At 49.3% G+C, this 57,671-nt stretch carries 47 protein-coding genes, 12 tRNA genes, 1 rRNA gene, 2 pseudogenes and 1 other annotated feature; of the genes and pseudogenes, 53 read left to right on the plus strand and 9 right to left on the minus strand.

The genetic code is table 11. The features are described from left to right. The first annotated feature begins 10 nt into the window (after nt 1–10). The 13 genes from rrf (at nt 11) to HYD27_RS21230 (ending at nt 1,496) form a co-directional block, all read left to right on the plus strand. Nucleotides 11–127: ribosomal RNA gene (gene rrf, locus HYD27_RS21170) — 5S ribosomal RNA — on the plus strand. A 5-nt stretch (nt 128–132) separates the two neighbouring features. After that, nucleotides 133–208 (plus strand) — tRNA-Asn (locus tag HYD27_RS21175). A 1-nt stretch (nt 209) separates the two neighbouring features. Beyond that, nucleotides 210–285, plus strand: a tRNA-Thr gene (locus HYD27_RS21180). An 11-nt stretch (nt 286–296) separates the two neighbouring features. Further along, a tRNA-Glu gene (locus HYD27_RS21185) sits at nt 297–371 on the plus strand. Between the two features lie 148 nt (nt 372–519). Then, nucleotides 520–595: transfer RNA gene (locus tag HYD27_RS21190), tRNA-Val, on the plus strand. Between the two features lie 53 nt (nt 596–648). Further along, nucleotides 649–722 (plus strand) — tRNA-Gln (locus tag HYD27_RS21195). A gap of 5 nt (nt 723–727) precedes the next feature. Then, a tRNA-Lys gene (locus HYD27_RS21200) sits at nt 728–800 on the plus strand. Nucleotides 801–816: 16 nt separating this feature from the next. Then, a tRNA-Leu gene (locus HYD27_RS21205) sits at nt 817–897 on the plus strand. Between the two features lie 11 nt (nt 898–908). Beyond that, a tRNA-Gly gene (locus HYD27_RS21210) sits at nt 909–983 on the plus strand. A 7-nt stretch (nt 984–990) separates the two neighbouring features. Then, a tRNA-Arg gene (locus HYD27_RS21215) sits at nt 991–1,067 on the plus strand. Nucleotides 1,068–1,247: 180 nt separating this feature from the next. Beyond that, nucleotides 1,248–1,321 (plus strand) — tRNA-Pro (locus tag HYD27_RS21220). Between the two features lie 12 nt (nt 1,322–1,333). Further along, a tRNA-Gly gene (locus HYD27_RS21225) sits at nt 1,334–1,407 on the plus strand. Between the two features lie 15 nt (nt 1,408–1,422). Further along, nucleotides 1,423–1,496: transfer RNA gene (locus HYD27_RS21230), tRNA-Pro, on the plus strand. Between the two features lie 166 nt (nt 1,497–1,662). On the opposite strand, the gene HYD27_RS21235 is transcribed toward HYD27_RS21230, so the two are convergent. Together HYD27_RS21235 and HYD27_RS21240 are read right to left on the minus strand one after the other, a co-directional pair. After that, nucleotides 1,663–2,076, minus strand: coding sequence for an ImmA/IrrE family metallo-endopeptidase (locus HYD27_RS21235; protein WP_219218469.1), 414 nt, complete (start codon nt 2,074–2,076; stop codon nt 1,663–1,665). Nucleotides 2,077–2,117: 41 nt separating this feature from the next. Then, nucleotides 2,118–2,552, minus strand: coding sequence for a helix-turn-helix domain-containing protein (locus tag HYD27_RS21240; RefSeq protein WP_219218577.1), 435 nt, complete (start codon nt 2,550–2,552; stop codon nt 2,118–2,120). A 308-nt stretch (nt 2,553–2,860) separates the two neighbouring features. On the opposite strand from HYD27_RS21240, the gene HYD27_RS21245 reads away from it, so the two are divergent. The 27 genes from HYD27_RS21245 (at nt 2,861) to glmS (ending at nt 30,503) form a co-directional block, all read left to right on the plus strand. Next, on the plus strand, nt 2,861–3,358 hold the full coding sequence (locus HYD27_RS21245) for an ArpU family phage packaging/lysis transcriptional regulator (protein ID WP_375373936.1): 498 nt from the start codon (nt 2,861–2,863) through the stop codon (nt 3,356–3,358). A 604-nt stretch (nt 3,359–3,962) separates the two neighbouring features. Beyond that, nucleotides 3,963–4,388: a phage tail terminator family protein gene (locus tag HYD27_RS21250; RefSeq protein ID WP_219218471.1), complete on the plus strand. Its 426-nt coding sequence runs from the start codon at nt 3,963–3,965 to the stop codon at nt 4,386–4,388. Then, nucleotides 4,385–4,561 (plus strand): hypothetical protein, encoded by a 177-nt coding sequence (locus tag HYD27_RS21255; protein ID WP_219218473.1) that lies wholly within the window; start codon nt 4,385–4,387, stop codon nt 4,559–4,561. Before HYD27_RS21250 ends, HYD27_RS21255 begins: the two co-directional genes overlap by 4 nt. After that, entirely contained in the window at nt 4,561–5,883 is a 1,323-nt protein-coding gene (locus tag HYD27_RS21260; RefSeq protein WP_219218475.1) for a phage tail sheath family protein, read from the plus strand. Before HYD27_RS21255 ends, HYD27_RS21260 begins: the two co-directional genes overlap by 1 nt. 1 nt (nt 5,884) lies before the next feature. After that, nucleotides 5,885–6,355 carry a phage tail tube protein gene (locus HYD27_RS21265; protein ID WP_219218477.1) on the plus strand — a complete coding sequence of 157 codons (471 nt, stop codon included), beginning with the start codon at nt 5,885–5,887 and terminating at the stop codon, nt 6,353–6,355. A gap of 113 nt (nt 6,356–6,468) precedes the next feature. After that, entirely contained in the window at nt 6,469–6,891 is a 423-nt protein-coding gene (locus tag HYD27_RS21270; RefSeq protein ID WP_219218478.1) for a phage tail assembly chaperone, read from the plus strand. 192 nt (nt 6,892–7,083) lie between these two features. Continuing rightward, nucleotides 7,084–8,880 carry a hypothetical protein gene (locus tag HYD27_RS21275; protein WP_219218479.1) on the plus strand — a complete coding sequence of 599 codons (1,797 nt, stop codon included), beginning with the start codon at nt 7,084–7,086 and terminating at the stop codon, nt 8,878–8,880. Between the two features lies 1 nt (nt 8,881). Further along, complete coding sequence (locus HYD27_RS21280) at nt 8,882–9,643, plus strand: LysM peptidoglycan-binding domain-containing protein (RefSeq protein ID WP_219218480.1); 762 nt, start codon at nt 8,882–8,884, stop codon at nt 9,641–9,643. Nucleotides 9,644–9,648: 5 nt separating this feature from the next. After that, nucleotides 9,649–10,617, plus strand: a complete 969-nt coding sequence (locus tag HYD27_RS21285) for an XkdQ/YqbQ family protein (protein ID WP_219218481.1) — start codon at nt 9,649–9,651, stop codon at nt 10,615–10,617. 6 nt (nt 10,618–10,623) lie between these two features. Further along, entirely contained in the window at nt 10,624–10,917 is a 294-nt protein-coding gene (locus tag HYD27_RS21290; protein ID WP_219218482.1) for a DUF2577 domain-containing protein, read from the plus strand. Beyond that, entirely contained in the window at nt 10,914–11,345 is a 432-nt protein-coding gene (locus HYD27_RS21295) for a DUF2634 domain-containing protein (protein WP_219218483.1), read from the plus strand. The genes HYD27_RS21290 and HYD27_RS21295 overlap by 4 nt, the downstream gene beginning before the upstream one ends. After that, nucleotides 11,338–12,396 carry a baseplate J/gp47 family protein gene (locus HYD27_RS21300; protein ID WP_219218484.1) on the plus strand — a complete coding sequence of 353 codons (1,059 nt, stop codon included), beginning with the start codon at nt 11,338–11,340 and terminating at the stop codon, nt 12,394–12,396. The genes HYD27_RS21295 and HYD27_RS21300 overlap by 8 nt, the downstream gene beginning before the upstream one ends. A gap of 2 nt (nt 12,397–12,398) precedes the next feature. Beyond that, nucleotides 12,399–12,983 (plus strand): YmfQ family protein, encoded by a 585-nt coding sequence (locus HYD27_RS21305; protein ID WP_219218485.1) that lies wholly within the window; start codon nt 12,399–12,401, stop codon nt 12,981–12,983. Nucleotides 12,984–12,994: 11 nt separating this feature from the next. Then, entirely contained in the window at nt 12,995–14,770 is a 1,776-nt protein-coding gene (locus HYD27_RS21310; protein WP_219218487.1) for a hypothetical protein, read from the plus strand. A gap of 12 nt (nt 14,771–14,782) precedes the next feature. Further along, complete coding sequence (locus HYD27_RS21315; RefSeq protein ID WP_219218489.1) at nt 14,783–15,256, plus strand: XkdW family protein; 474 nt, start codon at nt 14,783–14,785, stop codon at nt 15,254–15,256. Nucleotides 15,257–15,289: 33 nt separating this feature from the next. Continuing rightward, a complete protein-coding gene (locus tag HYD27_RS21320; RefSeq protein WP_219218491.1) occupies nt 15,290–15,442 on the plus strand; it encodes a hypothetical protein in 153 nt (50 codons plus the stop codon). Nucleotides 15,443–15,534: 92 nt separating this feature from the next. Beyond that, nucleotides 15,535–15,843 (plus strand): hypothetical protein, encoded by a 309-nt coding sequence (locus tag HYD27_RS21325; RefSeq protein WP_219218493.1) that lies wholly within the window; start codon nt 15,535–15,537, stop codon nt 15,841–15,843. A gap of 185 nt (nt 15,844–16,028) precedes the next feature. Continuing rightward, a complete protein-coding gene (locus tag HYD27_RS21330; RefSeq protein ID WP_219218495.1) occupies nt 16,029–16,418 on the plus strand; it encodes a hypothetical protein in 390 nt (129 codons plus the stop codon). Then, the gene (locus HYD27_RS21335; RefSeq protein WP_219218497.1) at nt 16,390–17,082 is read left to right on the plus strand and encodes a M15 family metallopeptidase; all 693 of its coding nucleotides are present in this window, start codon (nt 16,390–16,392) and stop codon (nt 17,080–17,082) included. Before HYD27_RS21330 ends, HYD27_RS21335 begins: the two co-directional genes overlap by 29 nt. 54 nt (nt 17,083–17,136) lie before the next feature. Further along, nucleotides 17,137–17,418 (plus strand): holin, encoded by a 282-nt coding sequence (locus tag HYD27_RS21340; protein WP_219218498.1) that lies wholly within the window; start codon nt 17,137–17,139, stop codon nt 17,416–17,418. A 297-nt stretch (nt 17,419–17,715) separates the two neighbouring features. Beyond that, entirely contained in the window at nt 17,716–20,508 is a 2,793-nt protein-coding gene (gene ppc, locus HYD27_RS21345; RefSeq protein ID WP_219218500.1) for a phosphoenolpyruvate carboxylase, read from the plus strand. A gap of 2,243 nt (nt 20,509–22,751) precedes the next feature. After that, nucleotides 22,752–23,318: an RNA polymerase sigma factor SigW gene (gene sigW / locus HYD27_RS21350; RefSeq protein ID WP_219218502.1), complete on the plus strand. Its 567-nt coding sequence runs from the start codon at nt 22,752–22,754 to the stop codon at nt 23,316–23,318. A gap of 121 nt (nt 23,319–23,439) precedes the next feature. Continuing rightward, complete coding sequence (locus tag HYD27_RS21355; protein WP_219218503.1) at nt 23,440–24,054, plus strand: zf-HC2 domain-containing protein; 615 nt, start codon at nt 23,440–23,442, stop codon at nt 24,052–24,054. Nucleotides 24,055–24,261: 207 nt separating this feature from the next. Beyond that, nucleotides 24,262–25,092 (plus strand): diadenylate cyclase CdaA, encoded by an 831-nt coding sequence (gene cdaA / locus HYD27_RS21360; protein ID WP_219218505.1) that lies wholly within the window; start codon nt 24,262–24,264, stop codon nt 25,090–25,092. Beyond that, nucleotides 25,085–26,548 carry a CdaR family protein gene (locus HYD27_RS21365; protein WP_219218507.1) on the plus strand — a complete coding sequence of 488 codons (1,464 nt, stop codon included), beginning with the start codon at nt 25,085–25,087 and terminating at the stop codon, nt 26,546–26,548. The genes cdaA and HYD27_RS21365 overlap by 8 nt, the downstream gene beginning before the upstream one ends. A gap of 109 nt (nt 26,549–26,657) precedes the next feature. Then, entirely contained in the window at nt 26,658–27,998 is a 1,341-nt protein-coding gene (glmM, locus tag HYD27_RS21370; RefSeq protein ID WP_219218509.1) for a phosphoglucosamine mutase, read from the plus strand. Nucleotides 27,999–28,670: 672 nt separating this feature from the next. Then, entirely contained in the window at nt 28,671–30,503 is a 1,833-nt protein-coding gene (gene glmS, locus HYD27_RS21375) for a glutamine--fructose-6-phosphate transaminase (isomerizing) (RefSeq protein WP_219218511.1), read from the plus strand. Between the two features lie 754 nt (nt 30,504–31,257). Here glmS and map read toward each other — a convergent pair. Further along, entirely contained in the window at nt 31,258–32,004 is a 747-nt protein-coding gene (gene map / locus HYD27_RS21380; RefSeq protein ID WP_219218513.1) for a type I methionyl aminopeptidase, read from the minus strand. Nucleotides 32,005–32,011: 7 nt separating this feature from the next. Next, nucleotides 32,012–32,557 carry a TetR/AcrR family transcriptional regulator gene (locus HYD27_RS21385; protein WP_228745242.1) on the minus strand — a complete coding sequence of 182 codons (546 nt, stop codon included), beginning with the start codon at nt 32,555–32,557 and terminating at the stop codon, nt 32,012–32,014. 189 nt (nt 32,558–32,746) lie between these two features. On the opposite strand from HYD27_RS21385, the gene HYD27_RS21390 reads away from it, so the two are divergent. From HYD27_RS21390 to HYD27_RS21410, 5 genes are all read left to right on the plus strand, one after another. Beyond that, nucleotides 32,747–32,938, plus strand: coding sequence for a helix-turn-helix domain-containing protein (locus HYD27_RS21390; protein WP_219218516.1), 192 nt, complete (start codon nt 32,747–32,749; stop codon nt 32,936–32,938). Between the two features lie 288 nt (nt 32,939–33,226). Continuing rightward, the gene (locus HYD27_RS21395) at nt 33,227–34,474 is read left to right on the plus strand and encodes an MDR family MFS transporter (protein WP_219218517.1); all 1,248 of its coding nucleotides are present in this window, start codon (nt 33,227–33,229) and stop codon (nt 34,472–34,474) included. After that, a complete protein-coding gene (locus tag HYD27_RS21400) occupies nt 34,467–35,678 on the plus strand; it encodes an ATP-grasp domain-containing protein (protein WP_219218518.1) in 1,212 nt (403 codons plus the stop codon). The genes HYD27_RS21395 and HYD27_RS21400 overlap by 8 nt, the downstream gene beginning before the upstream one ends. A gap of 22 nt (nt 35,679–35,700) precedes the next feature. Continuing rightward, nucleotides 35,701–36,960 (plus strand): ATP-grasp domain-containing protein, encoded by a 1,260-nt coding sequence (locus HYD27_RS21405; protein WP_219218519.1) that lies wholly within the window; start codon nt 35,701–35,703, stop codon nt 36,958–36,960. A 310-nt stretch (nt 36,961–37,270) separates the two neighbouring features. After that, the gene (locus HYD27_RS21410; RefSeq protein ID WP_228745243.1) at nt 37,271–39,352 is read left to right on the plus strand and encodes an AbfB domain-containing protein; all 2,082 of its coding nucleotides are present in this window, start codon (nt 37,271–37,273) and stop codon (nt 39,350–39,352) included. Nucleotides 39,353–39,487: 135 nt separating this feature from the next. On the opposite strand, the gene HYD27_RS21415 is transcribed toward HYD27_RS21410, so the two are convergent. After that, nucleotides 39,488–40,528, minus strand: coding sequence for a sensor histidine kinase (locus HYD27_RS21415; protein WP_219218521.1), 1,041 nt, complete (start codon nt 40,526–40,528; stop codon nt 39,488–39,490). Further along, the gene (locus HYD27_RS21420) at nt 40,525–41,199 is read right to left on the minus strand and encodes a response regulator transcription factor (protein WP_219218523.1); all 675 of its coding nucleotides are present in this window, start codon (nt 41,197–41,199) and stop codon (nt 40,525–40,527) included. Before HYD27_RS21420 ends, HYD27_RS21415 begins: the two co-directional genes overlap by 4 nt. Before the next feature lie 181 nt (nt 41,200–41,380). Here HYD27_RS21420 and HYD27_RS21425 point away from each other — a divergent pair, with 181 nt between their 5' ends. After that, on the plus strand, nt 41,381–43,765 hold the full coding sequence (locus HYD27_RS21425) for an ABC transporter ATP-binding protein/permease (RefSeq protein ID WP_219218525.1): 2,385 nt from the start codon (nt 41,381–41,383) through the stop codon (nt 43,763–43,765). 132 nt (nt 43,766–43,897) lie between these two features. Here HYD27_RS21425 and HYD27_RS21430 read toward each other — a convergent pair whose 3' ends face one another. Together HYD27_RS21430 and HYD27_RS21435 are read right to left on the minus strand one after the other, a co-directional pair. After that, nucleotides 43,898–44,965, minus strand: coding sequence for an LLM class flavin-dependent oxidoreductase (locus tag HYD27_RS21430; protein ID WP_219218526.1), 1,068 nt, complete (start codon nt 44,963–44,965; stop codon nt 43,898–43,900). 407 nt (nt 44,966–45,372) lie between these two features. Then, nucleotides 45,373–46,572, minus strand: coding sequence for an oxalate decarboxylase family bicupin (locus HYD27_RS21435; protein ID WP_219218529.1), 1,200 nt, complete (start codon nt 46,570–46,572; stop codon nt 45,373–45,375). A gap of 196 nt (nt 46,573–46,768) precedes the next feature. Between HYD27_RS21435 and HYD27_RS21440 the strand changes: the two genes are divergently transcribed. From HYD27_RS21440 to HYD27_RS21450, 3 genes and pseudogenes are all read left to right on the plus strand, one after another. Further along, on the plus strand, nt 46,769–48,334 hold the full coding sequence (locus tag HYD27_RS21440; RefSeq protein ID WP_219218530.1) for a tetratricopeptide repeat protein: 1,566 nt from the start codon (nt 46,769–46,771) through the stop codon (nt 48,332–48,334). A 55-nt stretch (nt 48,335–48,389) separates the two neighbouring features. Continuing rightward, nucleotides 48,390–48,654, plus strand: a binding site (T-box leader). 91 nt (nt 48,655–48,745) lie between these two features. After that, nucleotides 48,746–50,432: pseudogene (locus HYD27_RS21445) on the plus strand (glutamine--tRNA ligase/YqeY domain fusion protein). A 75-nt stretch (nt 50,433–50,507) separates the two neighbouring features. Beyond that, nucleotides 50,508–50,702, plus strand: a complete 195-nt coding sequence (locus HYD27_RS21450; RefSeq protein ID WP_219218531.1) for a DUF2933 domain-containing protein — start codon at nt 50,508–50,510, stop codon at nt 50,700–50,702. Between the two features lie 1,261 nt (nt 50,703–51,963). Here HYD27_RS21450 and tnpA read toward each other — a convergent pair. Then, a pseudogene (gene tnpA / locus HYD27_RS21455) lies at nt 51,964–52,415 on the minus strand (IS200/IS605 family transposase). 345 nt (nt 52,416–52,760) lie between these two features. Here tnpA and HYD27_RS21460 point away from each other — a divergent pair. The 4 genes from HYD27_RS21460 to HYD27_RS21475 all read left to right on the plus strand — a co-directional run bounded on the left by HYD27_RS21460 (nt 52,761) and on the right by HYD27_RS21475 (nt 57,610). Continuing rightward, entirely contained in the window at nt 52,761–52,925 is a 165-nt protein-coding gene (locus HYD27_RS21460; RefSeq protein ID WP_219218533.1) for a hypothetical protein, read from the plus strand. A 597-nt stretch (nt 52,926–53,522) separates the two neighbouring features. Further along, complete coding sequence (locus HYD27_RS21465; RefSeq protein WP_375373937.1) at nt 53,523–54,815, plus strand: Nramp family divalent metal transporter; 1,293 nt, start codon at nt 53,523–53,525, stop codon at nt 54,813–54,815. Between the two features lie 267 nt (nt 54,816–55,082). Further along, nucleotides 55,083–56,141, plus strand: a complete 1,059-nt coding sequence (locus tag HYD27_RS21470) for a LacI family DNA-binding transcriptional regulator (RefSeq protein WP_219218537.1) — start codon at nt 55,083–55,085, stop codon at nt 56,139–56,141. Nucleotides 56,142–56,320: 179 nt separating this feature from the next. After that, nucleotides 56,321–57,610 (plus strand): ABC transporter substrate-binding protein, encoded by a 1,290-nt coding sequence (locus HYD27_RS21475; protein ID WP_228745244.1) that lies wholly within the window; start codon nt 56,321–56,323, stop codon nt 57,608–57,610. Nucleotides 57,611–57,671 lie beyond the last annotated feature (61 nt).

The raw sequence follows: 57,671 nt of genomic DNA on the forward strand, positions 1-57,671 counted from the left end.
AAAAATCATGTTTGGTGGCGATAGCGGAGGGGTTCCACGCGTACCCATCCCGAACACGACCGTTAAGCCCTCCAGCGCCGATGGTACTTGGACCGAAGGGTCCCGGGAGAGTAGGACGCCGCCAAGCGTTATTCCCTGATAGCTCAGTTGGTAGAGCACTCGACTGTTAATCGAGTTGTCACAGGTTCGAGTCCTGTTCGGGGAGCCATGCTCTCATAGCTCAGTAGGTAGAGTGCTTCCATGGTAAGGAAGAGGTCACCGGTTCGAATCCGGTTGAGAGCTCCACAAATTTTTTAGGCCCGTTGGTCAAGGGGTTAAGACACCTCCCTTTCACGGAGGTAACATGGGTTCGAATCCCATACGGGTCACCAATAACTTCTTCGATTTCTGGGCTGAGAATCCATAAGGTTCGCTTACGCATCGGCTTCGTAAGGAATACATCACAATCTCGTAACGGAGTGGAGAGTATCCCATACAGGTCACCATTTATCAATTCCCTTGAGGACAACCCATACATATGGAGGCTTAGCTCAGCTGGGAGAGCATCTGCCTTACAAGCAGAGGGTCGGGGGTTCGAACCCCTCAGCCTCCACCATAATCGTTCTCATATTAGGAAGAGATTGTGGGAATTTCAAAGTTATCCATCTTAGGGGATTAGCCAAGCGGTAAGGCAACGGACTCTGACTCCGTCATCATAGGTTCGAATCCTATATCCCCTGCCAAATAAGAGCCATTAGCTCAGTTGGTAGAGCACCTGACTTTTAATCAGGGTGTCGAAGGTTCGAGTCCTTCATGGCTCACTTTTATCTGTAATATGCGCGTGTGGCGGAATTGGCAGACGCACTAGACTTAGGATCTAGCGTCTATGACGTGGGGGTTCAAGTCCCTCCACGCGCATTCTTTAAATTGCGGACGTGGCTCAGCGGTAGAGCATCGCCTTGCCAAGGCGAGGGTCGCGGGTTCGATTCCCGTCGTCCGCTCCATAATTTTGCGCCCTTAGCTCAGCTGGATAGAGCGTTTGACTACGAATCAAAAGGCCGGGAGTTCGAATCTCTCAGGGCGCGCCATTTCATACTTCACGCATTATCCGAGTGACCTGAGACAGATTTGAACGAAAGAGTTCGTTGGAGCTTAAGCTTCGTGAGCATCTACTTCGCAACCGGGCATGTAAGTGACCGTATCTCTCAGGGCGCGCTATTAATACTTCTAGATTCGAATGTGTGAGTTTGTTGGAGCTTAATAATTAACGGGATGTAGCTCAGCTTGGTAGAGCACCTGGTTTGGGACCAGGGGGTCGCATGTTCAAATCGTGTCATCCCGATTTTACACCTGTGCGGGTGTAGTTCAATGGTAGAACTTCAGCCTTCCAAGCTGATAGCGTGGGTTCGATTCCCATCACCCGCTCCATAATTTTATACGTTTCGGGATGTAGCTCAGCTTGGTAGAGCACCTGGTTTGGGACCAGGGGGTCGCATGTTCAAATCGTGTCATCCCGATAATACGGCTATTGAGCTGGCAGTGAACTCTTACTTTGGTAAGAGTTTTTTGCTTTAAATTAAGCCGAAAAGTGAAATCAATTTCTTTTGAATGGATGCTTCTTCTAATTCATAACTCATTCAAGTTCAATCTAATTAGTTGAAATTCGATAGAACATATATTCCTTTAATCTGCTAAAAAAAAGATGACTTCCGGTGGGATGCCAATCCGAAGGTAATAGCTTATTAAGGGCTCGTCCTGTTCGGGAGAACTCCCTGACGATAATAGCTTTATGGCGAATAGATTAGCTTGCCGCTCCAGCTTTCCAGGTGAAAAATAGGAATTCTCCTCTAAAAAGAAACGGTTGATGCCTTTATGCAGGCGATCATGGCCAAGCTCATGTGCACAAACAAAACGCTGCCACTCTATAGGAAGCTCATTATGAATAACAATAAATCTTCTCCGAAGCTTGCGGTAATACAAGCCCTTGGTACTCTCACCCAGGTTTATGAAGCGAATATGAATGCCCAGCGCTTTGGAAAGCTCAAAAGGGTTGTTGGTTTTATATTTTTTGGTCAATTTATTGATTATCTCATCCATATTCTTCACCCGCAGCATGTTAATGTATGTGACGTAATTAATTATTGATCGGTACCGGAGTCTTGTTTAGGTTGGGTTCTTTTATTCATCTGTTTGGCTTCCCAAAAAAGGCCTGTCAGGACATCCGTGATCCGCTGCCTGTCTTCTTTGTTTAAGGGTATCCCGTCAAACATAAGCTCCCCATCATCCTCCAGCATTTTGCGGAAATCCCGCTTATCCTTACTTGTAGCCCATTCAGGAACCTTGCCTTCAATATCCTCGGTCAAGTATCCCGCATGTTCCATAAGCTCTTCATAGGAGACCTCAGCGGCCTCAGCGATTTTGCGCAAAGTGGCTGGCTTAGGCACGCCCCTTAATCCATTCTCGATCCGTGAAATCTGTGCCCCACTGATACCTGCAAGTGCTGCCAGTTGATTGATTGTCAGGCCTTTATGTTCCCGAAGCTGCTTCAGATAATTGCCGAACTTTTCTGCCATCGTTAACCACTCCTTATCACCTATTAACCTGTTAGTAATAATATAAGCTATTATTGTCAATAGGTAAATAAAAAAGTGATATTCGTCCCAAAAGGTAATACAGGAAGCGATCACAAGATAAATCATGATAAAGGGTCTTTTCTCCTTATAAACGGCCTTAAATGGGATTTTACGGAATTGGCAGGGAAGTGGTATATTATTGAAAAAGGCGAACAATATACGAACAAGTAGAATTTTACCACATATCTCAGAAAACTTCCGCAATAATCATTCCGTATTAGCCTAAATGCAAAGGAGTGCATATCATGATGAATTTATCCTCGTTGCCCGAACTGGACCGCCGGCGTACTCAAACTGCTATAGAGAGCATGCTGGAGAAATATCGTATTTTTAAGACAGTTACTTTTGAAGCCAAGGAGGCGGGCATTACTTATTCCTATACGGAGAGATTTCATGGCCCGACCCATACCATTACGGACAAGACTGCAGCTATAGCTGCACATAATGTAGATGTTCCTGCTGCAAGAAAAGCTTACTGCGCCGCACTCGACTCTGTCGTGGACAGGCTGGATAAACGGGAGCAGCAGCTTGTGAGAGAAAGATATATGCGTAGAGACGAGGTATATGACTACACAGTCTATAATCATGTATTTGATCCGCCGGTCAGTAAGGACACTTATGTTAAAATACGCTCAAAGGCATTTTACAAAATGGCTCTGGCACTGACGGATCTTGGGCTCCTGTCTCTGGGCTCACTGATGAAAAATGGATCTTCAATACAAAAAGAAGATTTGGAGAGCGGATGAGTTAACAGCCCTTCTTATGACAGTAGGCTTTGAATGGAGAATGAGCATGAACATAGAATGTAATACAAAGGCTGTATCGTCCGGATGAATGGATGATGCAGCCATTTTTAAAATATAATTTATATGCTCGGCACACTAATTTATCCTTCTATTTCTCGTTGAAACACGCCGTCCTTTTAAAGGACGGCGTCGCCGTTTCTGCTTGCTGAAGCCAAATGAGGCCATGAATGCCCATTGAAGGAGCTGCTTTTTACCAGCTTAAAACCGCTCAACTTCATTCCGAAGCTCTCCCATTTGCCGTCCTAATACCGGCTCCATGCGGAAATAAAGGGGGTATGATTATAACATGGCAAATGAAGCAGAAGAACACCGCAGGAGCATGAATGCTCTGCTGATCTCGCGCCCAAGAGAGCAGATAGGTTAATTTCGCGGTGAAAGATTCTTCTGGCAGTTGCCAAATGACAAGGCGGATACCTCACCTGTGAAGGGGGTATCCGTTTTTGATTAACTTCAAACTGGAGGTGTGCACTATTATGCTAACGGATTTAATGATTTATAGCATTAAATATCGGCTGCTGCTGTGGCTGTGGGAAGGAATGTAACCATGACTGTACAACAATTACGGGAGAATATTGTTGCTGCGCTCGAAGAATTTTATCCTGATGTTCCTATCCATGTTGATGGTGACAAGCCCCAAACCGCATACTTCAGAGTGGAACTGCTCTCGTCAACTTATGACCGGCAACGGGAAGGCAAATATATGGCCGTATACCGTTATGGTATCCGCTATGAACAGGCCGGGTTGCTGAAGTCCGAAGAAATGGCTGACGGATTGTGTGAAGCGCTCGCGCTATGGGAGCGCGGGCATCCTTCTTTTCGGGTCATGAGACAGGCGTGGGAGGCGGGCGCAGAAGGAACAGGGCCGCTTTTTACAGTGGATTATATGCTCTATCTTCACAGGGAACAACAGCCGCCTGGAGCTGAGGCTCCGATGATGGGGCAATTGAAAGAAGGAGAACGATTGAAATGAGCACAAGTGAAGAACATATAAGCGTTTTTGGCAAAAAGCAGATTAGGGAATCGGCATTATTTCCGCCTAAAGAAAAAGATGTGCTGGACGCAGTTCTACAAGAGAATCAGGGGTACACGCTAAATGAAGCTAAGCAATTAATTAAGCTTTTTCTAACTAAGGAGGTTATCTAATGGCTGGAGGAACATGGACAACACAAAATAAAGTGCGTCCGGGGGTATACGTGAATGTGGCGTCGGACGGAAGTACAGCAGGTAAAATGGGGGAACGGGGAATTACAGCACTCGCTCTTTCCCTCCCTTGGGGGCAAACAGGAGCTGTTCTGAAGCTCACGCCGCAGGATGATTATATGAAGCTGCTCGGTTATGATCTGACGGATACGGAACTGCTTCCCGTGCGGGAAGCGCTGAAACGTGCAGGAACCCTGTTGCTCTACCGCTTGAATGAAGGTGTACAGGCAACTGTGACCAATAACGGCCTGCAGGTAACGGCAAAATACGGCGGTGAACGCGGTAATGATCTTTCCGTAGCGGTTGAGAAGAATATTGATAACGCTGCTCTGTTCGATGTTAGAACGCTGCTCGGCAGTACTGAACTGGACAAGCAAACGGTAGGCTCGGCAACAGAACTGGCATCCAACGACTATGTAGAGTTTCAGGAGGATGGTTCAACGGGTCTTGCATTGACCGCCGGCATGCCGCTTACGGGTGGTACAAACGGTACGGCAACGAATGCTGGCCATAGTGATTTCTTGGCCCAGCTGGAGGTTCATGATTTTCAAACGGTTGGTCTGATGTCGCAGGACAACTTGCTTAAAGCGCTGTATACCTCCTTTGTGAAGCGTCTGCGTGATACGGAGGGCAAGAAGGTACAAGCGGTGCTGTCCGATTACAGTGCAGCTGGCCACGAAGGGATAATCAGTGTGGCGAATGGTGTAGTTCTGAGCGATGGCGCAATTATTGACAAAGCAACTGCCGTAGCCTGGGTAGCCGGTGCGACCGCTGCCGCCGCAGTGAACGAATCGTTGACCTATCAGGCCTATGATGACGCTGTAGATGCGGATGTACGCTTCAATCATTCTGAAACGGTAACAGCATTGACGGAAGGTCAGCTGCTCTTTACGTACAATGGGGGCCGGGCGGTAGTGGAACAAGATATCAACACGTTCACTGCATTCTCGCCCAATAAAGGGAGGGCATTTGCGAAAAACCGTGTATTGCGTGTACTGGACGGAATTGCCGGGGATCTGAAACAAATTTTCGAGAACTACTTCATTGGCAAGGTGGCCAACAATGAGGATGGACGTGCGCTGTTCTGGTCCCAGTGCGTTTCTTATATGAATGATCTGCAGAACCTTGGTGCGATCGATAACTTCAATTCACAGACTGACATCGTGGTAACAGCAGGAACGGACAGCGACAGTGTTGTGCTGGATGTTGCCGTGCAGCCAGTAGATTCTGTGGAAAAAATATACATGAAAGTGAAGGTGGTCTAAGATGACATTCTTGAAAGCCAGCGATACTCTCTCCGGCCAGGAAGGCCGTGCATATGCAACGATCGGCGGCAACACTGAAGAAATGTTCTATGTGAAAACGCTGGAAGCTACCGTGGAGAAGCAAAAGGCGGAAGTGAAGACACTTGGACGCCGTGGCGTTCAGCATAAAGCGACAGGCTGGTCCGGCAGCGGCACAATGACGATTTTCTACATGACCAGCCGTTTCCGCCAATTGATGCTGGAATATATGAAGACTGGCATCGACCAGTATTTTGATATTGTTGTGACGAATGAAGATCCTTCCTCTACTGTAGGCGCACAGCGGATCATGCTGAAGGACGTGAATTTGGACAGTGTCATTATGGCTTCGCTCGATACGGAGTCGGATGCACTTGAGGAAGAAGTAAGCTTTACTTTTGAAGATGTAGAGCTTGAGCAGTCATTCAACGCCCCAGCGGGCGCCGGTCTCTAAGGGATATATGGTGAAATAAATATGGACGTGAGCAAGAATGGCCCGGACGTGAATTAAGCGGCGGGTCTCTTCTCTGTCTGCGCCAACCCATCTAATTAACAGGAGGAAGATTTATGAGCGAATTGAGCTTGTTTTTTGCACAAAATGCAGCATGTGACACGACAGAGGATTTTGTGGTCTCTCAGCGTTTTAAGGATAAGGAAGGGAAAGCTGTGGCTTGGAAGCTGCGCAGTATGACTGAGGATGAGAACCAGGAATGCCGCAAAGCGGCCACTCGCAAAGTGAAGGGGAAGAATGGAAATTATTCTACCGACATTGACCCCAATGAATATATGGCCAAACTGATGACCTCAAGTGTAGTGCATCCGGATCTGAAAAACTCTGAGCTGCAGCGTTCCTATGGCGTACTGGGAGCGGAGTCCCTGTTGCGTAAAATGCTGCTTCCCGGAGAATTCGCGGCGCTTGGTGAACGGGTACAGGCACTCAATGGCTTCGACACCGGTATGAACGAACTGGTGGATGAAGTAAAAAACTAATCAACGAGGGCGATGGTGAGGCGAATCTGGCCTACTACGCCCTCCACGAGCTGTACATTCTGCCGCATGAGCTGATGAAGCTGTCCGCACGTGAACGCGCGGCAATCTATGCAATGATCTCTGTCCGGGTAGACAAGGAGAAGCGGGATCAGGCCCGCAGTAGAGGGAAGAAAAGATGAAGGGGGTGAATGAATGGAGACTGAGGTGACGAGTACGGCGCTCGTACCGGTTACAGCCCTTACCGTTTGGCAAAATGTCAATGCCCAATGGGACCGCTTGAATCAGAACTTCAACCGGGCCAGTCAATCGCTAAGTGATCTTCAGCTGATACTGGATCGCATCTACGAGGAGAAAAACAAGTCCTTTATGGAAGGATTTATGCGATCCCAGGAAGCTGCCAGCCGGTTAAGCGACGTAGCGGAGCATTCCAGATCCAATCGTTCTGCAGAGGATGTGAATCCCAGCGATGTCCGGGGTGAGAAAAAAGGTTTTATGGGCAAAGTCCAAAAAATAATGAAGGCGCTGGATGTCAGCGGCTTTGAGTTAATTACTTATGTAGGTGAAAAAGCTGTAGGCTCTATGATCAATAAGAAGAAGGAAGCGGCCGAGAAGAAAAAGCAAAAAAAACAGGAGCCCGGCATTCTGTCCAAGACGATGGACTCTTTGGGTGCTGTCGATCTGGGAGGGATCTTTGATAATGTGAAGTCCCTGGGCGTGAAAGCAATTACAGCCAATGCCTCCGATGAGGATAAGGGGAATTGGCAAATGCTTCAGAACAATATGAATGGTGCGGTTGAAGCAATGGGCCAAAAAGCTATCGTTGCCCTCAGACCTGTTCTGGATGCGCTGAATAATTTTTTCAAATCGGAGCAGATGCTCACGATGCTTACTTTGGTGGCAAATGCTTTTCTGGTAATCGCTACGGTAGTTGGAGTACTGGTGGACGGACTTTTCTATATGATTAACGCCATCCAACAGAATTGGGACGTTGCGGGTCCGATTCTGGCTGCAATCGCCTTTGTTCTTTTAGCCGCGATGATAGCTCAGGTCTATGCCCTGGCTGCAGCCTGGCTGGTGGCTAACTGGCCGATCTTATTAATTGTCGCGGCTGTCGGACTACTTATATATTGTCTCCAGCAATCGGGTGTTTCGGTAGCGACGATGGTGGAATATGTAGCGGGTGCTTTTGGCTGGCTGAAGGCCTTTATTCAAAATATTGTAATCTCCTGGTATAACACGTTTATCGCTTTTGCTGACTTTTTCCGCAATCTGTTCAATGATCCGAAGTACGCCATCAGCAAGTTGTTTTATGATCTGACGATGAATTTTTTGAATTTTATCTACCAAATGGCATTTGGTGTGGAGAATTTTGCGGGTGGTTTTGTTCAGTCGATGGTTGATGCGGTCAATATGGTTTTAAGGAAGGTTAAAGGACTAGCGGATAAGTTGAGTACTTTACCAGGACTCAGTTTTCTTGCGGAATTCAACCCAACTTATCTGGATGCCGAGAACCCCCACGTATTCAGCGATATGATTACCAAGGCCAAGGACAGGATCGTGGAGCCAACCACTGCCAAGAAGAATTATAATACCGAAAAGAAAGAGTATACAGATTACGCTGAAGCGGTTGCATCCGGCAGAGATATGGGAAAGGAAATCATGACCAAGTTCAGTGGAAAGGTTGATTTCACGCCTACACCAAATCAGCCTGCGGCAGCAGCGGCTACGGCGGCACTCCCTGCAAACATCAACCGTGTGAATGAAGTAGGGACCATCAATGGAACTGTGGATATTTCCAGCGATGATCTGAAGATGCTTCGCGAGCTGGCGGAAATCCAGGCGATTCAGAATTTTGTGGAGCTGACGCCAACTGTTCAGGTAACAACAGGAAATATAAATAACGCCGGAGATATCGACTCGATTATTACGAAGATCGGCCAGAAGCTGAATGAGGAGTTTGTCTCAACAGCCCAGGGGGTGTACACGTAGCATGGAAGAGTATGGATTATTCTTAGGATTCAACAACTTCGAAGAAGTGATCAGACTGCCGGTTAATCCCGAGACGCTGGAAATAAAGGAATCAGGTGACGGAAAAAGCTATACCATCATTGATCTGGGAGAAATCAACGCGATTGCTTACCCTAAGCTCACGGAGTTAACAATCGAGAGTGTTTTTCCGGCACAGTATTATCCGTTTGTAGTGTATCCGAAGGATCAGGCGAGCAAGCTGCTGAAGCCCTATGAATATGTGGAACTGATCAAAAAGTGGATGGTGAGCCGAAGACCCATCCGTTTTGTTTTTGCCGGATTGAAAACGGCAGCAGCTGGTAACTCAACTGAACAGCAGGATACTAATACTACAGAGTGGCTCCAGAAGGCGAAAGAAAATGCAGAGCAGACCTTTACAGGTGACATGGGCATCAATATGGCGGCCAGCATCGAAAGCTTTTCATGGAAGCTCAGTGCGGGTACTTCCGGGGACATTGAATATACGCTTGCGCTTAAGAAGTATGTATTCTATCAGGCTCTTGCCGTAAAAGTGGTTGCTGGAACAATCAAGACACAGCAAAAGCGGGCCAGCGATAAAACCGCAGCTGCGACTTATACGATAAAGGCAGGCGATACCCTCGGAAGCATTGCCCAGAAGCTTCTTGGCGACAGCAGCAAGTATAAGATTCTCCAGAAGCTTAATGGCATTTCCGATAGTGAGCTGAAGAAGCTTAAGGTCGGCAGAGTCATTAAGCTGTCATAGGAGGAATGACTGTGGAGCTGCTAGTGAAGAACAAAGAAGGCCGGATTTGGGATATATCGGGTACCGCAACGGACATCACTTGGAAAACGTCCCGTTCAGGCAAGCCTTCCACCTTGGAACTGACTTTGGCTGACAGCGGCATTTACCAGCATCCGAAATTCGGCATCAGCAACGGCGACATTGTTCAATTCAGCAAAGATGGAATCAACGTGTTTTACGGTTTTGTGTTCAGTATTGATACGGGCGTTGATCAGGAAATTAAGCTGACGGCGTATGATCAGATCCGTTATCTGCTGGGCAATGGAAGTTATGTGCTGCAGGATATTACAGTAAGCGAACTCATTGAGAAGATTGCTAAGGATTACGGACTGCAGACAGGCGTACTGGATACGGCACAATATAAAATTCCCTCCTTGATTGAAGATGACAAAAAGCTGCTCGACATTATTATGGGGGCCATCGGCAGTGAGCTCCAGAACAAGGGAAGGCTGCTGGCCTTTTATGATGATTTCGGAAAGCTGACGCTGCGAAGCAGCGAGAAAATGCTCCTGAAGGTGATTTTGGGAGCAGGCCACTATCTGTATGACTACTCGCTGAAAAGAAGTATTGACGAGGAGACCTATAATACAATTTTTCTGTATAAAGATAACGAAGAAACGGGGAAACGGGATATCTTTCCGGTTACCGACAAGGAAAACGTGGAGCGCTGGGGCATACTTCATTTGTACCAAAAGGCCGATGACAAAGCCAATGCTGCGCAGATTCAGGAGAAAGCAAGCAATCTCCTTAAGCTGTACAACCGGGAAAAGCTCAGTCTTTCCGTACAGGCAATTGGAGATATGCGCGTCAGGGCGGGAAATTACATCTATGTATTGCTGGATGAATTTGAAACCCAGCTAGTTCTGGTGGATCAGTGCAGCCATAAGATTTCCGGAGGGGAGCATACAATGTCCCTAGATATAAAGGTGGTGTAGATACCCATGTTGGATATTATCAAAAAAGCGAGCCTCGGAGCCGTCTCAAATACGAATCCGGTGGCTTTTTCCTATGGAATGGTGACGTCGGCAGAACCCCTGCAGATTCAGGTGGATCAACGGTTCATTCTTTCCGGACCTGCGCTGGTCCTTCCGGAAACGGTAATGGAAAGCAGGATTGAGCTGGATGGCAGAGATGTTGTGCTGCGGAGGGGACTAGCACCCGGTGATCGTGTACTGTTGATGCGTATGCAAGGAGGACAAAGCTATATCGTCCTGGATCGGCTGGTGAACCGATGATACCGTCCATTGGAAAAGCTGGACCTGTAACGTCGCTGCCTGATAGCGAAACGGTTAGCCAGAGCATGGAAAGCCCCAGTCTTACTTACAGAATGGATTGGGAGCGGAAGCGGATTACAGGCGCTGTTGATGCGCTGGAAGCCGTTAAGCAGGCAGCAGTCAAAGTTCTTCAAACCGAACGTTATGAATACTTGATCTACAGTTCGGACTATGGAACCGAATGGAACCTGGTGCTTGGCAAAGACCGATTGCTCGCCAGAGCAGAGCTCCGGCGGATTGTGAGTGAGGCTTTGCTGCAAGACGAGCGGGTCCGCAGCCTGGAGAATGTGGAGATTTCTTTTGCCGGAGACAATGTAAGCTTCAATTGCATTGTCGTCACATATTACGGTAATTTCGAGCTGAGAAAGGAGATGAGCGAGGGTGTATGAAGATCAGACGTTTGAGGCTTTGCTTGAACGCATGCTGGACCGGGTACCGTCCGGTTTGGACAAGCGTGAAGGCAGCATCATCTACGATGCGCTGGCTCCGGCAGCAGCAGAGATGGCGCAGATGTATATCGAGCTGGATGTAAATAATAATTTGTATTTTGCAGATACGGCCACGGGTGAATACTTGGAGCGCAGCATTGCCTGGTCGGGCATTGCAAGACGTGCAGCGAGCAAGGCTGAGCTTAAAGGGATATTCTACAACAGCGCCAATGAACTGCTGGATATTCCGCTGGGCAGCCGTTTTTCGCTGGATTTGCTGCATTATAAGGCGGTGGAGAAGCTGGCTCCGGGAACCTACAGGATGGAGAGCGAAACAGCGGGAGAGGAAGGAAACCGTTATTTCGGTTCCTTGCTGCCTATTGATTATATCGCTGATCTGGCTCGCGGAGAGATCGCGGCCCTGCTGATTCCGGGTGAGAACACGGAAGGTGACGAAGCGCTTCGCCAGCGTTACTTCGAGTCGGCCAGACGCCCGTCAACGAGCGGCAACAAATATCATTATATGGAATGGGCGCTGCAGCTTGACGGCGTAGGGGGAGCAAGGGTATTCCCGTTATGGGATGGACCTAAGACGGTTAAGGTGGTTATTGTGGATGCCGCGAAGCAGCCTGCATCAGAACTGCTGGTGTCGCAGGTACAGCAATATATTGATCCGGCCGCAGGACTTGGTGAGGGTCAAGCACCGGTAGGAGCTGTAGTGACTGTAGTGGCGGCGGCCGGCAAAAGCATCAGCGTGAGTGCCAAGGTGATACTGGCAGACGGATATACGCTGCAGGCGGTCATCACTGCTTTTCAAGGGATATTGGAAAAATACCGCAAGGAAAAGGCTTTTACCGCTTCCTATATCAGCCAGTCCGTAATTGGCTCGCTGCTGCTGGAAACAGAGGGTGTTGTGGATTATAGCGAACTCAAGCTGAACGGCGGTTCGGGCAATGTAACATTAAGCGAAACTGAAGTGCCGCTGTTCAGCAATGTAACGCTGGAGGTGTAGTGATGGGATACCCTGAGCAAATTGATGTATTTAAGGACAAGCTGAACAAAAAAGCAAACGATCTGATGAGATACCTGCCGGAGTATTATCAAGGTGTGCTTGAAATGGAACAGCTTCAGGAAAGTAATGCTATAGAATGTGGACAGTTGGCCTATTCCATAGAGGATTCCGCATTGCAGACAAATGTAGAGTCGGCAACCTGGGGACTTGCGCGTTGGGAGAATATACTGGCGTTAAGCAGTGACAGCACGAAATCCTATGCCACCCGCAGAGAGATGATCAAGGCCAAGCTGCGCGGAAGCGGGACAACGACACCGGAGATGATCCGGCGGACGGCATCGGCTTTTTCTGGCGGGGATGTCCAGGTTACGGAGGTTCCGGGAGAGTATAGCTTTGAGGTGCGTTTTATCGGCACACTGGGTATCCCGACGAACATGGCTGGGCTGATTCAAATTATTGAGGAGATTAAGCCTGCTCATTTGGAGTACAAGTTCGTGTATAGCTATACTTGGTGGGCTTCGCTGAAGCCGCTCACGTGGAATGGTGCGCACGATAAAACATGGAATGAATTAAGAGTATACGAATAGGAGTGTGAACTATGCAGACTACAGGCAATTTGGGACTGAAAAAGCCGGATGGCACAGATATTGTAGATATCGCGGATTTGAATGGCAATATGGATATTCTGGATGCTGCCGTACAAAATGTGCGGGATCATGCAGCAGATGCCGTAAAGCATGTTACAGCGGCGGAGCGCACCGCCTGGAATGCTAAAGCTTCAACGGCTGCGGCAACCGCCAGCGCAGCGGGGCTGATGGCCGCAGCCGATAAGGCGAAGCTGGACGGAGTAGCAGCAGGGGCAAATAAATATGTACATCCCAATCATACAGGTGACGTGACCAGTACAGGGGATGGCGTTACCGCCATTGCTCCGGGTGTCATTGTAGATGCCGATGTGAACAGCGCTGCGGCAATAGGGTGGAGTAAGATCAGTAAGACGGGCTCTTCGCTGGCGGATTTGGCGACCCGATCTGCCGCAGACCTATCCAGTGGTACCCTTGCGGCTGCCCGGCTTCCGGCCGCTACAGGTGATGTAACCTCTCCGGCAGGGAGTAATGTGTTTACCTTTGCGCCGGGTGTCATCGTTGATGCAGACGTTAGCACCTCAGCACAGATCAATGCGGCAAAGATCGGAACAGCAGGAATTACCAATACGGAGTTTGGCTACTTGGACGGCGCGACAAGTAATATCCAGTCTCAGCTTAATAGCAAAGCGCCTCTGACAACCACGCCGCAGCAGACAACCACTGACATAAGCTATTATGTCCGTACTGATGGTAATGATGGTAATACAGGGCTGGCGAATACAGCTGGCGGAGCGTTTAAGACGATTAATAAGGCAATCAGCATGATACCACAAGTCGTGAATCATATAATCACTATCTATATAGGGAATGGCTCGTATTCTGAAAGCATACTTGTTGGGGGATTTTCCGGTAGCGGCAGCATAACGATAACAGGTAATCAATCAGATGCTTCTCTGACTTCAGTTACAAGTGTTACATTGCTTAAAAATTTCTTGACTTTGGTTGTTGATTCACTGACTGCGAATACTTCAACTTCTGACGGGTTCACCATAAACCGATGTGTTGGATTCAGGCTTAATAGTTGTCGAGTTATCTCATCGTCAAGCACATTCAGTGGGGTTATCACTTATTTTTCATCTGGGGCTATCTCCTGGGGCACGTATAGTAATCGGGGAAATGGAATAAGCGTTAATACCGTTTCTCAGATTGTTATTGCAGGGGTATCCGGGACAGGGAATGTAATTGGTCTAGGTGTCACAGACGGATCTCTTGTCACAAGGAATGAATTAGCGTTAACCGGAACACAAAAAGAGAGCAATTCGGGCGGAAGTATTACAGGCGGCATTCTTAACCCATGGGGAGATAATACGGATACGACAAGATCCGTTGGCGACCTAACAAGGCAATCAAGTGGAGGGCAGAGTATCGCTGCTAGTGCGTTATCAAAAATTATCTTCACTTCGGCACCAAACAATCAAAAAAACACATGCGACATACCAAACTCCAGGTTTGTGGCACCGGAAACAGGTTATTATTTAGTCAATTGTCGCGTTGGTATAACAGGGGCATCTACGTATAATCAATTACTGCTTTTTGTTAATAGCGCTGTAAATGCGGTTTTGGGTGAGACGTGGGAAAACGCAACTAGCGGTTTGAGCATATCGGGCTCTAGTATTTTACGACTCACAGCAGGCTCCACAGTAGATTTTTTCGTTTTCGTAAATGCTGCTGCCATTTTGAGTTATAAGGACGAAAGCACACATGCCTCTATCATAAGGATAGCATAAGGAGGGTAACCGATGAACGTAGCATTAGCAATCATGTATTTATATCCGGATGCAATCCCGATGCAAGACTTCATCGTCCAAGACAACGGACCTGAACCTGTTCTGCGCGCGGGAGCGGGAGAGAAAGGCCGCGTCCGCTATGAGATCAAGCCGCCTGATGACGGCGAGGAACCCGTAGAGGGCGTTCATTACCGTTTTGACAGTGATTACAATTTGCTGACCGAGGGCGAAGATTACGATCTTGTGGAACGTGGCCCCTATATTGCTGCTTGGAATCTGGACGCACCACAACCAACAGAAGCCGAACTGCAAACAGCCTGGGAAGCTTACCTGGAGGCTGAGGCCAATAAACCACCAGCGTTGACGGAGATTCAGCAGCTACAGAATGAAAATTTGCTGCTCAAGGCACAAAACCATGCCTTGTCCCAGCGAGCCGACTTTATCGAGGATATCATTGCAGAAATGGCGATGCTGGTTTACGAATAAGGCGATTCGCCAGTTTCATGGAGGATGCCAAAATTGGAAGAAGGTGAGTTTATAATGACTATGTTTTTTGCACAACGTGTAATCTTGGGCAAAACCGGGTTTGCTGAGGTCCCGCCTACACTGAAAGCGGGTGTAAAAAAATTTTTGCTTGATCATGGGCTTGAATTCCTGATCGAAGAAGAATAGATCCAGCGGAGCGCCAGCGAGGCGTTTTTTATTTTGCCTTCGGAGCTTTCCGGAGGCTTTTTTACATCATAACGACAGAAAGGAGCGAAGCAATGAACAGCAGCGACGTTGCGAATTTGGAGAAAATTCTGCCTCTGGCAGATAAATATGGGTTGGCCTATATCGTGGCCTTGATTCTGCTCTTGATTTTTCTTGTGCTGTTGCGTTCGATTGTCAAAGGCAATCTGGTGCCGCGGGAGCTGCTTGAGCGGGCTGAAGAAGACAGGGACCGTCTGCAGCATATTCTGGATAAGGAGCGTTCCGATTTCATGGCGCCCACGCTTGAGGTACTGCAAAGACTAAAAATTGATCATACGGCAGGCGGTGTGAAAGAAATAAATGAAGAAGATAGGGGTGGATAACGTGTTATCTGGATGGATCAAACGGCTATCGCCCCTGCACCGGAAGAGAGAGAGGGAACTGGCCCAAGCTTCAGCCAGGGTAATGTTCTCCATTCTTCGATATAAGGACGTATCCAAAGAAATTCAGGAGGAGATCCAAAATAACGGATTCGCCGAATTTTTAATCTATGATCGGGGTGTCAATCATGGGCGTCGTTGATATTTTGCTTTTATTTGCATATTCCATATCATTTGTCTGTACGTTGCTGCTGATAGCTGCGCTTTTTTTATATTTTCGCAGACGGTTTCGTGCAAAAGTGGTCAGTTTGTTTATGCTGTCAGCCTTTTTCTTTCTGGATGCCTATACTGTCCAATTGGCTGTCGCCATTTGGATAAGATTCAGCAGTGTGTGTGGAACAGATACGCTTCTAGCTTCACTTGAATTACCAGCCTGGGCAATTGCTCAAACAGGGACTGCATTTGGACTAATCATTTTGACCTTGCTGATGTATACCAAGCGCCAAGATCTGTTTATTGTACTGTCCGGGAGCAAGAAAGGAGAAACAAATGCTGACCCTAACCCAAATCAAAAATAAATCTGCTACCCGGCTAACCGGCCTGCATCCCGTAGTACTCGCAGCAGCAAATGAGCTAATCGAGCGCAGCTATGCATGTGGAGTCCCGATTCTGATCACCCAGGGCCTGCGTACAATCGCCCAGCAGGATGAGCTGTATGCGCAAGGGCGCACCAAGCCGGGGGCAATCGTTACCAATGCCAAGGGCGGCTGCAGCTATCATAATTATGGGCTGGCAATTGACTTTGCACTGCTGCTGGCGAATGGCTCAGGCGTGTCTTGGGACATGAACCGTGATGGAGATAATGACCTGACCGCGGATTGGCTGGAAGTAGTGCAGCAGGCTAAGCAGTTGGGCTTCGAATGGGGCGGAGACTGGACCAGTCTGAAGGATTATCCGCATTTTCAGATGAGCTTTGGATTGGCGCTTTCAGCGCTGCGATCAGGAGTGCAGCCTTCCGCACAAGCGGTGGCAGCGGCATATAAACGGATGAATACGAAGGAGGGGCAGGCTGTGAAGAGCGAAGTGATCGCGGTTGTAAAAGTAAATGGCGTCAAAATTGCCGACGGCGTATTGGAGAACGGTGTGACCTATGTACCTGTGCGTGCTATAGCGGAAGCGCTCGGGGCTGGAGTTGCGTATGATTCAACAACCAGAACCGTTGAAATTACGCCTGGCCGTTAGTACGTTTTGAAACCGCCTTGAGCATTTTTTGCGAACAGAAAGGAATGGTAATTCATGATAAATAATGATCTTCTAGACAATGTGCTGGCGTTTGCCTCAGTATTGGCTGTGTTTATCCTCGCTCTCGTACAGTTGATCAAAAATAGTATCAATCTTCCGCGCAACACTGTCCCTTTTATCGGACTTGGAATTGGGCTGCTGATAGGGGGAGCTGCGTATCCTTTTACCGATCTAGGACTTACACTCAGGTTATGGTCAGGCGGGCTGGCCGGATTATCTGCAACAGGTTTTTTCGAATTGGCCTTCAACAATCATCCTGGGACCACCCGCAAATGATACGTGAATTTAATTGACAGCCGGCTCTCTGGAGTCGGCTTTTTTTGTGTATTTACGTAATGTATTATCACATAACTGCTACATAAAGCGGACGTGGATCAGACACTATAATAGGAAGAAATACATATTTTTTTTGAGACTGTATAAATAGCCGGATTGGTGTATAATCTTAATTGCTGTATCGCTTTACAGCACAATAAAGTTGGAGATTTCCGGGCGGTTTTATTGTATGATATGAGGAAAGCTTCAAATAGACAATGTTAAAGCATTGATCCGGAAGAGGATGGGGGGAGCAGCATGACCGAACTTACGACTGCCGTCAGCAAAAGCAATTCTAACAATCTGCTGCGGCGAGACGTACGGTTCCTGGGGAATATTTTGGGTGAAGTCTTGGTTCACCAAGGCGGCAACGAACTGCTGGAGATCGTGGAGAAGATCCGTGAAACCAGCAAATCGCTGCGCTCATTGTTTTTGCCTGAACTGCACAATGAATTCAAGGAGCTAATCAATTCACTGGATCCGGAGAATCGGCACCAGGTGATTCGGGCATTTGCCATCTATTTTCAATTGGTGAACATCGCCGAGCAGAATCACCGGATTCGCCGCAAACGCGACTATGAACGTTCAGCCGGGGAAACTGTACAGCCCGGTTCTATCGAAAGCGCGATTCAGGAGCTCCGTGAGCGGGATTTCTCACATGAGGATGTTCATGAGATCATGAACGGTCTGTCTCTGGAGCTGGTCATGACGGCTCACCCTACGGAAGCCATGCGGCGGGCGATTCTCGATATTCACAAACGGATTTCCGATGATGTCATGGGTCTGGATAACCCTACCTTAACTTTCCGGGAGCGCGAACAGCTGCGCGAGAAGCTGTTGAATGAGGTCATTACCTTGTGGCAGACGGATGAACTGCGCGACCGCAAGCCTACTGTGCTCGATGAAGTGCGGAACGGCATGTACTATTTCCATGAAACGATTTTTCAGGTGCTGCCGGATGTATATCAAGAACTTGAGCGATGTCTAAGCAAATATTATCCTGGCCAGAACTGGCATGTGCCGACTTATCTGCGTTTCGGTTCATGGATCGGCGGCGACCGCGACGGCAACCCTTCGGTGACTGCGGCTGTGACCCTGCAGACCCTGCGTTTGCAGCGTAAGCTGGCGATTCGGGAATACCAGCGCATTATGCGCGGGCTGATGCAGTATTTAAGTTTCAGTACAAGCATCGTCAATGTGACGCCGGAACTGCTGGAATCAATTGAGCAAGACCGCAATATTATCAATCTTAACCGGGTGGACGCCTGGCGCAATGACAACGAGCCTTACCGGATTAAGCTCAGCTATATGATCTCCAAGACACAGAACGTTCTTGATGATGAGAAAAAAGGTACGCCGGAGCGCTACTCCTCACCACAGCAATTTATAGATGATTTGAATGTGATTGACCGCAGTCTGCGCCATCACTATGCCGATTATGTAGCGGATACCTACATTAAAAAGCTTATTCGCCAGGTAGAGCTGTTTGGATTTCATACGGCGACTCTTGACGTCCGCCAGCATAGTCAGGAGCATGAGAATGCGATGACTGAAATTTTGGCCAAAATGAATGTTACACAGGATTACAGCAAGCTGGAGGAAAATGAGAAGATCGAGCTTCTGGAAAAGCTCTTGAATGATCCTCGGCCGCTGACTTCGCCGTACCAGTCATATAGTGAGAGCACAGAGGAATGTCTTGCAGTATACCGCACCATTTATACAGCGCAAGCGGAATACGGCAAACAGTGTATTACCAGCTACCTGATCAGCATGGCTGAAGCCGCAAGTGATATTCTGGAGGTTATGGTCTTTGCCAAAGAAGTTGGACTGTTCCGCAAAGACAATGATGGCACTGTGGTGTGTACTCTGCAGGCAGTACCGCTGTTCGAGACTATCGACGATCTTCATAATGCGCCGCAAATTATGCGTACACTGCTCAGCCTGCCGATCTACCGGGATGCGGTTAGAGCGATGAATGATCTCCAGGAAATCATGCTGGGATATTCGGACAGCAACAAGGATGGCGGTGTGGTTACCGCCAACTGGGAGCTGCGTGTGGCACTCAAGGATATTACAGCTACAGCGGATGAATTCGGCATTAAGCTGAAATTTTTCCATGGCCGCGGAGGGGCGCTTGGCCGTGGAGGCATGCCGCTGAACCGCAGTATTCTGGCTCAACCGGCCTCGACAATTGGCGGCGGCATCAAAATTACGGAACAGGGTGAAGTCATCTCCTCCCGTTATTCAATGCAGGGAATTGCCTACCGCAGCCTGGAGCAGGCAACCTCTGCACTCGTTACTGCTGCGATTAATGCCAGATCACCGCAGACGGATCTGTACGAACCGAAATGGGAGGAAATTATAGAACGGATTTCGGAGGTATCCCTGAACAAATATCAGGATCTGATCTTCCGTGATCCGGACTTCCTGAATTTCTTCAAAGAGTCGACTCCGCTTCCCGAGGTGGGAGAGCTTAACATTGGTTCCCGCCCGTCCAAGCGGAAGAATAGTGACCGCTTTGAAGACCTGCGTGCGATTCCTTGGGTTTTTGCCTGGACGCAAAGCCGCTATCTGCTGCCGGCTTGGTATGCTGCGGGAACGGGCTTGCAGAGCTTCTATGACGGCAAAGAAGAGAACCTGAAGATTATGCAGCATATGTATGCCAGCTTCTCTTTCTTCACTACGTTAATTGATACGCTGCAAATGGCCATTGCCAAGGCCGACCTGATTATCGCCAAGGAATACGCCAGTATGGGCAAAAACGATGAAGCCCGCCTGCGCATCTTCGGACAGATTGAAGCGGAATTCAAGCTGACCTCCGAGCTGATTCTCAAAATCACCGGCCAGCAGGACATTCTGGATAACGTGCCTGTTATCCAGGAATCGATCCGTTTGCGTAATCCGTACGTTGATCCGCTCAGCTATTTGCAGGTGCAGCTGCTGTCCGAGCTCAGAGCTTTGCGCGAAGTGGAGGGCGATGATACCGAGCTGCTGCGCGAGGTGCTGCTCACCATCAACGGCATTGCCGCCGGACTGCGGAATACGGGCTGATAACTTCATTGATAAGGACTTCCTTCATGGTCCTGCCCTTCATTCTCCTGCCCTAACGATCTTGAACCTAGGAAGTCGGCAGTGCCGCTTCCCCACTCCCTGTCTGCCTCTGTATGGAGGCCGGACGGGGATTTTTTAAAAATATGATTTATATGCTCGGCACACTAAATGATCCTTCTATTTCTCGCTGAAACACGCCGTCCTTATAAGGACGGCGTAGCCGTTTCTACTTGTTGTTTAGGATATTTTGATTTTTTTTGCTGTGTTAAGGTGTGTATACATTTAGGGATAAGCAAAAACTTGTGGTAGCCGTGTTGAACCTGCGGGTTCTGCTTTGCTGGAGGAAACGCGGAATTAAGGGGCCGGCCTGGGTCTCGGAGGGCAGGAATATGGAATGGAGTGAAGTGGAATGAGTAAGAATTAGTACACTTACACGGACAAAAAAGTCTTAAAGGAATCGTGGGAAAAAGCTGGCTCCATCTAAAAGTAGGATCCGGCACTAAGTGCGCGGAGGGCCAGAGGAATTCCGGAGAAACGATAGTGTTCGCCTTTAAAGACCGGTTTCAACCTGCAATCTTATTCCAATCAGGAAACCGGCTTTAACAGCGGCCGGAAGAACTCTCTGAACCTGCAGCGGACTTCATTCACATCGTCAACCGCTGATTTTGGTTTTAAGCCAAAAAGGTAATTTAATGTATAGGAATGGAACCGGAGAACCTGAAAACGCTGATGGAACGCAAGGAGGTTCATAGGGAACGGAAGCGAAGTGGAAAAAGTAACACTAATAGGCTGGAATTTTGGCTTTAACGGGCTTTAGTGGGATTTTGTACACTTCATGGAGGTCCGTTTACCCCAAACGGCTGATTTCGGCTGAATTAGTTGTACTTTTTCCCACTAGGGATGATTCAGGAGCCGAATGCGCTACCTTAGTGTTACTTTTTACCACTAAAATAGCTGCCCTTTGGATGAATGGTTCAAGTTCATCTTAGTGCAGGCGTATTCCTCTGCAGGGGGGAGAAACGGATCGATTAAAGTGGGGATTAAGAACCTATCCCAAGATAAGTTACCGGGTTTGAATGGATCGTACGCTTCTCCAAACGATATGAGCGCAGGCGAAATGAAGCAAGACTTCATAGTTCCATGCCTTCTTTCAAGCGAACAACAGCCCGCATACCTCTTTTCTAAGGGGCCAGTCTATAGGTAGGCGTGTAGTGGGCTTTATTTGTTTTTTTTGGCTTATCCCCTTGTGTAGGTGCGGAGTAGGCAACCCAAGCATCCGGCAGCTCCCTTCCCATCCCAACGATTACTTCCACACTCATCCGCTTACTCTTTCTCGCTCGCTGTGTGTGATTATTCGCAAGATTACTGCAGCACGCCCGAAATAACGGCAGAAATGCCGTCGTTGAGGCGAAGCTGGCCAACTCTCATCATCTCTTACTTTTTTCTTACCCATAGTTCTTACTTAGCATATTCTGGGATAGGCTCTTAGTTTACTTTTTCCACTTGAGCTTAGCCGCAAGGTCTGACTGGAGGGATCGGGGAGGAAGAGCTTCAACTGACCAGGGGAACCGGAGAGCCAGGGAACCGCAGGGAGTCTTACACCTGAAATCCCAAACAGCTAATCTGTCCAGCAAAGGGCGGCATAGCCGTTTTGTTCAAGATAAGAATTTAACCGGAATTTCGAAAGTGAATTGAACAAATCCAGATCGGACAAGGGATAGCCCCTCTTTTTTCCATCACCCATTTGGTGCAAGTTGTTTTTCACAAAAAATCCCTTCGTGTAGAGCCTTTTAGATGATTTGTAGATGCTTACTTTCGAAATTCAGGTTTATACGTTTCACGCCATATATTAGCCTTATTTTTCTCGCTGAAACGGATACCGTCCTTATAAGGACGGCGTAGCTGTTTCTACTTCTTCTAGATTGATCGCCTGCCGGAGCGACGGAGCGGGAATCTGGAACTGGAGAAGCGTCAGCGTTCGCCTTTGTTGTCAGATTTAGGGCTGCGAACTGCGGCTCCAATCAGGAAATCTGAAAACAAGGCGACCGAAAGTCCAAATGTTTCGGGCAGTCAGCGATTAATCAGCTCTATTTTTCAATTTATCCCATTTTTTTCCTATAATCCTACAAGGCAACAATACAATCCTTGATTTTTGAACAAACTTGAATTACGATTTAAGAGCTTGTACCGTGGACATTCAAGAGATGAAAGACCAAGGGCGGCAAGTCTGGGGGAGTTAACAGGTGGAGAACTTGGAAGGCAGATTGACAAAGCTCGCCTTGAAGGGCGACCAAAGGGCCTTTGCCGAGCTTGTGGAATTATATAAAGACAAAATATATCATTTGGCTTACCGGATGCTGAACAACCGTCATGAAGCGGAGGATATTGTTCAGGAAACGTTTTTGCGCGTATATCGGAATTTGGACCGTTATGATGACAAGCAGAAATTTTCAACGTGGATTTACCGCATCGGCACGAACCTTTGTATTGACAGGCTGCGCAAGCGGCGGCCGACGTATTCGCTGGATGCCGAGATGAATGATCAGGAAGGCATTGACGGCTATTCCATGATCCCCAGCGATAATGTGACCCCGGAAACGGAGCTGCTGCTCTCCGAGACGCAGAGGCTGATCTACGAGGCGATCGACAGCTTGCCGGTGAAATACAGGTCGGTGATGATTTTGCGCTATCTGCAGGATTTGTCGCTTCAGGAAATCAGTGATGTCATGGATATGCCCGTAACAACGATCAAGACCCGCGTGCATCGCGGACGTGAATTTTTGCGTAAAAAATTAGGCCCCAAAATGTAAAAATAGATTATTTTTTATGAAACGTCTGATTGGCAGCGCCGTATGTAAGTTAAGCAAGTCTTATGCGCCCTGCCCATTTGCCAAGTAATAATTAAACAGCCTCATGAAAGGATTGGCTCCTATGGAATGCAAACTGGCCGTCTCTATGATGCACGACTACCTGGATGACGACTTGCCCGAACTGCAGCAGAGGGAATTGAAGGAGCATCTTCTATCCTGTACAGATTGCCGTGCAAAGTTCAAAGAACTGGAACAGACCGATATGCTGATGTTTTCCCTGATGCACCAGAATCCTGTGGCTTCGGAGGATCTGGTAGGCCGGATTATGAGCTCCATACCGCAAGTCAAGAAAGAACGGGCCTTTGTTACCTGGATCAAGCGGCATCCCGCGTTTACAGCGGCGTCCGTGTTTATTCTTGTAATGCTGATGAGCTCCGTTACTTTTTGGAATCAGGACCGGCAGCTTGTAGTCAGGGGAAGTGACCTGGATCAGGTTGTCATCAAAGGAGATACGGTCATCGTACCTTCCGGCAAAACAATATCCGGCGATCTGACGGTTGAGAACGGTAAAACTCAGGTATATGGGGAAGTGAACGGCAATGTGACTGTGATCGACGGCTCCTTGTACCAGGCTTCAACAGCTCATATCTCCGGGCAAGTCAAAAGCATAGACCAAGCGGTAAGTTGGCTCTGGTATAAAGTGACGAACATGTTCTCTGAAGTTGCCTACCGTTAAACAACAATTGGTTGCTTTTAGCAGAAATATTATTTGCGCCTCTTTTTCCGGAAAGATGGCGCTTTTTTGTTGCCTGTAAATAGGATGAGGCGAATCCCGCCGGCCTAAACTTGCAACCTGGGCTGGAACGTTATAACCTAGATATGATACAGAACTTACAGGCATTTTACATAAACCCAGCTAATATGAAATGACGGGGGTTTTGGCATGAGTTATTTTAACGACCTTACATGGAAAGAGTCCATTAAAGATATAGTCGATATTCTGATCGTCAGCTATATTATCTACAAAGTGCTCAATATGGTGCGGGGTACCCGTGCCATCCAATTGCTGAAGGGGATACTGGTGCTGGTTGTAATCTGGGCAATAAGTACTTTGCTGGATCTGTATACCCTTAAATGGCTTATGAACCAGATATTTACATTCGGAATATTTGCGATATTTATTATCTTCCAGCCGGAATTGCGAAGGGGGCTGGAGCAGCTGGGACGGGGGAAGTTTTTTGGACGGGCTGCCGAGAATGATGAGGAGATCAGCAAGCTGATTGGTGAAGTGATTAAAGCTGTGAATTATTTGGCGCAGCGGAAAATCGGGGCTCTAATTGTCTTCGAAAGGGCTACCGGGCTTAATGAATATACGGAGTCTGGGATTCCCATGCGTTCTGTGGTCAGCTCCGAGCTGCTGATTAATATCTTCATCCCGAATACGCCGCTGCACGATGGCGCGCTGATTATGCAGAATGGGCAGATTGCTGCCGCTGCTTGTTATTTGCCGCTGTCCGAGAATCCCTTCATCAGTAAGGAACTGGGGACACGTCACCGCGCGGCAATCGGCATCAGTGAAGTCGCAGATTCTGTCTCAGTTGTGGTCTCGGAAGAGACCGGCAAGATTTCGCTGGCAATCAACGGGCAGATCGTGCGCGATATTAAGGAAGAATCCCTGATTTCCAAGCTCTACCAAGAGCTGCGGGCTACTTCACCGCTGAAGGAGAAGAGCTCCGTTTTCTGGAAACGGAAGGGGGATAAGAGCAATGGATAGGTGGATGAAGAACAACAATTTCAACAAAATTCTCGCCCTTGTCTTCGCCATCATCCTCTGGATCATCGTCCACGTGGATACGGCGGCCACTAACCAGACGACGGTCAACACGGAATCCAAGATTATTGAAAATGTAAAAATAGAGGAAACGGGCTTCGATGAAGAAAAATATGTAATTACCTCGCGGGATGCCGAAAGTGTCAGACTGGAGGTTATGGGCAAAAAATCAGATCTTACCTACAAGTTTTCCGATGCCTATAAAGTATGGGTGGACTTGAGTAATGTACAGCCGGGAGATAACACTCTTCCCCTGAATTACTCCCTGCCCAGCGGGGTAACATTGGAGGATATTACGCCGAATGAATTGAATGTGCATGTGGAGCTGCGGAATACCAAGTCTTTTCCCATATCCATTGTTACCAAGGGAGAGCCAGCGGCGGGCTACCAGGTAGGGACACCCGTTGTAGATCCAGCCGGGGAAGCACAGGTAACACTGCCAGCAAGTGAACTCAGCAAGGTGGCCAAGGTGCAGGGAACCATCGAGCTGGAAGGCGAGGATGCCACAATCAGTGAAAAGAAACTGAAGCTGTATGCGGTTGACAGCAGCGGCAACGAGATTAAGGATGCGGTCATCGAGCCTTCTTCCGTAGCTGTGGAGCTGCCAATCACCCTTCCGTTCAAAAGCCTGCCGCTGAACATCAGCTTTACCGGCCAGCTGCCGGGGACGTTGGCTCTATCCCGGGTGACACCGGAACAGGATACGGTAACGGTATATGGAACCGAAGAGGCCCTGGCTTCTTTATCGTCTTATGAAGCGACGCTGAATTTAAGCACACTGGGTTCCGCTGGCACCCAGGAGCTGAAGCTGGAACTGACAGCTCCGGAGGGTACCGCCAGGATTGAGCCTGCAGTCTTAAATGTGTCTGTAGTTACCTCGGAAATAGCAGAGAGGACCATCGACAATATCCCTATCAAGCTGGAGGGTGTGAACACCGGGCTTACCGCTCTGATTGCAGATCCGGCCGGCAAGGCTGTTACCCTGGCTGTATCAGGAGCTCCAGCCTTGCTGGATCAGCTGAATAAGGATAATATCAGCGTGGTGGCGGATGTGGTCGGCCTCACCGCCGGAATTCATGAGGTGGCTCTGCAGGTTTCGCTGCCCAGGTTCATTACACTGGGGAACGCTACGCAGCGGCTCACCGCAACTGTAGAGCTGCAGGCACCGTCAACCCCTGCACCCACTGAGACCCCGGATAACGGCAGTGTAAACACGGTAAGCCCTGAGCCAAGCACTGAGCCAGCCTCCGGCGAGGAAAGTACTCCAGAGCCTGTGCAGAGCGGAGATAGCTCTGTGCCTGCGGCCACGCCTACTCCTTCCGACGGAGCAGCGGAGAACAGCGGCACTTCCGGTGCTAACGGGACCGGCAACAATGCAGGCAGTACTGGCGGGACGTAACTTTTCCAGCCGGTGTACGTCTATATTAAGTGTTATAAGCACACGAAATAGGGATTCATTCATACAATAATTCATTAAGCTGAAGCAGCGTATTCAAAGGAGAAAACAGATGGGTAAGTATTTTGGAACAGATGGGGTGCGCGGAGTCGCAAACCGGGAATTAACAGCAGAGACGGCCTATAGCATCGGCCGCTGCGGAGGATATGTATTGGCAGGCAATGTGGAGAAGCCTAAGGTGGTTATAGGCATGGACACGCGTATTTCGGGTCCGCTGCTGGAATCGGCGCTTGTAGCTGGCATGTTGTCCATTGGTGCCCGGGTTATCCGGCTTGGTGTCGTGAGCACGCCTGCTGTGGCTTATATTACAAGATTGCTGAAGGCAGATGCGGGAGTGATGATTTCCGCCTCCCATAATCCGGTTGAGGATAACGGGATTAAGTTCTTTGGCGGGGACGGCTTCAAGCTGACGGATGAAACCGAGCTGCGCATTGAAGAGCTGATGGATGCAGAGGCAGATGAATTGCCGCGGCCTGTAGGTGCAGGTCTGGGGACAGTAAGCATAGATAACGATGCGAAATATTTGTATTTGGAATACCTCAAAACAACGATTTCCCATAAATTCACTGGCCTTAAGGTTGTGCTGGACTGTGCCCATGGAGCGGCTTATGAATTGGCGCCGCGCTTGTTCAGGGAGCTTGGCGCAGAAGTGATTGCCATCGGTTCGGAGCCGGACGGACTGAATATAAATGACGGCTTCGGCTCCACGCATCCGGAGACGCTGCGCGAGGAAGTGCTGCGACAGGGTGCGGATCTGGGGCTTGCTTTTGACGGGGATGCCGACCGGCTGATTGCCATTGATGAGAACGGCGACGAAGTCGACGGAGACTTTATCCTCTGTATTTGCGGGGATGCCATGAACCGTGCCGGCAAGCTTAAAGACGGTACTATTGTATCCACGGTAATGAGCAATATCGGTTTCTACAAAGCGACGGAGCAATTGTCGTTGAACACGGCCAAAACCGCAGTAGGTGACCGTTATGTGATGGAGGAAATGCGGCGTGGCGGTTACAATCTGGGCGGCGAACAGTCCGGTCATGTGATTTTCCTGGATTATAATACAACAGGTGACGGTATTCTGACGGCGATCCAACTGGTGGACACGATGAAGGCATCGGGCAAGAAGCTCAGTGCGCTGAAGGCAATGATGACCAAATACCCCCAGGTGCTTGTGAATGTGCGCGTACAGGATAAAACCAATTATCCGAACAATCCGGCGATTGAAGCAGCCATTCATGACGTTGAGGGCAAGCTCGGCGACAATGGCCGTGTACTGGTGCGTCCTTCCGGAACCGAACCGCTGATCCGCGTAATGGCGGAAGGACCGGATAAGGCGGAGCTGGATCTGTATGTCGGGCAAATTGTTGATGTCGTTCAGCGCGAATTGGTTTAATTAGGAATATTAATGCTGTAGCGGTTCTGCCGGTGAAGTGGATGCTTGATCTTGCTTCACCGGCTGAATGTTTATTTTGTCCAATTTCTTGCATGAGCTGTCAAAAGTATTCCTGTGGCGCGCATTGCCAAAACGATGTAAGGTGCATATAATAGATTAAGTGTCATTCCAGAAGGAAAGCGGGGATAGTAAGGTTGGCAACAGTAAGCGCCAGAGCTTGATCTTGCGCGGGGGAGAAGGGAAAGCCGGTATTTGCCGATAAGGGCAGGGCTTGAACGGATCACGGCAGATGTAAGCTGACGAGGTGGAGGTGTTCGAAATGTTCGGCGGGGACCTCCCGGTGATGCACCAGAGCCGTAAATGGAAACGGAAAATGCGAGGGCGACCTTTCACACAACGTTTCTGTGGGTGCAAGCAGAATTGTATAAATCATGGGTATGCGCGATAACGGAAAGTAACAAAGCGTTCTGCCACGGCAGAGGAGAAGACTGTACATTTCATGAGCATAGCTGCAAGGAGACGGGAATACTGTCCTTTTAGGGTCACGCAGCCGTTCTCGCTTGCCCAAGTCTGAAATACAACAGAATATTTGCTTTTTCTCAAAAAACATGCCGCACGGCACGTTTCTTTCCTTATGCCGCCCACACTATAAATTGGACGGAGGAAAATATAATGTGTGGTATTGTAGGATATATCGGGAATCAGAATTCGCAGGGAATCTTGGTCGAGGGTTTGAAAAAGCTGGAGTATCGCGGGTATGATTCGGCCGGGATTGCCGTATTTACCAAGGATGGCCTTCAGGTTGTAAAAGCGCAGGGCCGCATGGCGAACCTGGAATCGAGGCTGGAAGCTAGTCCACTGACAGGCAGCGCCGGAATCGGGCATACACGCTGGGCCACGCACGGCAAGCCTTCCGATGAGAACTCCCACCCTCACACCGATGAGAGCCGTAAGTTCTCGGTCGTTCACAACGGGATTGTTGAGAACTACCTGGACCTTAAGGAAGAACTGATTGCCGGAGGATGCCACTTCACTTCCGAAACGGATACGGAGGTTATTTCCCACCTGATTGCCCGCGAATACAACGGTGATATCGTAAAAGCTGTCCAAAAAGCGATTACTTTCATGCGCGGTGCATTTGCACTGGGAGTTCTAACAGAATATGAGCCCGACAAACTGGTGGCTGTTCGTCAAGCCAGTCCGCTGATCATTGGTCTGGGCGAAGGTGAAAACTTTATCGGGTCCGATATTCCGGCTTTGCTGGAATACACCCGCAACGTATATATTTTGAACGACGGCGAAATGGCTGTGCTGACACGGGATGCTGTCGAATTGATGACGATTGAAGGCAACTTTATTTCTCGGGAAATGATTACTGTCGATTGGGATGCGGTTACCGCAGAAAAAGGCGGCTATGAGCATTTCATGCTGAAAGAAATCCACGAGCAGCCCAAAGCTTACCGCGATACCATGCGCGGACGGATGAATGCTGAAGGAAATAAAGTTATTCTGCCGGAGCTGAACCTGACGGAAGAACAGATCAAGAACATCCGCAACATCCAGATCGTTGCTTGTGGGACTGCTTATAATGCAGGTCTCGTTGGACGCAATCTGATTGAAGCCCTGGTTCGTATTCCTGTGGAAAATGACATCGCTTCGGAATACCGTTACCGTTCGCCGATTGTAACTCCGGAAACCCTGGTTATCGTAGTCAGCCAATCCGGCGAAACTGCGGATACCCTGGCTGCGCTGCGTGAAGGCCAGGCAAACGGTGCGCATGTGCTGGCCATCACCAACGTAGTGGGCAGCTCCATTGCCCGTGAAGCCAATGATGTGCTGGTAACCCTGGCTGGACCGGAAATTGCGGTGGCTTCCACCAAAGCTTACACTTCGCAGCTGATTGCCTTTACCTTGCTTGGTCTGTATATGGCTGAGGTGCGCGGAACACAGACTGAAGCACAGGTTGCTGAAATTCTGGCCGCAATGCAGTCCCTGCCTGAGCAGGTGGAACAAATCCTGGCACAAAAAGAAGCGATCAAAACCTACGCCGAGCAAATCGCCGTGCATAAGCACCTGTTCTTCATCGGCCGCGGCATAGATTACGCAGTAGCCCAGGAAGGATCGCTGAAGCTGAAAGAAATCTCCTACATTCACTCCGAAGCTTATGCTGCAGGTGAATTGAAGCACGGTACCCTGGCGCTGATCGAAGAAGGCGTTCCGGTTATTGCCCTGGCAACCCAGGAATCGGTGCTGGAGAAGACGGTAAGCAACATCAAGGAAGTGAAAGCCCGCGGTGCAGATGTCCTGGCCATCACACATGAAGAGCATGTCACCGACCTGCTGAGATCCGTCGATCAAGCCTTCGTTATTCCGAAGACCCTGCCGCTGCTGACCGCTGCATTGTCCGTAGTTACGCTGCAGCTGCTGGCTTACTACGCTTCGCTGGCCCTGGGCCACGATGTGGATAAACCACGGAATTTGGCGAAGAGTGTTACGGTGGAGTAGGTGATTTCTGGTTAAGGGCAAGCTTGATAAATTACATTAGTGTGTTGTTCTGAGAAAGCTTAAGATCTAGAGCCGTCCTGAAATTCCAGGGCGGCTCTATCTTTTTTCTTGATGGAAAAAGTAACACTATTGGGCTGGAACCCTGGCTTTAACGGGTTTTAGTGGGATTTTGTACACTTAATGGAGGCCCACTCCCCCCATACGGCTGATTTCAGACGAGCTAGTTGTACTTTTTCCCACTAAGGCTGGTCCAGGATTCGAATGCATTGGATTAGTGTTCCTTTTTCCCACTAAGGTGGGCTGCCCTTTTTGTTATTGTTCCAAGTTCATCTTATATGGACTGAAAAATAAAATATTAGACTGACGATGCTTCATTAAGCTAACGGGCAGGCTAACGGAATGGGACTGCAGTCGAAAAAAAGAACAAAAAATTGCCCGATTAACGATACTCGATACCCATGGTACCCTGAAGGAGAACAATATTGCGTCATCTGACCTGGTTATTGTCTGAATCAATCGGCATTTCCGGATTTGTTGCGCGGTTCGCCGGAGATGAATTGTCCGCGCTGAATATGATTTCGTCCAAGCGAGCAGCCTCATCACGATCTATGTACATGCTGTCCCCGAACATGCTTCGATTTGAAGATGGGAACGAAATATCGTTTACACGATCACCTGTAATGAATAAAGAAAGATGCTGTGCCGAATACGAAAAAAAGAAGCCGACCATTTCGTTGATCGACCTCTATTTATTCTATTGCGCGGTCAAAATTTGTGGACCTTCAGCCGTGATGGCGATCGTATGCTCGTATTGGGCGGCAAGCTTGTTGTCCATCGTCCGTGCGGTCCAGCCGTCCGGATCGATTGTCATGAGGTAGGTGCCTTCGGTGATCATGGGCTCAATCGTGAACACCATACCTTCCTTGATACGGAGGCCTTTTCCGGGCTTGCCGACATGCATATAAGTCGGTTCCTCGTGCAGGTCGCGGCCGATGCCATGGGCGAGAAGGTCCCGCACGACGCCGAAACCATGTGATTCCGCATGCCGCTGAATCGTGCTCGTCACGTCGCCGAGTCGATTGCCGGGCTGCGCCTGCCCGATGCCCAGGCCAAGACATTCCTTCGTGACGCGCATCAACTTCTCGGCCGTCGGCGAGATCTTCCCGACTGCATAGCTCCAAGCCGAATCGCCGAGCCAGCCGTCGAGCTCCGCGACCGTGTCAATCGTCACGATATCGCCTTCCTCAAGTGGCTTATTGCTGGGGAAGCCATGCGCGATCACGTCGTTGACGGAGGCACAGGTCGCATATGGATAGCCCTTGTAGCCCTTCTCGTATGGCTTGGCGCCGTGCTTCAAAATAATGTCTTCGAATATGCGCTCAATCTCGTTCGTTGTGATGCCCGGTTTGATGAGCGGGGCAATTGTACGGTGGCATTCAGCCACCACTTGGCATGCCTTGCGGATGGATTCGATTTCATGCTTGCTTTTTAAGATGATCATACTTGTATCAGGACTCCTTCGTAATAGCTTGCATAGCGAGTCGGGCGATCCGGCCGACGTCCAGGTCGGAATTTCCGGCATAGTAGTGCAGCCCGCAGCAACCGACCAGCACGGCAAGCATATGGTCGACGCTGTCGTCTTCGCACTGGGCGATCGATTGGAGTGGAACGTACAGCCGTTCCATAAATTTTCTTTTGGCGTGGTGTCGATCCCTCTCAGGCAAGCCTGCATAATGTTCCGCCGCCATTTTGTAGACGAGATATGCGCGGGCGTCCGACTGCCACAGCCGGAGCAGCGCTTTACAATATGTCAACAACTGCCGGTCATCCGGGGGGCTGCCGCTGATGTTCGCCCATTTTGCGATAACTTGCTCGCATCGCTCGAAGCCGCTTCCTAACACATCGTCTATTAATAAATGCCGGTTGGGGTAATAATGGTATACTGTGCCGTAACCAAGCCCTGCCTCGCGGGCGACGTCGCGAATATCAAAGCTGCCGCCCGTGCGAAAGTAGGAGCGCGCGGCGACATCCAGGATCTGTTCTCTGCGCTGCATACGTATGAGCTCATTTTGTTCTTTGGTACGGGGGCACATGGGCGTGAGAACCTCCTTATGTAGACCTGCAAATTTGTCGATATAAAGATAGTAACGCATGGGGCGGAGAAATGCAAAAGATCTGTTGGTGTTCGATGAAAAAGTTGTAGACTGGGCGCTGGCATTAACCAAACGGGAAACGTTAGTTCAATGAAACAGCGACAGTCTAACACTTTAATTTCTGCTGGCAATAAGGTAACTTTTGCTGTAAAAACGGAGATCTCACAAGGCCGGGTTGGTGGAATTGAGCAGGGTAAGACTAAACCCTCGGCTGAGATTCTAATTGAATTAAGAAAAGAATTTAATGCTGATTTAAACTGGTTATTCGACGGGGATAAATAAAAGTGATGGATTTTAATCTGGGATTATTGGAAGGCTGATCATTGAGCTCTAATAAATAATATATCGGGGCACCCAAAGGTTCTTGACATCTAGCTGCCAGAAGAAAATAATGTTTAGGCTAAGAAAATAAAGTACTAAACTGTCAAGGACATTAAATTAAAGGGCAGAATAGCTCAATAATTTTGCGAATACTCTACATATGGAGTTATTTACGAAGTTCGTATATAGAACGATTGTCTGCTATAAGTCTATCCGGTAAGTTCGGAGCAAAGTGAAAGTGGGCGTAAAATGCTTAATAAATTTCTGACGATACGACCAATAACCTGGAATATCTTGATAGGAACTCTATTTAGCCGCATTGCATATTTTATGTGCATGCCATTTCTTGCAATCTATCTCACGTCAATTAAGGGAATTCCTGCAAGCGTAGCAGGAATGATTTTAGCGTCGAGTGCTTTGGTGGGAGTCATCACAAGCTTTTGGGGCGGCGTATTAACCGATCAATATGGTGCCAGGAAGATATTATTTACTACAGCAGTGGTGTGGGGGCTAGTCTTTTTTTCGTTTACGGTGGCAAGCAGCGCATTGCAATTTTTTGTGATAAATGTTTTAAATGGTATTTGTTATTCCATATTTGAGCCGGCGACACGGAAGGTTTTATCTGACCATGCCAGTGAAGGAAATAAGCTAATGGTTTTTAACTTCCGATTGACGGCATTGAACGTGGGCGCCATTATAGGTCCAATACTCGGTATTGCTCTTGGCAAAAATTCGAGTATCCTGCCATTTGTGCTATTAGGCACTATGTATCTGCTATACGGCTTTTCTATTTTGTTTACATTGAAGGAAAATGGTACAGCAGATGCAGCAGAGCAGGCCATTCAAAAGAGTGAAGTCAAGCTAGTACCTGCCCTCAAGGTTATCTTTACAGATAAGGTGTTCATGTGGACTTTAGTGGGGACTATTTTTACATTTACAGGTTACTCGCATTTGACCTCTACACTCCCTCAATACTTCAGTGAGCCCACCATTTTTAGGAAGGGTGTAGAGACATTTTCAATTCTGCTCTCTGTAAATGGATTTGTGGTGATTTTAATACAATATCCTGTCGTTAACCTCATGAAGCGCTTTACACCCTTCATATCGATTGCATTAGGTAATGTACTGATCAGTTTAAGCTTAGTGATGTTTTCACTATCCCAGCATTTTGTTTATTTGTTAGCGACCATGGTGGTATTTACTGTAGGTGAGCTTTTGCTGGGGTCAATGATAGATATCCTGATCGATGAGCTCGCTGTAGAGTCGCTAAAAGGCACCTATTTTGGTGCGATCAGTTTTATGAGATTAGGGAATGCACTGGGGCCGATGATCGGAGGCTTGGTCATCAGTGTTTTAGGATTTGGAAAATCAACTATGCTATTTTCGATTCTCGCAGCCATTACATTATTTGGAGTTATTGCCCTGTTAATATCAAGGAATTTGTATTTAAGAGAAAACGATATGAAGATGATGGAGGCTCTGAGGGAAAATGTATAGTAAAAAACGATTGTTTCTGGTGGGAATTGCACCGGATTTAACAAGAAGAGCTATTTTGAGAGCAAAGCAATTGAATTATGAGGTTATAGTTGGTGAGACACCTGCAGAAATGCAGAAGAATAGGACTCTGGTGGAGGCGGCAGATCAAGTTATTGAAGTTAATATTAATGATGTTAATGCTCTGTATTCTGTGGCAGAACAGCTTGATCATGAGAAAAAAATTGATGGGATGCATACGTTTAGAGAATTCTCTTCTGAACCGACGGCTAAAGTGATTGAAAAGTTAGGCTTGTATGGCTTGCCGTTTGACGTTGTAGAAGCCTGCAACGATAAATTTAAAACAAAGATTAATTTGGAAAAGCAGGGTGTTTTATCTGCGAAGTATCAATTGTGCAGCACTTTGGAAGAAGCAAAGAACTTTTTTGAAAGTATAGCTGCACCTATCATCATTAAGCCTTTAAAAATGCAAGGCAGCTTAGGTGTATTTAAAATCACCAAAGAAGAAGAGCTTCTTCTTTTTTTTGAGCGTTGTAAAACAGCGGGCAATGACGCAGTTGTCTTAGCAGAAGAGTTTATTGAAGGGCAAGAGATCTCGTTAGAGGTCATGGTGTGTAATGGTAAAGTTCACGTTTTGGGTGTGACTGAAAAGTTATTATTCCCAGGGACGTTCGTTGAGAGGGGACATACCACAGGCTATGAATCGGAAGTGTTAGATGCTGGGGATTTCCAAAATATTGCTGAAAACATTGTGAAAGCTGCAAATGTTTTTTTTGGTCCTATGTTTATAGAAGGATTTGTAACACCAAAAGGTTTTTATTGCGGTGAAATACATACACGTTACGGCGGAGATCAAATCAGCACAATTACAGAACTAGGGAATAAGTATGATCTCATTACGCCTATCTTTTCAGAGCTTATGGGAGATGCAGTTGAAGTTGTACCTGTGGGAGAGAGAGAGAGTTCCGGGTCGAGATTTATTTCTGCAAAGCCAGGCCGGATTGTTGAGATAGAAGGTGTTGAAGCGATTAAACGGATGGCAGGAGTACATTCTATCGATTTATATTGCCAAGTAGGCAATGTTGTAAATGAATTATGTTGGAATCGGGATCGATTAGGGTGTGTGGTTGCCAAAGCCCCATCCAGGGAGGCTCTTGAAGCGATTTTTAATGATGTGTTTAACGTTTTAAGGATTGAAACGGTTTAAAGGGTAAGGGAGGAGAGGTATTATGAAAAATATTTTGATTATTCATCTGCCTAACCCGAGCCGGAAAATGCATTTTCAGCAGGCAAAGGTCTATGGTGCAGCATTATATTTGATGATGGAAAATCCAACGTGGGAGCTTGAATATGTGGACCACGTCGTATGTGCCAACGTTAGAAACATAGAAGAGGCGGTGCAAAACGCTAGGGCTTTATCGCAAAAGGTTGCCATAGATGGGGTTGTCACATTTGTAGAACATGCAGTGCCTACCGCGGCGGCAGTTGCTGAAGCGCTAGGTCTGCCTTTTATTTCTCAAGAAGCTGCTTATAAGTCGAGAAATAAATACGAAATGCGTCAGCAGTATGAAGCGTTTGGTATAAAGTGTCCCCAATATGCTCTTGTAGACAGCGTTGATGAAGCAAGAGCATTTACTGAGCAAGCCGGGTATCCTGTTGTGGTTAAGCCAATAATAGGGGGCGGCAGCCTGGCTGTTCTTAAAATAAATAATGAAAAGGAATTGAGAGCGCATTTTGAAAGAATGAAGCTTTCAGTATGGGAGACCTTTAAGGAGGATGCGGTGTATCCTAGAGCGTGGTCGGCTTGTGGTGGAAAGATGCTTATCGAGGAATACATAAAAGGGATAGAAATTAGTGTCGAGTCGTTAACTTATGAGGATGTGACTGAGGTATTGGCAATACACGATAAGCAAATGCCGGAAGAGTCCAATTTTTTTCCGGAGGTGATGTTTTCAACACCGACCTCCTTCCCTCGAAGCATTGAAGAAAAAGTCATTCAAGCGACTCGAACAGCCAATAAAGCGCTTGGAATTCACTGTGGTGCAACGCACACGGAATACAGAATTACCGATGATAATGAACTGTACATCATCGAAACAGGCGCCAGAATAGGAGGCGGACCTATCTTTTTATCCGTCTTAAACTCTACAAGGATTAATATGATACACAAAATTATGGATGTCGCCCTGGGGATAAATCCTAAAATCAAAAAAAATCAACCCAAGCCCATTGCTTTTTATCAGCATTTCATTGATGCAGATGGAGTTGTGGATGAGGTTGACGTTGCGGGGATTGAACGTATTCATCAAAACCCCAATCTCATAGAGCTGCATATCTATAGAAGAAAAGGCGATCGAATTATTTCAGAAAAGCGAACCTTAGCGCACGCCCATGTTATTGCTAAAGGCGAGACGGTTGAATTGGCCTTGAAAAATGTGTATGAGATGGCGCAAAATATTCATTTTAGACTTACAGAAGGGCAAATATAAACGGATTGTAAAATGGAGCAGCATGGGCCGTCCTTAAATATAAGGACGGTTCTTTTTTTAGAGAGAGTCAGAAAATGCTGTCGGGTTAATCCAAATCCAATGAAAATATACGATTTTTAAATTATTTGCAATTTATTCCTGTCAAGCTATCCTCTATTCTATTAATAGAAAGCGGTTTCATTTATATAGCTCAACTCTTGCTTTGCATCATGAGTTCCTCCGGCAAACAGCATGTTTAATACCGGGAGGTGATGCATCCGGCTGGATGCAGCCGATCTACTTTATCCTAAATAAAGGGGATGATATGAAGATGAAGAAATCTGTAGTGGTTACCCTGATTTTGAGTTTTTTGGTGAGTATGGGCGGTTTGTTTGTGGAAGAGAGGACAGCGGCGGCGGCAACGGCGTTTACGCATCCCGGCTTGCTTCACACCCAGGCGGATTTTGACCGCATGAAGCAAATGGTCAATGCGGGTACGCAGCCCTATCTGGACGGATGGAATCAATTAGTCAACAGTCCGCTGTCACAGTCCGGCTGGACTCCGCGTGCCACTGCTACGATTACCCGCGGCGGCACAGGCGATAACGTGTCCTTGCTCTATAACGATATTGCGCGGGCTTACCAGAATGCCCTGCGCTGGAAAATCAGCGGCAATACGGCTAACGGCGACACAGCCCGCGATATTTTGAATGCGTGGTCTTCCACGCTAACTACAGTCACCGGCAATGCTGACCGTTATTTGGCTGCCGGACTGTACGGATATGAAATCGCAAACGCAGCCGAGATTATGCGGGGCTATTCCGGTTTCAATGTGGCCCAGATGCAAAATATGCTGCTGAATGTATTTTATAAGCCGCTTAACGAGCGTTTCCTGATCGGCAATGAATACGGGGGAGACCACAACGACGCCTATATCCAGAATTACTGGGCGAACTGGGATCTGGGCAATATGGCTGCAGTTGTGGCTATTGGTATTTTCTGCGACCGCCGGGACATTTACAATATTGGCATTGAATATTACAAAAACGGTGCCGGAAACGGCTCCATCTATAATGCAATTCCATTCCTGCACGCTGGCGGGCTTGCACAATGGCAGGAGTCCGGACGCGACCAGGCACACACCCAACTGGGGATTGGACTCATGGCTACGATTAACGAAATGGCCTGGAATCAAGGCGATGACTTGTATGGATGGGCGAACAACCGCTTCCTGCAAGCTGCTGAGTACGTTGCCAAATATAATAATGGGGATGATAGCGTGCCGTTTGCAGCCTACGAATGGGGCACCGGCACCAACGGCGCTGTCCAGACACAAACCGTAATTTCCGACGCCAGCCGTAATGAATATCGCCCAATCTGGGAAATGATCTATAATCACTATGCAAACCGGAAGGGTCTGTCTGTGCCCAATATTGCCGCTCGTGCCAGCCTGGTGAGACCGGAAGGCGGCCCCAATACCCAATATCCTTCAACATTCGACCAACTGGGCTTCGGGACACTGCTCTATACCCGGCCAGCCGGCAGCGGCGGAACGGCCGTTCTTCCGGATGGCAATATCCCTGATGGCATATACCGTTTCATTGTGCGTCTTGACGGCAAGGCCATGGAAGCATCCAGTGCAGCAAGCGGCGCACAAGTAAGAAAATCGACATATGCAGGAGGAGCCAACCAGCAGTGGACGGTGACCCACCTTGGCGGTGGTCAATACAGCATCAAGAATGTGCAGAGCGGACTCCCATTGGATGTAGCCAGCGGTTCCCTGAATCATGGGGCTAAATTTCAATTGTGGAGCAGCACGGGCGGCAACAACCAGAAATTCGCTTTTATTCCTGTCGGCGAGGGTTATTACCGGATCACTCCGGTGCATTCCAACAAGCCTGCTGACGTGGTGGATTTATCCACCGCCGAAGGCGCCCTGATTCAGCAATGGCGATACCTGCTTGCCAGCAACCAGCAATGGAGACTTGAACCGTTGTCCGTGAATGTCCGCCTGCAATCCTACAACTATCCCGACCGTTATATTCGGCACAGCAGCTACCGTGCACAGATCAATGATAATGTGGCACCGGCTCAAGACGCACAGTTCAAGATGGTTGCCGGATTGACGGATTCCAACGGAGTATCGTTTGAGTCCGTCAACCTTCCGGGGCGGTTCCTGCGTGTCCGTTCCAATGGAGAGGTATGGCTGGATCAGAATGACGGCACGACTGCCTTCAAGAATGATGCAACCTTCCGCCGCGTGGCCGGCTTGGCTGATCCCCAGCTGTCGTCTTACCAGATGTGGGCCGATGCAACCAGGTATCTCCGCCATTCCAATTATCTGCTGTATGCCCAAGCTGTGTCCGGCTCGTCGTTTAACGCTGACGCCACGTTTACAGAGATTGCCCCTTGAAGCCGGGCATGGCTTCATAAGGATACTCTGAGCGAAAAAGTCAAAAAGCACAGCAAACGAGAAGAAGCTGTATACCGGATAGGTGCAGCTTCTTTGTATTATCCGAGCTGCCCATTGATTATGCGGGCAGCTTCTTTACGCACCGGCCACAGGCAGTCTGACCGTAAAAGTGGAGCCCTGCCCCGGCTCGCTGCTGACCTCAATCGTTCCTCCGCTGAGGCTGATGATGCGGCTGACCAGAGGCAGACCGAGGCCGTTGCCTTCGGCAGAGCGGGCAGGATCGCCCTGATAGAATTTCTCGAAAATATGCTTGCGGACGCTTGGGGCCATTCCCGTTCCCGTATCGGATATGACTGCCGAGATCCACTTATCTCCGGGCCGGAGAGAGACCGAAATTTCTCCGCCTTCCGGCGTGAATTTGACGGCATTGCCAAGCAAATTCAGCCACACCTGCATGATCAGCTCTTCATTGCCATAATAGTGCAGCTCCTCCAGATCAATGTTAAGGAGCAGCTGCTTCGGAGTCCATAACGTTTCCAGCAATAAAATGGCCTGGCGGATTTGCTCATCCAGCCGGTACTCGGTTTGACCTGTGAGCATTTCCTGATTTTCAAGCTTGGATATTTTGAGAATATTGCCGGAGAGGGTGGACAGCTGCCGGGCGCTGTCTATAATCATTCCGGTGTATTCGTTGTGCTCTCCTTTGCTGAGGTCGTCTTCCTGCAGGAGGGAGGCGTATCCTTCAATGGCTGCAATGGGCGTTTTGAATTCATGGGATACATTGACCACAAAATCATTGCGGAGGGTCTCAATGCTGCGCAGCTCCTGAACCATAATGTTGAAGTGATGGGCAACATCGCTGATCTCGCTGACCCGGTGCGATTCATTCAGATAAATGTCGAAGTTGCCCTTGGCGATTTCCTTGGCCGCCTTGCTGAAATCCGCAATGGGAGCCAATATTCTCCGCCCCACCATCACGGTGATGGTGGTTCCCATGACCAGACTGAACATGATAACAGTCAGGAGGAGCGGGAAGAAGCTTCCATGCTTCATAGCATTATTCTCCGAGCGGAAATATAGATAGGCCAAGACAGACATGAGCAAGAGAAAGGACAGAATAATCACAAACACTAACGATACAAAATACCACCACAGCCCATCCTTTTTGCGCCTCATCCCAGCTTCACCGCCTTATAGCCCAGCCCTCTTACCGTGACAATTTCAAAGTCACTGCTTTCCTTGAAACGCTCGCGCAAGCGGTTAATATGGACTACCACCGTATGCTCATCCGATTCCGTATCCATTCCCCAAATTTCATCCATCAGCTGCTGCTTGGTAAAGATTTTGTTCGGATAAGAAATCAATTTATAGAGCAGATAAAATTCCTTCTGCGGAAGAAGGATGCTCTCCTGCCCCTGAATTACGGTTAACGAATCATATTCCAGCAATGTTTCCCCGCATTCGATCCGCCGTTCGCTGATAATTCTGGCCCGGCGGAGCAGCGCCCCCACACGCAAAATCATCTCATTCACATTCACCGGCTTGACCATATAATCGTCGATTCCGACCAGGAACCCCTGTTGTTTGTCGGCGAAGTTCTCCCGTGCAGTCACCATGAGGACAGGGAGGTTATTGTTATTGTCCCTGAGTGTTCTGGTCAGCTCGTAGCCATCCATGTGCGGCATCATAATATCGCAGATGATCAGATCGATATATTCCTTATCAAGTACAGCAAGAGCATCCTCGCCGTTCACTGCAGGCATTGCGCGGTATCCATTTCTGGTGAGGACTGTGCAGAAGAGCTGCCGCAGCTTAGCGTCGTCCTCAACCACAAGAATAGTAAACATAAGGTTTCCTCCTGGAACGGTTCATTGTCATTCAACGTATAGCTTGTTTAAGTATACCTCATCAAGATCAAGTCAATCTCAACTGGCAGTTTAGGTTTAGTTTATATTGGGCGGATATACTGGGGACAGCAAGGAGAGAACAGAGATACATGATTACAGGATGGAAAGGGAGCTGTACAAGATGCTGCAATTAAAAAACATCACCAAGAGCTACAAGACCGGGGAGTTCACACAGGTTGCACTGGATAAGGTTAATCTGAATTTCAGGGAAAGTGAATTCGTCGCAATCCTGGGCCAGAGCGGTTCGGGCAAAACGACACTGCTGAATATCATCGGCGGACTTGATCAGTATGACAGCGGCGAGCTGATTATCAACGGCCAATCGACGGAGCACTTCAAGGACGGGGATTGGGATGCTTACCGCAATAATAGTGTGGGCTTTATCTTTCAAAGCTATAATCTGATTCCGCATCTGAGCATCTCGGATAATGTGGAGATGGGGATGACGCTCAGCGGAGTGCCCTCGGCCGAGAAGCACCGCAAGGCGCTTGAAGTCCTGGAGAAGGTCGGGTTAAAGGAGCATGTGCACAAGAAGCCGAACCAGCTCTCCGGAGGACAGATGCAGCGGGTAGCGATCGCCCGGGCCTTGGCCAATAACCCGGACATCATCCTCGCGGATGAGCCGACAGGGGCGCTGGATTCGGAAACCAGTGAACAGATCATGGATCTGATTAAAACCATTGCGGAAGACAAGCTGGTGATCATGGTCACCCACAATCCGGAATTGGCCGAGAGCTATGCGGACCGTGTGATCCGGTTCTCGGATGGACATGCCATATCGGACACCAACCCGCTGGCGAATCAAAAGACCTCAAGCAGCTATAAGCTGAAAGAAACCAGCATGAGCTTTTTCACGGCCCTGAAATTATCCGGCAAAAATATCGCGACCAAGAAATGGAGAACGGGACTGACCGCGTTTGCCTCAAGTATCGGGATTATCGGCATTGCCTTGATTCTGTCCTTGTCCAACGGGTTCGACAAGCAGATCAGCTCGTATGAAGCCGGTGCCCTCTCCAACTTCCCGATTTCGATCAATCAGACCGCCATGAACGTGGAATTAGCAGGCCCTCCCGGGGATGAAGCAACGGAGCTTCCTTCTTATCCGGCAGAGAAGAAGCTGTATCCCTATGATCCCAGTGAAAATTCCATCATGCACATCAATGTGCTGACCCAGGACTATATTGATTATTTAAATAAAATTGATCCTGAACTCATTGACGGCATTTCCTATACGCGTGCTGTGAATATGAATATGCTGGTTTCGGACGGGGAAAAGGCCACTACGCTGGATAAAAGCCAGCTCAGTGTAACTCCATATCCCAGCAAGCAGGGCAGCGCCTCCGGAAGCTACCTGGAGCAATATTACGATTTGCTTGAGGGCAGCTTTCCTGCGCAAAAGACGGATATCGTGCTTATCGTGGACGAATATAACCGCCTGACCAATGCTGCGGTGGATGCTTTGGGCCTGAATTATGATGTGGGCAGTATTGATCTGGCGGATATCGCAGGGACTGAGCTGAAGCTCGTGATGAACGATGACTATTACCGTAAAAATGGCGAGCAGTTTGTTGTCAACGGAACAGCCTCGAATTTAATGGAGCTGTATGACAGCAGTGATGCCGTAACCTTGACCATCACAGGAGTGCTGCGCAGCCAGGAAGGATCTACGATGTCTACGCTCTCTCCGGGAATTGTCTATTCGGATGAGCTAGCTGCTGATTTTATTGCAGATGCGCAGAAATCAGAGATTGTCCTGGCGCAGCAGCAGGCAGACTTCAACGTGTTGACCGGCCAGGTATTATCAGATGATGTGGCTGGCAGTGGCGCAGGCACTAGTGCAGGCGGAGCAGGCGCAAGCCCGCTGATGATGATGGGTTCCAGCGCAGCGGGCGGCGCTTCCTTAACCAAAGAGAATGCCCTTGCGTCCTTGGGGGCAACGGGTATTCCCAGCTCTGTCTCGCTGTATCCGATTGATTTCAGCGCCAAGGAATCGATTACTGATTATTTGGATAAGTGGAATGAAGGCCTTGACCCCGCAGACCAGGTAATGTATACGGATTTGGCGGCTATTGTAACCAATATTTCCGGCAGCATTATGGATGGAATTACGATGGTGCTGATTGCTTTTGCCGCGATCTCGCTTGTGGTCTCCCTGATTATGATCGCAATCATCACCTATATTTCCGTTATGGAACGGACGAAGGAGATTGGAGTATTGCGTGCCTTGGGAGCGAGAAGGAAGGACATTACGCGGGTATTCAACGCAGAGACCTTCATTATCGGGGCCTGCTCAGGTATTCTGGGTATCGGCATTACGTATCTGCTTACCATTCCGGTCAATGCAATTCTCTACAATCTGACCGATTTGTCCAATGTGGCGCAGCTGAATCCGCTGCATGCATTAAGCCTGGGCATTATCAGCGTAGTGCTCACAATGCTCGGCGGCTTCATCCCGGCCAAGATGGCGGCGAAAAAAGACCCGGTTACAGCACTCCGCAGCGAGTAAACCGAGGGCAAATCAGTTCCCGTATAAGGGGGAGCAGCAATAGTCTGAAGCTGTGAAGCCAGCCCCGTTGATGTGATCAACGGGGCTTTTCCGCAGGTTTACAAAAGCGGGCATATCAACGTGGTTATTCGTTCACACCGTGCCCTTCGCAAGCTCATTGTGCACAATGGGCGCAACCTTGGTGCCGAGCAGCTCGATGGCGCGCAGGACCTCGCGGTGCGGCATAGTGCCGACATTTACGTGCAGGAAAAAGCGGGTAACGCCAAGATTCCTGCGCAGCAGCAGAAGCTTCTCGGCGACATATTCGGCATCGCCAACATAGAGGGCGCCGCGGAGACTGCGCGCATCGTCATAGGTTGCGCGGTTGTAGGCTTGCCCCCAGCCCCGCTCACGCCCGATGACGTTCATCTGGGCCATCGTGGAGGGGTAGAACAGGGCAGCCGCCTGTTCGGTGGTTTCGCCGACGAAGCCATGCGAATGTGTAGCGATCTGCAGCTTGTCAGGGTTGTGTCCGGCCTTGGAGGCAGCGTCCTTATACAGCTTGACCAGCGGTGCGAAGCGCTCCGGCATGCCGCCGATAATCGCGAAGGCGATAGGGAGTCCGAGCGTACCGGCCCGAATTGCGGATTCGGGATTGCCGCCGCTGGCAATCCACACCGGAAGCGGGTCCTGGACGGCGCGCGGATAGACCGGAAGGTTATTGATGGCCGGACGATGGCCGCCGCGCCAGGTTACCTTTTCCGACGCTCTGACCGCAAGCAGAAGCTCCAGCTTCTCTTCGAACAATTCGTCGTAATCATCCAGGCTGTAGCCGAAGAGGGGGAAGGATTCGATGAAGGAGCCCCGGCCTGCCATAATTTCCGCCCGGCCGTTAGAGAGGCCATCCAGGGTAGAGAAGGCTTGGTAGACGCGCACCGGATCATCCGAGGACAATACAGTAACGGCACTCGTTAGCCGGATGTTCTTGGTCATAGCCGCTGCAGCGGCGAGTACTACAGCCGGTGCGCTGCCCGCATAATCGGCACGGTGGTGCTCCCCGATTCCATATACATCCAGGCCGACCTGATCGGCGAGTACAATCTCTTCCACCGCTTCACGCAATCGTTCGGCGTGGCTGATGACTTCACCGGTTACCGGGTCCGGCGTAGTTTCCAAAAACGTGCTGATGCCTATTTCCATGCGGTTTGCCATTTCGGACATTGTTCATCCGCCTCCTTTTTTCGTATCCTCATATTACTGTATTTTTTAATGTTTCTCAACTTTAGTAAGTGATGAAAACGAAAAATGCCCGCCTCCCCGGGTAAGCGTGGGCGGCAGGCGCATGCAGTAGTGCAGGGTTTAGGAATTCTTTTTGCCAACAGCGAGCTGTACGATCATGATGACAAGAACAAGCAGGGCAATGAGCTGGTCTGTACTCATAGGGGTCCGGCCTCCAATCCTCGGTTAGGATGGCTCTTCGGACCGCGTCTCCTCTCCCAAGGAGCTGCTTCGTTCCCCTTCTACAGACTATGTAGGGATATGCGGAGTTATTACTATGGCTGTTCCCTTTAATGAAATCCGCCTTGCCTGGAGCATCGCAGACTATGGCTGCCCGTGTAAGTTACTTTCTAGTCCCCGCGCTCGGGTCCGCCATACCCGGGATAAGTGACCACCGGCCATTTCACCTTGCGCAGCGCATTCAGCAGCTCAGGCCCTGCATTCAGATTGCTGCCGACAAGCTCCTGCGGGGTGAGCGCCATCCATTGATTCAGCGAGACATCGGCGAAGCGGTCGCTCTTGAACATTTCGAGGAACCACAGGGTGTCTGTTCCGGTATTTTGGATATAATGTCCGAAGGCAAAGGGTACATAGCCGACATCACCGGCTCTGTAGTTGAACGTGCGGGCGGCCCCGCTGCCGCCAAAGACGGTCATGCGTCCTTCACCGGTCAAATAGTACTGCCATTCATCATTGTTCGGATGCCAGTGCAGTTCACGCATGGCACCGGGCTCAATCTCGACCAAAGCTGCGGCAATCGTTCTGGAGACCGGGAAGCTCAAGCTGTCAACGATTCGTACACTTCCGCCCGGAGTTTTCAGCGGAGGCTGGGCCAGCAGGCGATGCTTGAAGCTCAGCGGAATTTCTCCGTAGGGAGACTGTACCTTCTGACTCTGCAGGGAGCCTGGGACCTGGTCCTGGTAGATGTAGACCTGATCCTTGGGGAGGTGTTCGAAGGCGGAAGGCGGCACCCCGAAATTGGCCGACAGCACCTCCTTCGGGGTGTGGGCGAACCAGTCGGAGATGGACAGTGTATTGAGATCGGAGAAGCTGCCGTCATCAAAAACTAGCAGGAATTCGCAGCCCTCTGCCAGCCCTTGAATGGAATGGGGAATTCCCGGAGGAAAGTACCACAGATCACCCGGGCCGACATCGGCAATGAAATTCCGCCCGTTCTGGTCCACGGCTGTAATCCGTGCGCTTCCAAGCAGCATATAGGACCATTCGGCCTGCTGATGCCAGTGCAGCTCGCGCACGCCGCCGGGAGTCAGGCTCATGTTGACTGCGGCGAGCGTAGTGGCAACAGGCAGCTCTCTGACCGTAACCTCTCTGGACCAGCCGCCGTGATTAAGCTGCATATGGGCGTCGGAGAAGGAGAATTTCAGATTGGGAATCAGTCCGTTATCCGTAACGGGAGGAACGAACATATCCGGGTTCTCCCGGTCGCGCAGCACATCACGGGGGCCAAGGTCTACATTGCCAGCCCCGTCGCTGCGTATCGGCTGGGGAACCGGGTTGTATGCGGAGGCATCAGACTTGCTGGAAGTCATGGCATAGGCTCCTTTCTGAACAATACTCCATGCAAATATATGCGGAATACGGCCGCATATGATTTGCAAATGGCATGAAGTGGTGTTGATGGTTGACAAATACGGGCAAAAGGCCAGAATAGAAGTTGGCAGTTTGCCGCAAAATGAAAGGCCGGACAAGTTTTTTAACGATAATCAGAGAGCAGGGTATACGGATATGACAGACGGGGGACAAGAACGCTACCGCTTCAGCGAAGCGCCAATTTGGGAGCTGCAGCGCAAATATTATGAAGAGCTTGGCATGCAGGCCTGGAAGAACGATCAGGTTCCGCAGTATATTACGAGCAATCCGATGATCGGAACCGGCTATGCGGAGGTGATCTTCGGCTTTTTGCAGGACCGGGCAGGTATGGGGCAGAGCGCGGAGCCGGTCTATATTCTGGAGCTGGGGGCGGGGGCAGGTCGGCTCGCGTTTCATGTGCTGCAGAAGCTGACTGAACTGATCGGGTATGCGGGGCTGGAATTGCCCCCCTTCATCTATGTAATGAGCGATCTGCCCTGGAAAAACATCACCGGCTGGCAGGGGCATCCCGGTCTGATTCCATTTGCAGAGCAGGGCATCCTTGATTTCGCACGCTTTGATGCCGTGGGTGATACCGAGCTGCATCTGACGCAGAGCGGTGCCGTAATTAAGCCGGGCACACTCGCGCAGCCGCTGATGGTGATCGCCAACTACTTTTTTGACAGTATTCCGCAGGAGCTGCTCTACGTGGATGAAGGCAAAATTTATGAATGCGAGGTATCGCTGGGGTATCCGGAGCAAGCGGCAGAAATGGGCCCTTCCGAGGTGCTCAGGGAGCTGATTCCTGAGTATCACTACCGCCGGGCAGAAGGCTATGAAGAGGCTGCGTACCCTTACCGCAAGGTCACCGCCTTCTATCAGGAGAAGCTGGAGGATTCGCATGTGCTCTTCCCGGCTGCTGCACTGGGCTGCCTGGAGCGGCTGCGTGCATTGTCCGGCGCGGGCTTTCTGCTGCTGACCGCCGACAAGGGCGACCACCGGCTGGAGAACTGGGAATTCGCCGAGCCGCCCAAGCTGATTCATCACGGCAGCATTTCACTTACAGCCAACTATCATGCGCTGGTGTGTTATTTTGAGCAGCAAGGCGCATTATCTTCATTTACCGAGCATCATTACAAGAACCTGAATGTGGGATGCATTTTTATGCTGGAAACGCCTATGCGCCATGCCCAGACCCGGTTGGCCTACCGCAGGTTTATCGAGCGTTTTGGTCCGGATGATTTCTTCAGCCTGAAGCAGTGGATTGACCAGAACTATGACACTATCGGACTGCAGCAGATTCTGGCCTTTTGGCGGCTGGGCGGCTATGATGCGGAGCTGTTTATCCAGAGTGCGGAGCGGATCTCCAGCCTGCTGGAGAATGCCGGTGACGAGGAAATTCTGGATCTGAAGCTTGGGATACAGCGAATGTGGACAGGCTTTTATCCCATGCCGCAGAAATATGATCTGGCTCTGGACAGCGGTCTGCTGCTGTTCGAGATGGGACTGTACGAGGATTCGCGGTACTTTCTGACGCACTCGCTGAAGGAGTCCGAGGACGAGCCGGTCATCACGGTGCTCTATTGCCTGGCGATTTGCAGCTATGAGCTGGAGGACCTGGAGGCGGCGCTGGAATATACCAGGGAGGCGCTGGTTCTGGAGCCTGACCACAGGGAGGCGCTTGATTTGCTGGCGGCGCTTGGCGGGGAGCAGCGGGAGTAGGGATACTTTACAATCCCTCTGTAATTTTGTAAAATTGCAATAAATTATATGCTGTGCAAACGCGATGACGGGAAGAGTAGATGCATCATTCTTTCACAGAGAGCTCCGGACGCTGAAAAGGGGCAAAGAAGGGCGCATCGAACCAAGTCTCCGAGCGGCGCATTGGAACCGGCTGATGAAGCCGGGGATGGTGCGACAGGAGCTCCTGTTACAGAGCTAGGGTATAAGCCTTGCCTGACCGGCAATGCCGTACTTGATGAGGTTAATATGGCGACATATTAATGAACCTGGGGTGGTACCGCGAGAATCTCGTCCCCAAGACCATACGTCTTGGAGGTGGGGTTCTTTTTTTTGCATGGAGCAAAGGTTCTTGGGGAGCGGTAATCACATATACACAGGAGGTTCTGAAGCATGAGTAACGACTGGGAAGCCGCAGCGGCGGAGAATTATATGGATAAGCTGATCAGAGAAGATATAGAGGCGGGCATCTACAGCAGGGAAATCTGCACAAGGTTTCCGCCGGAACCGAACGGGTATCTGCATATTGGCAGTGCATTTCGCCATCCACATCAACTACGGAATTGCACAAAAATACGGCGGCACCTTCCATCTGCGCTTTGACGACACGAATCCTTTGAAGGAAGACATGGAATATGTAAAAGCAATCCGGGAAGATATCGAATGGCTGGGCTGCAGCCCGGGAGAGCATGTATATTACGGCTCTGACTACTCGGAGGAAATCTGCAACAGCGCTGTGCGGTTAATCCGCAAAGGCAAAGCCTACGTCTGTGATTTATCGCCGGAGGAGGTTGCCGTCTATAGAGGCACGCTGACGGAACCGGGGAAGGACAGCCCTTACCGGGAACGGTCCGTGGCGGAGAACCTTCTCCTGTTCACGGAGATGCGAAAAGGGGCTTACCCCACCGGTTCCAAGGTGCTGCGTGCCAAGATCAATATGGCTTCGCCGAACATCAATCTGCGTGATCCGGTGCTGTACAGGATCATTCATGCGGAGCATTACCGCACAGGGGATGCGTGGTGCATTTACCCGATGTATGATTTTGCCCATCCGATCCAGGATGCGATTGAAGGCATTACCCATTCCCTGTGCTCGCTGGAGTTCAAGGACCACAGGCCGCTGTACGAGTGGGTGCTGGAGGAGCTGGAAATCGAAGAAGCGCCCAGACAAAGGGAATTCGGCAGGGTTAATCTGACGGGAACGGTGACCAGCAAGCGGTATCTCCGGGCGCTGGTGGCGGGGAACGATGTGGACGGCTGGGATGATCCGCGGCTGCCCACACTGCGCGGTCTGCGGAGACGGGGCTTCACCCCGGAGAGCATCCGCAGCTTTGTCCGCGAGATCGGCATGGTTCGAAACCGGACGATGGTAGATTTCTCCATGCTGGAGCACAGCCTGAGGCAGGATCTGAAAGCCAGTGTGCCCAGTATAATGGCGGTGCTTGATCCGCTGAAGGTTGTCATCACCAATTATGACCCGCAAGAGACGGAAGGGCTGACGCTGGGCAACAACAGCGAAAATGCGGACTTGGGTACAAGAGAGGTACCCTTCTCCAGTGTTGTCTACATTGAGCGCGAGGATTTCCGGGAGGTACTTTCACCGGGCTTCCGCAGGCTGATCCCGGGCGGCGAAGTCCGGCTGAAGGGGGTTTATATCATCAAGTGCCACGAGGCGGTTAAGGATGCGGCGACTGGAGAGGTCAGCGAGCTCCGCTGCACCTATGATCCACTTACCAAAAGCGGCAGCGCCCATAGCGGGCGCAAAGTCAAAGGCACTATCCATTGGGTATCCGCCAGCCATGGCATCCCGGCGGAGGTGTATCTGTATGAGAAGCTGCTGGGGGACAGCGACGGTCCCAAGACAGAAGGCGAAGCCTGGGAGGCGTACATTAATCCGGATTCCGTGAAGCTGATGAAGCATTGTCTGCTGGAGCCGTATGCGGCGGACGCCAAGCCCGAGGATAAATTCCAGTTCATGCGCCAAGGCTATTTCTGCGTGGACAACAAGCTGAGCCATGGGGACCATCTGGTATTCAACCGGATTGTTCCGCTGAAGGATACCTGGAAGGGCGGGAACTAAGGCAGCAACAAACTTTCTTCACAAACTCTCTTTATAATAAAGCTCGGCACCCTGAATTCTGAAGGAGGTGGAGCGATGAACTGGTCCTGGTTAATTACGCTGGTCTGTCCGCTGATGATGATCATCATGATGTTCGGCATGCGCGGAGGACATGGGCACGGAATGCATTCACGGCGGCAGCCGAAGGTGGAAGAGCTGCAGCAAGAGCTGAACGAGCTGAAGGAGCAAAATGAAAAAATGCGGGCGGACATTAACAGCATTACTTCTTAACGGCATGAAGAAACAGCGGGAATCAGCAGCGGGCGGGAGTCAGGGAATGAACCTTGACTCCCGCCCGTTTTTTTGAAAGAGAATTTATCCTGAATTTCGAAAGTAAGTATCCACAAATCATCTAAAAAGCTCTACACGAAGGGATGTCTTTGCTAAAAACAGCTTGCACCCAATGGGTGAAGAAAAAAGAGTGTTTATCCCTTGTCCGATCTGGATTTGTTCAATTCTCTTTCGAAATTCAGGTTTATATGTTTTTTTGGAGTCCCCGCAAAGTACCTGAGTCATCATCGAAGCTAAGGCCCCACTACCCTGGAAATAACTTTACGGATGAGGATAATTGCTTAAAGGCCGCAAGAAATTAAACGCAACAAAATCTACCCCCCATTTCCATCCTCTGTGGTGCCGCGGCAGCGGCAACGATGGCTTTGTGGGGTTATTTTGAAAGAGAATTTATAGGTTTCAGGCTATAAATTAGCCTTATCTTTCCCGCTGAAACGGATACCGTCCTTATAAGGACGGCGAAGCCGTTTCCACTTGCGCAGGATATACGCAGGCTTTTGGAGTGGACGGCTCCGCGAACGGAGCATTGTCCGGGTCGCTGTGCTCTCCAGATTTTTTTTCATTCCCTTAGGAGCAGCGAGGAAATTGGTATCCGCTTTTGTTGACAAAATCTCCACGGTTTTGGGAGTTTGTCAACAATGTAGCGGTACTTTATTTTGTCGCAGTCTCTTAGCGGTGAAAATCCGGAGACCCAGGCTGCCGCTGCCGCTGTTCCGCGGGTCTGTCCGTCCGCTCCGCTGTTTAAGCGGGAGGCGGTTCTGTAATCTTTAAAAAACACAATAAAGAAACTTAATGTATAGGAATGGAACCGGCTTATATGAAATGAACCGGAGAACCTGAAAACGCTGATGGAACGCAAGGAGATTCATAGGAACGGAAGCGAAGTGGAAAAAGTAACACTAATGGGCTGGAATTCTGGCTTGAACGGGATTTAGTGGGATTTTGTACACTTCATGGAGGCTTGCTCACCCCATATGGATGATTTTAGCCGAATTAGTTGTACTTTTTCCCACTAAGGATGATCCAGGATCCGAATGCGGTGGATTAGTTATCCTTTTTCCCACTAAACGACTACCGGCTAAAGCCGGTAGGTTCCATCATCGACTGAAAGTCGCCGTTAGGCTAAAGCCTGCTGAAAAGCAACCCGTGGCTGAACCTACCTGAAGCTTTCGACTGAAACTCGAGTACGTGGGCTCCACGTTCACTCCTCGATTTCAAACACGTCGTCACCTTCGACTTGTTGACCTTCGATATATCGACGGATCGTTTCTTCGTTCACCGATCCCACGGTTGCACAGAAATAGCCTCTTGCCCACAGATGTTGACCCCAGTATTTCTTTTTCAGTTGCGGAAATTCCTCATGAATCAGTCTGGAGGAGCGACCTTTGATGTATTGATTGACTTTTGCAGGTGCCATCGTCGGGGACAACTCACCAATAAATGAATGTGATCTTTTCCCACACTCCCTTTGACGATGGTGATTCCTCTGCTGAAGCAGCATTGGCGAGTGATTTCTCGCATTCTCCCCGCTACGTCTCCTACGAGCACGTGGTATCGATATTTCGTTACCCATACATAGTGATATTTCAAGTCGTACACGGAATGTCCGCCTGTTTGATAATCTACCATTTGGCTTCTCACCTCTTGCTTCATCGTTGCGCAATTCTGCTACGTGATCAACGTACTGGAAGCTGACCGACTAAAGTCGGTGGGTTTAGACCTGGCACATGGAAACTAAAATGGCTGCCCTTTGGATGAATGGTTCAAGTTCATCTTATGTAGGCGTATTCCTCTGTAAGGGGGCGAACCGGCTGGATTAGGTATCCTATTTCCCGCTACACTTGCGAAAAAGCGGCTGGGGGAAAATGAAGTGACCTTTTCCACTTGTCTTCCCGCCTGGCTTCAGCAGCCAGCCTTACACCTGAAATGCAAACAGCTGCGCTGCCCGGTTAAGGACGGCGAAGCCGTTTCCACTTGAAAGATAAGAATGTATAGGTTTTGGGGGAAGCGAAGCTTATCCGTTATTTCACAGCTGCGCTGTATATGGCCAAGCAAACTGCGCTATTGCGCGTTGGCCGCAGCGGGCAGGCAGAGGGAATCAGAGGCAGAAATACCTTTGAATTCGCCCGAAGCCGGCTGGACGGTGGAATCAGCGCGAAATGATTCTTCTCCTCCCCACTGAAATGGCAGCATTCTTATATAGGACGCCGATAGGCGTCTTTCTTAAAATATAAGACACCCATACTGCTGTGCGGCATCACTGAGGAATGAAATATCGCTGCGGCCGCGTGATTAGAGGGCAGAATTTATATGTTTCACACTATCAATTATCCTTCTATTTTTGGAGAAACGGGTGCCACCTCTTTCAGAGGACGGAGCAGCCGTTTCTTCTTAAAAAAATAAGAATGTATATGTTTCACGCTATAAATTAGCCTTATCTTTCTCGCTGAAACGGATACCGTCCTTAATAAGGACGGAGCAGCCGTTTCCACTTGATGAATCAAATCTGAGCCAAAGCTTCACTTTGTGGGGCTTTTTTTCATATGAATAAGAAGGCCTATATGAACTTTTTGTTTGGGCATGAACGGCAGGCAGACTGGGGCAATAACCGGTAATGCCAACAACGCGCAGCCCGGGTTCGTGAAAAGCCATTTACATTTTTCATTGTGCAGATTATAATAAAACTAAATTAAAGTTGCATCAGGGAAACTTTCGTGTGTGTAGACAACTTTTTCCGGGCAAGAGGAGGGATTGAAAATGATGGAGCAAAGTGTAGCAGAAACACCTCCAATGATTCATAATCATAAAAATAAGCTCTCCGCACAAGCTGTACTGAACGGGGATGTCAAAGGCCTGAAGAGGCTGCTTCCTTTCCTGGGACCGGCTTTTATCGCTTCCGTAGCGTATCTGGACCCCGGAAATTTCGCCACTAATATCACAGCAGGCTCCAAATATGGTTATCTGCTGCTGTGGGTGATATTTGCGTCAAATCTGATGGCTGTTCTTATCCAGTCGTTATCTGCCAAGCTGGGGATTGCCACCGGCAAAAATCTGCCCGAGGTGGCGCGGGAGCGGTTCCCGAAGGGCGTATCGATTTTCCTGTGGATTCAAAGTGAACTGGTCATTATCGCTACCGATCTGGCAGAATTTATTGGGGCAGCACTTGGACTTTATCTATTGTTTGGCATTCCGATGCTGCCTGCCGCGCTGATTACCGCTGTCGGTTCCTTCGCCATTCTTGAACTGCAGCGTCGCGGCTACCGTACGCTTGAGGCTGGAATTGCCGGCATGGTCATGATTGTCGTTCTGGCCTTTGCGTTCCAGGTGGTGATGGCGAAGCCGGATGCCGGGGCAGTTGCTGCCGGAATATTCACTCCGCAGTTTCAAGGTGTAGACAGTGTGCTGCTGGCAGCGGGAATACTCGGCGCAACGGTAATGCCGCATGCGATTTATCTGCATTCCTCGCTGACCCAGAGCCGTGTGGTCGGAATCGATGACAGGGAGAAAAAACAGATTTTCAAGCTGGAGTTCATCGATATTCTGATTGCAATGCTGATTGCCGGTGCGGTCAACATGGCGATGGTGGTTGTGGCCGCTGCGCTATTTTTCAAAAATGGCCTTGTGGTCGAGGATTTGGATATTGCCTTTGAGCAGTTCCGCCATTTGGCAGGACCGGTCACAGCCGTTTCCTTCGGCTTGGGCTTGCTGATTGCGGGACTGTCAAGCTCATCGGTGGGGACGATGGCGGGCGATGTGGTCATGCAGGGCTTCATCAAGAAAAGAATCAATCTCTACCTCCGGCGGGCGATTACGATTATTCCTCCGCTGACGATTATCGCCTTTGGCATTAACGCTACAAGCGCTTTGGTCATGAGCCAGGTGGTGCTGTCGTTCGGGATTGCTTTTGCCTTGATTCCGCTGGTGATCTTCACCAGTGACCGCAAAATCATGAACGGGCTGGTCAACCGCCGGATCACCACGGTGCTGGGCTGGATTATCTCGGCGCTGGTTGTATCGCTGAACTTGTTTCTTGTGGTTGAGCTGTTCGTGTAAGGTTAATCAATATAAACCTGAATTTCGAAAGCAATCATTCCTAAAAAAATAAAAAAGGCTCCAATCTTCGGCAGCATGATGTTTGTCCGTGAACAACATCACCCAAAGAGAGGAGTCCTTTTTAAGTGAAGATAAAATCAGGACCTGATTTTCCCCTGGTTCAGCCAACAAACGTCGGAGGAAAGCATCGATCTAAGTGTAACCCGTTTCATAAAAAACGATCTTCTGGTATTATGAAAGATAATTACAGAACAAGGAAGGTTACAAATGAAGCAAACCATTACAATATACGACATAGCAAAGGAAGCCAATGTTTCCGTTGCCACTGTTTCCCGAGTACTCAACGATACCGCTCCCGTAAAAAGAAGCACCCGGGAAATCATTATGGCTGTTATTGAAAAGCATCAGTTCCAGCCCAATGCTCTGGCAAGGAGTCTTCTGAAAAAAGAGACCGGCACAATTGCCATGATTTTACCTGATATTACGAACCCTTTTTTTCCGGAGGTATTCTGGGGAGCGGAGAATGTAGCCCGGGAAAAAGGATACACCTTCTTTCTGTGCAACACGGCAGGGCAATACAAACGTGAGTCCGAGTATCTGGGCATCCTCCGGGAGAAGAGAGTGGACGGGATTATTTTTCTGGGCGGAAGAATTAATCTGACTCAGTGCCCTCCAGAGCTGTCTCAGGAGGTTATTGAGCTGTCAAGGCATGTCCCGATTGTGCTTGTCAACGGCAATTTGCCGAAAAGCGGCCTGCACCGCATATATACGGATGAAGCCGAAGGTGCGGCGCTGGCCACCCAGCATTTGCTTGATCTGGGGCATACGGATATTGGTTTCATTGGGGGAATGGAGGATACGTCAACAACGCAGGTCAAGATTAAAGCCGTGCGCGGCAAGCTAAAGGAGTATGGACTCAAGCTCCGTAATGAGTGGCTTAAGCCTGGCGAATTCTCCGTACAGGGCGGCAGAGAGCTGATGAATAGACTTCTGGAAGAGGAGCATCGGCCAACAGCTGTACTATGCGTGAATGACTTCACAGCAATCGGAGCGGTTAAGGCGACAATTGAACACGGATTGCGTATTCCCGAAGATATTTCCATCGTTGGATTCGATGATTCACCGCTCTCGACGGCGGTTATTCCGGAGCTGACAACGGTTTCACAGAACACAAATGAGCTTGGCGAACTGGCAGTAGATACATTGCACAGGATCATTAACGGCAAGACGCCCAGGAAGCAAATCGTCCTGAAACCACAGCTGATTGTCCGGAAAAGCACGGGCCAAACTCCAATAAGTCCTTTGCAAATCAGTGTTGACAGTTAAAGTAGAGGGATTTATAATAAATTTGCAGTCAATGAAACCCCTTTCATAAAACGCATGACTGAGCTAAAAACACCCGTTTCCACTGCGGGTATTCTTTTTTAGCATTAATGAAACCCGTTACATGAAATGCGTTTCATAATTAGGCTGCAAGCAAAACATCTTCTAAATTAAAAGGGAGGTTGAAGACAATTAGAAACAGACTGGGCATGTTCATGGCGGTCTTGCTGCTGCTGGCAGGTGTTCTATCCGGATGCGGCGGAGGAACTAACGCTGAAGCCGGAAGCGGAACTGCAGTTTCCGACAAAAAAGTGGATCTGACATTAACCATGTGGGGCTCCGAGGATGACAAGAAAGTCATGCAGCAACGGCTGGAAATTGTGAATAAGACGTATCCGAATATACATGTCAACTTGCTGCTGGTTGCCGGTGACTATGATCAGAAAGTGCAGACAATGATCGCCGGGGGCACTCCGCCGGATATCATGATGATTGCCGAGAACTATCAGGTGTACGCCAGCAAGAACCAGATTATTCCCTTGGACGATCTGATTGCGGCAAACAATGTAGATATGAATGAAAGATACAGCGAAGACATTGGCAATATCATGAAATACGGCGGCAAGTATTACGGCATGCTGGATCGCGCAGGTGCAATGGTCTTGTTCTATAACAAAGATATGTTCGACAAAGCCGGAGTTGCCTATCCGGCCAAGGACTGGACGCAGAAGGAGCTTCTTGATGCCGCTCAGAAGCTGACGGTAAAAGAAGACGGCAAAACCGTGCAGTGGGGCTACTATCCGGGTTCCTGGTGGCCTCAGTGGATGCAACTGGTGTATCAGAACGGCGGATCGCTGTTTGATGCCAATAACAGCCCTACCTTTGATACGCCCGAGGTTAGGAATGCTCTTCAGCTGCTTAACGATATGAGCTTTAAGTACGGCACTTCTCCGACACCGCCGGAAATTGCAGATTTGGGAAATATCGGCGCAGACCCGCTGTTTGCCCAAGGTAAGATTGCCATGGAGACTACAGGTTTTTGGAATATTGGTTCCTTGTCCAAGGTTGAAGGCATTAACTGGGATATCTCGCCAGTCTGGGGACAAACGAATGCTTTCTTTAACGGACTGACCATTACCAAAAGCTCCAAGCACCAGGAAGAAGCCTTTAAGATCATTGAAGCTTTGACTACTTTGGAAGCGCAAACACCGATTATTGAAAGCGGCCAGGACGCTCCGGCCACCAAAGCTGCACTTTCCAGCGACGCTTTCCTGAATGCGGAGTACGGAGGCAAAAAAATTAACATGAATGCCTTCGCAGATTCCAGGCTGTATGATCAACCGCTCAACCCGAAATGGAACGAGATGATGAAAGTAATTGACGACAAGCTCGGTGTCTACTTCAACAATAAGGCAACGCTTGATGACACAGTGAAGCAAATCCAAGAAGGACTGGATAAACTCTATAAATAGAGAAGCGGCATTCAGTTAATAGTCAGAGGATGCAGGGATTGGCTGATTTGGGCTGGTCCCC

The organism is Paenibacillus sp. S150 (assembly GCF_019352175.1).
In the GTDB taxonomy this organism is placed as follows: Bacteria; Bacillota; Bacilli; order Paenibacillales; family Paenibacillaceae; genus Paenibacillus_AQ.

Bases quoted from the DNA above. Each gene is read 5' to 3' on its own strand.
- HYD27_RS21235 (WP_219218469.1), bottom strand. From the start codon at position 2,076: ATGGATGAGATAATCAATAAATTGACCAAAAAATATAAAACCAACAAC.
- HYD27_RS21240 (WP_219218577.1), bottom strand. From the start codon at position 2,552: ATGGCAGAAAAGTTCGGCAATTATCTGAAGCAGCTTCGGGAACATAAA.
- HYD27_RS21245 (WP_375373936.1), top strand. From the start codon at position 2,861: ATGAATTTATCCTCGTTGCCCGAACTGGACCGCCGGCGTACTCAAACT.
- HYD27_RS21250 (WP_219218471.1), top strand. From the start codon at position 3,963: ATGACTGTACAACAATTACGGGAGAATATTGTTGCTGCGCTCGAAGAA.
- HYD27_RS21255 (WP_219218473.1), top strand. From the start codon at position 4,385: ATGAGCACAAGTGAAGAACATATAAGCGTTTTTGGCAAAAAGCAGATT.
- HYD27_RS21260 (WP_219218475.1), top strand. From the start codon at position 4,561: ATGGCTGGAGGAACATGGACAACACAAAATAAAGTGCGTCCGGGGGTA.
- HYD27_RS21265 (WP_219218477.1), top strand. From the start codon at position 5,885: ATGACATTCTTGAAAGCCAGCGATACTCTCTCCGGCCAGGAAGGCCGT.
- HYD27_RS21270 (WP_219218478.1), top strand. From the start codon at position 6,469: ATGAGCGAATTGAGCTTGTTTTTTGCACAAAATGCAGCATGTGACACG.
- HYD27_RS21275 (WP_219218479.1), top strand. From the start codon at position 7,084: ATGGAGACTGAGGTGACGAGTACGGCGCTCGTACCGGTTACAGCCCTT.
- HYD27_RS21280 (WP_219218480.1), top strand. From the start codon at position 8,882: ATGGAAGAGTATGGATTATTCTTAGGATTCAACAACTTCGAAGAAGTG.
- HYD27_RS21285 (WP_219218481.1), top strand. From the start codon at position 9,649: ATGACTGTGGAGCTGCTAGTGAAGAACAAAGAAGGCCGGATTTGGGAT.
- HYD27_RS21290 (WP_219218482.1), top strand. From the start codon at position 10,624: ATGTTGGATATTATCAAAAAAGCGAGCCTCGGAGCCGTCTCAAATACG.
- HYD27_RS21295 (WP_219218483.1), top strand. From the start codon at position 10,914: ATGATACCGTCCATTGGAAAAGCTGGACCTGTAACGTCGCTGCCTGAT.
- HYD27_RS21305 (WP_219218485.1), top strand. From the start codon at position 12,399: ATGGGATACCCTGAGCAAATTGATGTATTTAAGGACAAGCTGAACAAA.
- HYD27_RS21310 (WP_219218487.1), top strand. From the start codon at position 12,995: ATGCAGACTACAGGCAATTTGGGACTGAAAAAGCCGGATGGCACAGAT.
- HYD27_RS21315 (WP_219218489.1), top strand. From the start codon at position 14,783: ATGAACGTAGCATTAGCAATCATGTATTTATATCCGGATGCAATCCCG.
- HYD27_RS21325 (WP_219218493.1), top strand. From the start codon at position 15,535: ATGAACAGCAGCGACGTTGCGAATTTGGAGAAAATTCTGCCTCTGGCA.
- HYD27_RS21330 (WP_219218495.1), top strand. From the start codon at position 16,029: ATGGGCGTCGTTGATATTTTGCTTTTATTTGCATATTCCATATCATTT.
- HYD27_RS21335 (WP_219218497.1), top strand. From the start codon at position 16,390: ATGCTGACCCTAACCCAAATCAAAAATAAATCTGCTACCCGGCTAACC.
- HYD27_RS21340 (WP_219218498.1), top strand. From the start codon at position 17,137: ATGATAAATAATGATCTTCTAGACAATGTGCTGGCGTTTGCCTCAGTA.
- ppc (WP_219218500.1), top strand. From the start codon at position 17,716: ATGACCGAACTTACGACTGCCGTCAGCAAAAGCAATTCTAACAATCTG.
- HYD27_RS21355 (WP_219218503.1), top strand. From the start codon at position 23,440: ATGGAATGCAAACTGGCCGTCTCTATGATGCACGACTACCTGGATGAC.
- cdaA (WP_219218505.1), top strand. From the start codon at position 24,262: ATGAGTTATTTTAACGACCTTACATGGAAAGAGTCCATTAAAGATATA.
- HYD27_RS21365 (WP_219218507.1), top strand. From the start codon at position 25,085: ATGGATAGGTGGATGAAGAACAACAATTTCAACAAAATTCTCGCCCTT.
- glmM (WP_219218509.1), top strand. From the start codon at position 26,658: ATGGGTAAGTATTTTGGAACAGATGGGGTGCGCGGAGTCGCAAACCGG.
- glmS (WP_219218511.1), top strand. From the start codon at position 28,671: ATGTGTGGTATTGTAGGATATATCGGGAATCAGAATTCGCAGGGAATC.
- map (WP_219218513.1), bottom strand. From the start codon at position 32,004: ATGATCATCTTAAAAAGCAAGCATGAAATCGAATCCATCCGCAAGGCA.
- HYD27_RS21385 (WP_228745242.1), bottom strand. From the start codon at position 32,557: ATGCAGCGCAGAGAACAGATCCTGGATGTCGCCGCGCGCTCCTACTTT.
- HYD27_RS21390 (WP_219218516.1), top strand. From the start codon at position 32,747: ATGAAACAGCGACAGTCTAACACTTTAATTTCTGCTGGCAATAAGGTA.
- HYD27_RS21395 (WP_219218517.1), top strand. From the start codon at position 33,227: ATGCTTAATAAATTTCTGACGATACGACCAATAACCTGGAATATCTTG.
- HYD27_RS21400 (WP_219218518.1), top strand. From the start codon at position 34,467: ATGTATAGTAAAAAACGATTGTTTCTGGTGGGAATTGCACCGGATTTA.
- HYD27_RS21405 (WP_219218519.1), top strand. From the start codon at position 35,701: ATGAAAAATATTTTGATTATTCATCTGCCTAACCCGAGCCGGAAAATG.
- HYD27_RS21410 (WP_228745243.1), top strand. From the start codon at position 37,271: ATGAAGAAATCTGTAGTGGTTACCCTGATTTTGAGTTTTTTGGTGAGT.
- HYD27_RS21415 (WP_219218521.1), bottom strand. From the start codon at position 40,528: ATGAGGCGCAAAAAGGATGGGCTGTGGTGGTATTTTGTATCGTTAGTG.
- HYD27_RS21420 (WP_219218523.1), bottom strand. From the start codon at position 41,199: ATGTTTACTATTCTTGTGGTTGAGGACGACGCTAAGCTGCGGCAGCTC.
- HYD27_RS21425 (WP_219218525.1), top strand. From the start codon at position 41,381: ATGCTGCAATTAAAAAACATCACCAAGAGCTACAAGACCGGGGAGTTC.
- HYD27_RS21430 (WP_219218526.1), bottom strand. From the start codon at position 44,965: ATGTCCGAAATGGCAAACCGCATGGAAATAGGCATCAGCACGTTTTTG.
- HYD27_RS21435 (WP_219218529.1), bottom strand. From the start codon at position 46,572: ATGACTTCCAGCAAGTCTGATGCCTCCGCATACAACCCGGTTCCCCAG.
- HYD27_RS21440 (WP_219218530.1), top strand. From the start codon at position 46,769: ATGACAGACGGGGGACAAGAACGCTACCGCTTCAGCGAAGCGCCAATT.
- HYD27_RS21450 (WP_219218531.1), top strand. From the start codon at position 50,508: ATGAACTGGTCCTGGTTAATTACGCTGGTCTGTCCGCTGATGATGATC.
- HYD27_RS21465 (WP_375373937.1), top strand. From the start codon at position 53,523: ATGGAGCAAAGTGTAGCAGAAACACCTCCAATGATTCATAATCATAAA.
- HYD27_RS21470 (WP_219218537.1), top strand. From the start codon at position 55,083: ATGAAGCAAACCATTACAATATACGACATAGCAAAGGAAGCCAATGTT.